The sequence below is a fragment of the Paenibacillus sp. JT22N15 genome, assembly GCF_059383755.1.
Map to the genome: position 1 here is coordinate 115,344 of NZ_JBXENV010000016.1, position 57,671 is coordinate 173,014.

The 57,671-nt window shown below is 49.3% G+C and carries 49 protein-coding genes and 1 pseudogene (1 of these 50 only partly in view); 31 read left to right on the top strand and 19 right to left on the bottom strand.

Going from position 1 to position 57,671, the window contains the following annotated elements:
* Positions 1–103: 103 nt before the first annotated feature.
* The 8 genes and pseudogenes from AC50X8_RS26745 to AC50X8_RS26780 all read right to left on the bottom strand — a co-directional run bounded on the left by AC50X8_RS26745 (position 104) and on the right by AC50X8_RS26780 (position 6,265).
* Complete coding sequence (locus tag AC50X8_RS26745) at positions 104–391, bottom strand: hypothetical protein (protein ID WP_494882616.1); 288 nt, start codon at positions 389–391, stop codon at positions 104–106.
* Between the two features lie 242 nt (positions 392–633).
* Entirely contained in the window at positions 634–1,023 is a 390-nt protein-coding gene (locus tag AC50X8_RS26750; RefSeq protein ID WP_494882618.1) for a type II toxin-antitoxin system RelE/ParE family toxin, read from the bottom strand.
* Positions 1,024–1,283: 260 nt separating this feature from the next.
* Complete coding sequence (locus tag AC50X8_RS26755) at positions 1,284–2,579, bottom strand: hypothetical protein (protein ID WP_494882620.1); 1,296 nt, start codon at positions 2,577–2,579, stop codon at positions 1,284–1,286.
* Positions 2,580–2,644: 65 nt separating this feature from the next.
* The gene (locus AC50X8_RS26760; protein WP_494882622.1) at positions 2,645–3,895 is read right to left on the bottom strand and encodes a Shedu anti-phage system protein SduA domain-containing protein; all 1,251 of its coding nucleotides are present in this window, start codon (positions 3,893–3,895) and stop codon (positions 2,645–2,647) included.
* Positions 3,896–4,666: 771 nt separating this feature from the next.
* Positions 4,667–4,858, bottom strand: a pseudogene (locus AC50X8_RS26765) (manganese catalase family protein); the annotation flags it as partial.
* A 108-nt stretch (positions 4,859–4,966) separates the two neighbouring features.
* Positions 4,967–5,239 (bottom strand): spore coat protein CotJB, encoded by a 273-nt coding sequence (locus tag AC50X8_RS26770; protein WP_056032158.1) that lies wholly within the window; start codon positions 5,237–5,239, stop codon positions 4,967–4,969.
* Positions 5,240–5,241: 2 nt separating this feature from the next.
* Positions 5,242–5,466, bottom strand: a complete 225-nt coding sequence (locus AC50X8_RS26775; RefSeq protein ID WP_056032155.1) for a spore coat associated protein CotJA — start codon at positions 5,464–5,466, stop codon at positions 5,242–5,244.
* A 229-nt stretch (positions 5,467–5,695) separates the two neighbouring features.
* Positions 5,696–6,265, bottom strand: coding sequence for a TetR/AcrR family transcriptional regulator (locus AC50X8_RS26780; RefSeq protein WP_056032152.1), 570 nt, complete (start codon positions 6,263–6,265; stop codon positions 5,696–5,698).
* 165 nt (positions 6,266–6,430) lie between these two features.
* On the opposite strand from AC50X8_RS26780, the gene AC50X8_RS26785 reads away from it, so the two are divergent.
* Complete coding sequence (locus AC50X8_RS26785) at positions 6,431–7,378, top strand: ketopantoate reductase family protein (protein WP_056032149.1); 948 nt, start codon at positions 6,431–6,433, stop codon at positions 7,376–7,378.
* Positions 7,379–7,410: 32 nt separating this feature from the next.
* Here the strand turns inward: AC50X8_RS26785 and AC50X8_RS26790 are convergent, their stop codons facing one another.
* Together AC50X8_RS26790 and AC50X8_RS26795 are read right to left on the bottom strand one after the other, a co-directional pair.
* Positions 7,411–8,547 carry an AbrB family transcriptional regulator gene (locus AC50X8_RS26790; RefSeq protein WP_494882624.1) on the bottom strand — a complete coding sequence of 379 codons (1,137 nt, stop codon included), beginning with the start codon at positions 8,545–8,547 and terminating at the stop codon, positions 7,411–7,413.
* The gene (locus AC50X8_RS26795; protein ID WP_494863691.1) at positions 8,544–9,260 is read right to left on the bottom strand and encodes an MBL fold metallo-hydrolase; all 717 of its coding nucleotides are present in this window, start codon (positions 9,258–9,260) and stop codon (positions 8,544–8,546) included. Before AC50X8_RS26795 ends, AC50X8_RS26790 begins: the two co-directional genes overlap by 4 nt.
* A 196-nt stretch (positions 9,261–9,456) precedes the next feature.
* On the opposite strand from AC50X8_RS26795, the gene AC50X8_RS26800 reads away from it, so the two are divergent.
* Both AC50X8_RS26800 and AC50X8_RS26805 read left to right on the top strand, forming a co-directional pair.
* Entirely contained in the window at positions 9,457–10,341 is an 885-nt protein-coding gene (locus AC50X8_RS26800; protein WP_494882626.1) for a TetR/AcrR family transcriptional regulator, read from the top strand.
* Positions 10,342–10,481: 140 nt separating this feature from the next.
* Complete coding sequence (locus tag AC50X8_RS26805; protein ID WP_056032141.1) at positions 10,482–12,182, top strand: methyl-accepting chemotaxis protein; 1,701 nt, start codon at positions 10,482–10,484, stop codon at positions 12,180–12,182.
* A 104-nt stretch (positions 12,183–12,286) separates the two neighbouring features.
* Here the strand turns inward: AC50X8_RS26805 and AC50X8_RS26810 are convergent, their stop codons facing one another.
* A complete protein-coding gene (locus AC50X8_RS26810) occupies positions 12,287–12,703 on the bottom strand; it encodes a nuclear transport factor 2 family protein (protein WP_494882628.1) in 417 nt (138 codons plus the stop codon).
* A complete protein-coding gene (locus AC50X8_RS26815) occupies positions 12,678–13,472 on the bottom strand; it encodes an SDR family oxidoreductase (protein WP_056032136.1) in 795 nt (264 codons plus the stop codon). Before AC50X8_RS26815 ends, AC50X8_RS26810 begins: the two co-directional genes overlap by 26 nt.
* Positions 13,473–13,580: 108 nt before the next feature.
* Here AC50X8_RS26815 and AC50X8_RS26820 point away from each other — a divergent pair, with 108 nt between their 5' ends.
* Positions 13,581–14,456 carry a LysR family transcriptional regulator gene (locus AC50X8_RS26820; RefSeq protein WP_056032133.1) on the top strand — a complete coding sequence of 292 codons (876 nt, stop codon included), beginning with the start codon at positions 13,581–13,583 and terminating at the stop codon, positions 14,454–14,456.
* A gap of 202 nt (positions 14,457–14,658) precedes the next feature.
* On the opposite strand, the gene AC50X8_RS26825 is transcribed toward AC50X8_RS26820, so the two are convergent.
* Positions 14,659–15,270, bottom strand: a complete 612-nt coding sequence (locus tag AC50X8_RS26825; protein WP_494882630.1) for a TetR/AcrR family transcriptional regulator — start codon at positions 15,268–15,270, stop codon at positions 14,659–14,661.
* 56 nt (positions 15,271–15,326) lie between these two features.
* On the opposite strand from AC50X8_RS26825, the gene AC50X8_RS26830 reads away from it, so the two are divergent.
* A complete protein-coding gene (locus tag AC50X8_RS26830) occupies positions 15,327–16,139 on the top strand; it encodes an NADPH-dependent F420 reductase (protein ID WP_494882668.1) in 813 nt (270 codons plus the stop codon).
* On the opposite strand, the gene AC50X8_RS26835 is transcribed toward AC50X8_RS26830, so the two are convergent.
* A complete protein-coding gene (locus AC50X8_RS26835) occupies positions 16,099–16,944 on the bottom strand; it encodes an AraC family transcriptional regulator (RefSeq protein ID WP_494882632.1) in 846 nt (281 codons plus the stop codon). The genes AC50X8_RS26830 and AC50X8_RS26835 overlap by 41 nt on opposite strands.
* A 250-nt stretch (positions 16,945–17,194) precedes the next feature.
* Between AC50X8_RS26835 and AC50X8_RS26840 the strand changes: the two genes are divergently transcribed.
* The 7 genes from AC50X8_RS26840 (at position 17,195) to AC50X8_RS26870 (ending at position 23,964) form a co-directional block, all read left to right on the top strand.
* A complete protein-coding gene (locus AC50X8_RS26840; protein ID WP_494863701.1) occupies positions 17,195–17,644 on the top strand; it encodes an SRPBCC domain-containing protein in 450 nt (149 codons plus the stop codon).
* A gap of 238 nt (positions 17,645–17,882) precedes the next feature.
* Positions 17,883–19,355: an amidase family protein gene (locus AC50X8_RS26845; protein WP_494882634.1), complete on the top strand. Its 1,473-nt coding sequence runs from the start codon at positions 17,883–17,885 to the stop codon at positions 19,353–19,355.
* Positions 19,356–19,433: 78 nt separating this feature from the next.
* Complete coding sequence (locus tag AC50X8_RS26850; protein WP_056033039.1) at positions 19,434–20,108, top strand: response regulator transcription factor; 675 nt, start codon at positions 19,434–19,436, stop codon at positions 20,106–20,108.
* Positions 20,105–21,532, top strand: coding sequence for a HAMP domain-containing sensor histidine kinase (locus AC50X8_RS26855; RefSeq protein ID WP_494882636.1), 1,428 nt, complete (start codon positions 20,105–20,107; stop codon positions 21,530–21,532). The genes AC50X8_RS26850 and AC50X8_RS26855 overlap by 4 nt, the downstream gene beginning before the upstream one ends.
* A 59-nt stretch (positions 21,533–21,591) precedes the next feature.
* Entirely contained in the window at positions 21,592–22,506 is a 915-nt protein-coding gene (locus AC50X8_RS26860; RefSeq protein ID WP_056032115.1) for an ABC transporter ATP-binding protein, read from the top strand.
* The gene (locus tag AC50X8_RS26865) at positions 22,506–23,225 is read left to right on the top strand and encodes an ABC transporter permease (RefSeq protein WP_327204910.1); all 720 of its coding nucleotides are present in this window, start codon (positions 22,506–22,508) and stop codon (positions 23,223–23,225) included. Before AC50X8_RS26860 ends, AC50X8_RS26865 begins: the two co-directional genes overlap by 1 nt.
* A 1-nt stretch (position 23,226) precedes the next feature.
* On the top strand, positions 23,227–23,964 hold the full coding sequence (locus AC50X8_RS26870) for an ABC transporter permease (protein ID WP_056032112.1): 738 nt from the start codon (positions 23,227–23,229) through the stop codon (positions 23,962–23,964).
* A 29-nt stretch (positions 23,965–23,993) separates the two neighbouring features.
* On the opposite strand, the gene AC50X8_RS26875 is transcribed toward AC50X8_RS26870, so the two are convergent.
* Entirely contained in the window at positions 23,994–25,364 is a 1,371-nt protein-coding gene (locus AC50X8_RS26875) for an MFS transporter (RefSeq protein WP_494882639.1), read from the bottom strand.
* A gap of 161 nt (positions 25,365–25,525) precedes the next feature.
* Here AC50X8_RS26875 and AC50X8_RS26880 point away from each other — a divergent pair, with 161 nt between their 5' ends.
* The 6 genes from AC50X8_RS26880 to nikE all read left to right on the top strand — a co-directional run bounded on the left by AC50X8_RS26880 (position 25,526) and on the right by nikE (position 31,307).
* The gene (locus AC50X8_RS26880) at positions 25,526–25,996 is read left to right on the top strand and encodes a CcdC family protein (RefSeq protein WP_056032105.1); all 471 of its coding nucleotides are present in this window, start codon (positions 25,526–25,528) and stop codon (positions 25,994–25,996) included.
* A gap of 179 nt (positions 25,997–26,175) precedes the next feature.
* Positions 26,176–27,816 (top strand): nickel ABC transporter substrate-binding protein, encoded by a 1,641-nt coding sequence (nikA, locus tag AC50X8_RS26885; RefSeq protein ID WP_056032097.1) that lies wholly within the window; start codon positions 26,176–26,178, stop codon positions 27,814–27,816.
* Between the two features lie 39 nt (positions 27,817–27,855).
* Positions 27,856–28,800: a nickel ABC transporter permease subunit NikB gene (gene nikB, locus AC50X8_RS26890; RefSeq protein ID WP_056032094.1), complete on the top strand. Its 945-nt coding sequence runs from the start codon at positions 27,856–27,858 to the stop codon at positions 28,798–28,800.
* Positions 28,800–29,630, top strand: coding sequence for a nickel ABC transporter permease subunit NikC (gene nikC / locus AC50X8_RS26895; RefSeq protein WP_494882670.1), 831 nt, complete (start codon positions 28,800–28,802; stop codon positions 29,628–29,630). The genes nikB and nikC overlap by 1 nt, the downstream gene beginning before the upstream one ends.
* A gap of 15 nt (positions 29,631–29,645) precedes the next feature.
* Positions 29,646–30,479 (top strand): nickel import ATP-binding protein NikD, encoded by an 834-nt coding sequence (gene nikD / locus AC50X8_RS26900; protein ID WP_056032089.1) that lies wholly within the window; start codon positions 29,646–29,648, stop codon positions 30,477–30,479.
* Positions 30,480–30,482: 3 nt separating this feature from the next.
* Positions 30,483–31,307, top strand: coding sequence for a nickel import ATP-binding protein NikE (gene nikE, locus AC50X8_RS26905; protein ID WP_494882642.1), 825 nt, complete (start codon positions 30,483–30,485; stop codon positions 31,305–31,307).
* A gap of 71 nt (positions 31,308–31,378) precedes the next feature.
* Here nikE and AC50X8_RS26910 read toward each other — a convergent pair whose 3' ends face one another.
* Entirely contained in the window at positions 31,379–32,035 is a 657-nt protein-coding gene (locus AC50X8_RS26910; protein WP_056032083.1) for a phosphatase PAP2 family protein, read from the bottom strand.
* Positions 32,036–32,922: 887 nt separating this feature from the next.
* Complete coding sequence (locus AC50X8_RS26915) at positions 32,923–33,600, bottom strand: cyclase family protein (protein WP_494882643.1); 678 nt, start codon at positions 33,598–33,600, stop codon at positions 32,923–32,925.
* A 336-nt stretch (positions 33,601–33,936) separates the two neighbouring features.
* Here AC50X8_RS26915 and AC50X8_RS26920 point away from each other — a divergent pair, with 336 nt between their 5' ends.
* The 4 genes from AC50X8_RS26920 to AC50X8_RS26935 all read left to right on the top strand — a co-directional run bounded on the left by AC50X8_RS26920 (position 33,937) and on the right by AC50X8_RS26935 (position 37,587).
* Positions 33,937–34,137 carry a cold-shock protein gene (locus AC50X8_RS26920; protein ID WP_046231731.1) on the top strand — a complete coding sequence of 67 codons (201 nt, stop codon included), beginning with the start codon at positions 33,937–33,939 and terminating at the stop codon, positions 34,135–34,137.
* A 229-nt stretch (positions 34,138–34,366) separates the two neighbouring features.
* The gene (locus AC50X8_RS26925; RefSeq protein WP_056032077.1) at positions 34,367–35,533 is read left to right on the top strand and encodes a Gfo/Idh/MocA family protein; all 1,167 of its coding nucleotides are present in this window, start codon (positions 34,367–34,369) and stop codon (positions 35,531–35,533) included.
* Between the two features lie 185 nt (positions 35,534–35,718).
* Positions 35,719–36,552 (top strand): methyl-accepting chemotaxis protein, encoded by an 834-nt coding sequence (locus AC50X8_RS26930; protein WP_056032074.1) that lies wholly within the window; start codon positions 35,719–35,721, stop codon positions 36,550–36,552.
* Positions 36,553–36,633: 81 nt separating this feature from the next.
* The gene (locus AC50X8_RS26935; RefSeq protein WP_081418676.1) at positions 36,634–37,587 is read left to right on the top strand and encodes an aromatic acid exporter family protein; all 954 of its coding nucleotides are present in this window, start codon (positions 36,634–36,636) and stop codon (positions 37,585–37,587) included.
* 128 nt (positions 37,588–37,715) lie between these two features.
* On the opposite strand, the gene AC50X8_RS26940 is transcribed toward AC50X8_RS26935, so the two are convergent.
* On the bottom strand, positions 37,716–38,327 hold the full coding sequence (locus AC50X8_RS26940; protein WP_494882645.1) for a hypothetical protein: 612 nt from the start codon (positions 38,325–38,327) through the stop codon (positions 37,716–37,718).
* 313 nt (positions 38,328–38,640) lie between these two features.
* Entirely contained in the window at positions 38,641–39,567 is a 927-nt protein-coding gene (locus tag AC50X8_RS26945) for a zinc ribbon domain-containing protein (protein WP_081418675.1), read from the bottom strand.
* A 273-nt stretch (positions 39,568–39,840) separates the two neighbouring features.
* Between AC50X8_RS26945 and AC50X8_RS26950 the strand changes: the two genes are divergently transcribed.
* From AC50X8_RS26950 to AC50X8_RS26990, 9 genes are all read left to right on the top strand, one after another.
* Positions 39,841–41,607 (top strand): vWA domain-containing protein, encoded by a 1,767-nt coding sequence (locus AC50X8_RS26950; RefSeq protein WP_494882647.1) that lies wholly within the window; start codon positions 39,841–39,843, stop codon positions 41,605–41,607.
* A 980-nt stretch (positions 41,608–42,587) separates the two neighbouring features.
* The gene (locus AC50X8_RS26955) at positions 42,588–45,977 is read left to right on the top strand and encodes a tubulin-like doman-containing protein (RefSeq protein WP_494882649.1); all 3,390 of its coding nucleotides are present in this window, start codon (positions 42,588–42,590) and stop codon (positions 45,975–45,977) included.
* Positions 45,978–45,981: 4 nt separating this feature from the next.
* Positions 45,982–48,474 carry a hypothetical protein gene (locus AC50X8_RS26960; RefSeq protein ID WP_056032065.1) on the top strand — a complete coding sequence of 831 codons (2,493 nt, stop codon included), beginning with the start codon at positions 45,982–45,984 and terminating at the stop codon, positions 48,472–48,474.
* A gap of 51 nt (positions 48,475–48,525) precedes the next feature.
* Entirely contained in the window at positions 48,526–49,812 is a 1,287-nt protein-coding gene (locus AC50X8_RS26965; protein ID WP_494863728.1) for a vWA domain-containing protein, read from the top strand.
* A 25-nt stretch (positions 49,813–49,837) separates the two neighbouring features.
* A complete protein-coding gene (locus AC50X8_RS26970; protein WP_494863730.1) occupies positions 49,838–50,479 on the top strand; it encodes a beta-mannanase in 642 nt (213 codons plus the stop codon).
* Positions 50,480–50,501: 22 nt separating this feature from the next.
* Complete coding sequence (locus tag AC50X8_RS26975; RefSeq protein WP_099517533.1) at positions 50,502–51,761, top strand: TRAFAC clade GTPase domain-containing protein; 1,260 nt, start codon at positions 50,502–50,504, stop codon at positions 51,759–51,761.
* On the top strand, positions 51,761–54,964 hold the full coding sequence (locus AC50X8_RS26980) for a GAP1-N2 domain-containing protein (RefSeq protein ID WP_494882652.1): 3,204 nt from the start codon (positions 51,761–51,763) through the stop codon (positions 54,962–54,964). Before AC50X8_RS26975 ends, AC50X8_RS26980 begins: the two co-directional genes overlap by 1 nt.
* 209 nt (positions 54,965–55,173) lie before the next feature.
* Positions 55,174–55,980: a hypothetical protein gene (locus tag AC50X8_RS26985; protein ID WP_494882654.1), complete on the top strand. Its 807-nt coding sequence runs from the start codon at positions 55,174–55,176 to the stop codon at positions 55,978–55,980.
* 388 nt (positions 55,981–56,368) lie between these two features.
* Positions 56,369–57,671, top strand: the 5' portion of a protein-coding gene (locus tag AC50X8_RS26990; RefSeq protein WP_494882656.1) for a CHASE2 domain-containing protein. Its footprint extends 455 nt past the window's final position; the window shows 1,303 of its 1,758 coding nt (coding positions 1–1,303); it begins with the start codon at positions 56,369–56,371; its stop codon lies beyond the right edge, outside the window.

The window sequence follows — 57,671 nt, forward strand, 5'->3', positions numbered from 1 at the left end:
TTCGGGTTTTTAAGGGATATCTTTAGTTATTTACTCCGCTAATCATACGAATGTTTTACGGATGCTTCATACTACTTGGTAAAATCACAATTTTTTAATTAAATTAAGGTGTTGGTGTTGTTTCACGTTTTTTAAGCACAATCTCCAGATCCAAACCATCCAAGATCCTCAGCAAGGTTTCAATGTTATAGTTCTCTCCGCTAGTCACTCGAATGATTTGAGGATGCTTCATTCCCACATCGTCTGCAAACTTTCTAACAGACTGATTTCGTTCTCCCAATGCCTCCTTGATGTAACGTGTGATCGCCATTTTGGGAATGGAGATCGAATAATATTCGTGGGGTACATTGATGAGATCTTGGAGATCGTTAACATTGTTGTCGGTAGTCATAGGTGTCGTCTCCTTTCGAACTAATGTCCCATTCATTCAAACAAAACTCTGAATCCAATAAAAACTCAATTTCTTTTTTTTAGTTTCTTTTTTTGATTTCATGAGTAGTCATACAATCCTCCTTTTTCCTTGAGATTCGTCAAAATAAATTATATAAAAAATTCTCTGTCTCTTACTTTCCCTTTATTTTCGATTTGGTTTGAAGGTTGATTCACATTTTGAAAGCGTGGAGAGAAAGGCTGTTACCAGCCCTCTCTCGTCGCGATTCGAGCCGCCGTCTGCATATCCTGTTTTCTGATGGTCTCGTCTTTCTTAAGGAAGAAATGTACGATTCCGTACTCCGAGCCAGAAATGTGCTTAAACAGAAAGCGCCATTCCCGCTTGGAGTCGCCCTTGATCTTCAGTTCCCAAATACCATCACGTTTGGTGTTTTCGATTTTCTTGCCAAGAAAATCACTGTTAGTGCCGTGCTCATTCAGGTAGCCGAAGGCTTCCAGAAATTTGCGCTGCGTAACAGGACCAATGTCTTTTTGGCTTTGAGCCCACTTCTCGAGGACATCATCAGCATAAAACAGGTTAGAAAACAGCGGTAGTTGACGGTGTGCCAACATCACCAACTCCTTCTTAACCAATATTCGAATTTATAAAGAGCAAAGTAAGCAGACTCAGCTACATACTATGAACATGGTAACATAAGTGTTACCATTTGTCAAACATAACCAGAGACATGATACAAAAAAGAAGTCATCAAGTTGATCCTGTTTCCGCGATGTTTTTAATCCGGAGGGATGCCTAAAATTGAAATTTTTTTCTAGTTCGACTTACTAATATAATGCCTAATATATCCCTACCGCGAGTATTTTTTGTGATGCTCGTTGTTCAAAAGGAGAATTTAAAACATTGAATTACTGCTGGATATTATCACCTGCTGGGCCACTACCTTAATTAATTTAATGTCGTGTTCCAAATAGTCTGCTTCTTTGGAAAATGGCAGTATTAACTCATTGGATTGATCGGTCTCATTTGTCTTAGTATGAACAATTTTACACCGGATATCATATATCCGGTCTTTTAAATTATTTATTAATTCATCATCATTTTGTTGTATAGTAAGTGGGATTGAAGAAAGCTTCTTCCCATAATTTCCTAATTCATTTTTGAAAGAGAAAAAATCTTTTTCTTCAGAACCCTTTAAAAATACCCTGATTTCATCAGGACTAACACATTCTCTGAGAGTAGATAATAACTGCGAACGCTCGCTAGCAAATCCCTTACCATTCAATCTTGGTCTAATCATTGTAATTAGTTTTGTTAAATCTTCATCATTATCTTCATCAAAAACGGGGTTTTTAAGTATTTTTTTTAACGTTTTCTTTGCCTCTATTTCTGTATAAATAGGAAAGTAAAATTCAATTGCTTGGTAGAAAGCAAGGTATTGCAGTAGCGGCATCCTTCTAGCACTACGTGCATACCAGTATAATGAAATTGCATCCTTACTATATTGCGTCTTAGGAAACTTTAATTCACTGATGTTAGCTTTGCGTGGTAACCCAAATGCTAAATCAAAAGGATTTTGTTTCGAAAGCATTAATGGTAAATTAAACCGTAAATCAATTTGAAAAAATAGTGAGTCACTAATTTTTCTTAATAATTCTACTGCCTTGTCATGTTGTACAATATTTACACCTTTTATCTTTATGGATATAGGAGAGTTTCTTTTTAGTTCTTTCTTCATTAATAGAGATAATTCTTTCGAAACACCACTAATCTCAATCATTACATCTCCAATTTCACTCTGCTGACATAGTACTATTGGCTCGCTAGAAACTGTAAATTGGAATTCTCCAAACAATTTTCTATTCATGATACCATTATGCGGCATGTAGACATGTTCAATAGAAGATTCGATGATTTTCTTTTCATAGGAACATATTCCAATCAAACCTTTTAGAATAGTGTAGTCTTCAAACTCAATATCTAGTAATGAAGAAGCTTCAGATTCATTTTCTAGCACAATCTCGTATTTATCTCTTGCTGAATCTAGTTTAATTATGAAGTCCGATCTAGTAGATACATATTCAATTTTAGATGCCGAGCAACGAGATATTAAAGAAGTAATAGTGTTTTTGTCGATAGATTTATTAATTCTCGGAGCGATTTTGATCTCCGCTTTATCATCGTTAGACATAGATATCTCCTTGAGATAGTGAATTTTTATGAAAATTTAAAATTAGAAGAATACCCCTCTTTAATTTAAGAATAGAGTTGACCTAGTACCCCATCAATAAGATCGTCATATGTGCGTATAGTTATATTCCTATAATCATGTTCAATTCGCTTCCAGGTTTCTGTATTTAACATCCATCTCCTTCCCATGACCAAGGTTCTCTTAGGGTATTTAACTGATATTCCATGGTGTGCCTTCACAAATGATCTGTTATTAGGATCTTCAAAGTATTCTTCATATACGCTAGTTTGAGAAACATAGGATTGTATCTCAGCACTAAATGTTTCACGGTTCGGCTTTCCAACCACTACGTTCCCTCTAAGCTTAGGTAGCTTAAACTCTACAATATCTGAATAACCGTTAGGTGCAGTTACAAAGAAATCCGGACGTATAGCAGGTCTAGATAAATCGCCTGATTGCCAACTACATTGTTTCTCGGAATAAATTTCTTTTCCGAAAAATGCCAACTTGAGAATAAATAGATTTTCAGACCTACTTAGAAATTCAGTTATTTCAATTTCGGTAGTTTTGCTCATATGTAACAATTCAACAAATCGATTCAGTTGCGTTAATTTTTCATATTTAAAATCATCTGGGGTAGGATAATTATATTTGGCGTCAAATAAATATTGATTGTAAATCTCATCTCCGAAATCTATATTGAACGTTTCGACCTCTTCACTTGAATCTATGATTTCCATTGGAAAAACATCTAACCATTTTATATTTCTAACTAACAGCCCTCCTTGTGAATCAGTACCATAAAAGAAACTATTCACAACCCTTGTCCGATTGCCTACAATGAGCTCGAGGGTTGGTGAATTCATACTTAGGAGCATTGACTGTGCTCCTATATTCCAACCATTATCAAACAAAATATCTAGTGCATCATTAGAAGGTGCAAACATATTTTCTGCGTACGGAGGGACGAAACTTTTAAATTCTAGATCCCCACCAAACTGAAAGCCAACAATATCTTCAAACAAATTCTCGGACATTGTGTAATCCATTACGGTAAATTCAACTTTGAATTCTAAAGAAGTACTAAGACTTGATCCTTCTGTAGGACCAAAATACTCTATAGCAAAATGATTCTTCCCAAAATAGAAAACTAACTTATCAGGGTTGATTAGAAATAATGGAAACCCATTCAAAAGTTCAGGCTGTTTTTTAAGGGTATAATATAATTTTGACCAATAATTTTCATTAAGAAAATGGCTGACTTTTAACACAAGCTCATTAAGATTATTGAATGGTTCCTCGTTGCTCAATTCCATAGTTATCCTCCAAAATTGTTTTTATCTTAAATATAATTAAAATACCACAACCACAGACATTCCTTTTCATAGTTACGTAACTCCAGCTCCATCATATATCCAACCTCACAAATATACAAATACTTCTAGATTTTCTTGTGTGAAGGGGAGGGGGAAGAGCTCAATTATATATTCAGGTTAGAATGTTAATTGTTAAATTAAAATATCTGGATGTTATCACAATTAGTGTCGAGATTATCTAGCTTAACTAGTCTGAGCATAATTCCCTTTAGTTGCTTAATTATGCTGTGCAATAGAGATTAAACCAGCTTATTTCCTTGCTTAGTGTATAGAAATAGTAAGAAATTGCGAACTAGTAATCTATAGTTTTCCCAATATACAATGCTTATTGGGCAGGAATGATCGTAATCTGGTCTTACGCAGGACTTAAATTCATAAGTATAGCCACGGTTCTCAGCATAATAGAATTTCTTTGGATTTCCAATATGTTGAGAACTATGGGTATGAATAAGCTCTTTATTTTGGACTACGGGAATAGAAAGAGATTTTTCTTCTGTTTTTAAAAAAAGTATGGCGTATCGTTATGCTAACGGAAAAATTGAGTTCAAAGTAGACATTACGGCAGTCGGCTGATTTGCTGCTCGTTGATGTAACGGAAGAATCATTTACAAAATTGACTTTGAAGAGGTATCAAAAAAAAGAGAAACCTTCAATTGCTAAAACCTAAGCAATTGAAGGTTGAAATAATCACTTCTATGGTTGATGTTCTTATTCCTCTGTGCCAATATCCGTTAGCAAGCCAATGACCTTGCTCGGAATCGTATAGCGTTGATTCAGATAACGAAGTGCCGCCGCCAGTTCTCCATCCGCGCCGCCGTATTGTTCGGCGAGATAACGCGCCATTCGAGGATCGCATTTGCTAACCCGAACGGGGTACTGGAGCTTTTTCTCATAAACCCACATGCCGTTGTCACCTCCAACATGCTAAGCTGCCGCTTTTTTAGACCGCTACCCAGATGTCATCAGCAGCGGCAGCCCGCTGTACTTCATGTTGACTGTCTGTCAGGCCTGCTACACCTGCCACGGCCAAGGCGTATTCGGCCATTGGAAAGGGTAACCCGAGAAGCTGTGTCCATAGTTCATCAGCGGACCATACTTCATTTCGAACTGCTGGGCGCATTGCATGCGTTGCTGGGCCAAATAATTGAATTGCTGCAGGGCATGATGGTCATGCGGATGGGTGTCGAGATAGAGGTTCAGCTCAAGCAGGCCAAAACCCAACTGCTGCAGCTCCAAAAGCTTGGCATAATAGGCTTCATCGCACACCATTGGCTGCTCACTCATGGCTAATAGCTCCCCCCTCCACATTTGGATGCGTACGGGCTGTATAAGGCAGGCCATAGCGTTCCAAGCCGCAGCGCCTCTTCTAGCGAAAATTGCGGAAGGTTCATCGGCTGAAAAGGAATGTACTGGTTCGGCGGAACGACATACGTCCGCACAATCATCGGCTCGCACGGATCATGCGGCCCGACAAAGGGGTACCATTTTCGAATTTGCGGATTGCTGTTCATGCACGGCCTCCTTCATCCAGCTAGCCTAACACTTCTCTTTGCTTTCAATTTTGTCCAACAAATGGTTCTCTTGGCTGGAGTATTAAAACATTTGTATGTTCAAATTTCAGCTAACTTGCTTGTCTGTTGAAAATTTAAGCAGCTATTCGTCGGTTTGCTCGTTAATAAATCCGTTGCAGATCAGCAACGAAAATAAGGCAGTACCTCTACAAGGAGGAACTGCCCTGGCTTATTTCGATTCCACATCCTGCGGCACCATCTGATTGCGCTCAAGCAGCGCCCATAACTCTTCGGCCATCTCTTTGGCTGGATAGGGCATGGAACGGGTAATCCACCACTCCAGAACACCGACCGCAGCGGATACTAAAAACTGCTTCAGTACTTCTTGGTTCCTGTCTTTGTTCATATCACTCTTATCGATGTTTTCACCTAGCTGCTGAAACATCAACTCCATCATGCGGCTTCGAAAAGCGGGGATGCTCTTGTTTGTCAGCAGAGTCGAATATAGGAAAGCATGCTCCTCTAAAAATACAAGCGTTCGAAGCAGCAGCTCTTTAGACGTAAAGGAGGTTGCCTCCTCGTTAGGCAAGCATTTTTGCTGCAATTGGACTAAATGGACCTCTATGCATTGATCGAGAAGATCGAATTTGTCTACATAATGCAAATATACGGTGCCCCGGTTTACATTAGCCCGGTCTGCAATTTCATTAATCGTAATTTGCTCGAAATTTTTCTCTGCCATAAGGGCAATAAAAGCTTTCATAATCGCATCCCGCGTTTTGAGCACCCGTCTGTCCATAGAATCCTCCTGAAAAGTGGATATAAACAACTTCACCAAATCTGTTGATTAATCAACGAATCGGACTTTTTTAACGATTGAAGCGATCCCAAGTCGTTGGTACTATCATTGTATTGAACGAATGTCGATAAATCAACAAATGTTCAAATCGATAAGGGGTGGAATATGAAAATATTAGTTTATGGCGCGGGCGTTTTAGGCAGCTATCTGGCCCATGTGTTAGTGCAGGGAGGCAATGACGTCACGGTGCTTGCAAGAGGAAGCAGAGCGGAGGAGCTGAGCGAGGATGGGCTCGTCATTCGCCATTATTTTCAGCGTAAAACGACCGTAGATAAAGTGAAGGTCATTCAAGCACTCCCGGCGGATGACAGCTATGACCTGATTTTTGTTGTGATGAAATATAATGATTTCCCAGCGGTGCTGCCGATTTTGGCGAAAAATAAAAGCAGCCATATCGTGCTTGTCGGCAATAATCCGACGGCCAGTACGACGGAGAAAGAGCTGTTGGAGAATAGCTTGCCTGACAAAAAGGTTGCCTTCGGCTTCCAGCTAAGCGGCGGCCGCAGAGAAAAGGGGCGCATGATCTCCGTGCGTGGAGGCGGTCAAATGGTGCTTGGCAGCTTGAACGGGCCTGTTCCCTTTAAAGATTTAATCGACAAAGCATTTGCTGATGTCAAATATAAAATCGATTATCATGAGGATATAGATGCATGGCTTAAAAGCCACATTGTCCCTATTCTGGTGTTGAGCTCCGTTAGTTATGTCCAAGACAATCAATTTAAACAGATAGCGAAGGACAAAAAACTGCTCCTGCAAATGATTGCAGCCGTTGATGAAGGCTTTAAAGTAATGGAGGCTATCGGCTATACGATTACACCTGCAAGCCAGGTTGATTATTTTCGCCGGAAAAGGCAGCTCGTCTACTTTTTTCTGAACATTTATCATCGTCTTCCCGTTGCGAAAATGATAGATGGCTCATTCGTGGAAATCGCCCATTTGCATAAAGCGTTCGACGTTTGGAAGCAGCAAGCCCGTATAGCGACGCCAAACTGGAATGAGCTTGAGGAGGCGTTCCTTGCAAAAATGGAGGGGAAAGCTAACGAAAGACGATAAGTGGTGGATAAAAAAGGACAGCGCGGCTTCGCTTAAGCCCGCTGTCCTTGCTTACTTTCCATCGGCTGCTGCCCATTTGAGCCGGCTGCCGATCCTATTCCGCTGCCACTGCCGCCGTTACGCTTGAAAAGAAGCCTCAGCAGGGGTGGGATGGCGAAGTAGATGAACCATGTTCGAAACAGCTGGTAGACGCTGACGATGGCAACATCCGCATGAATCTCCTTGGCGATAATGCCCATCTGGTCCATGCCGCCAGGGGACATGCTAAGAAAAGCAGTGGCAGGCGACAGATTATGCAGCTTGGCAAGCAGCAGGCTCATGCCGAATGCTCCGGCAATGAGGACGATTCCGCTTAGGATGGCGAGCAGGGTGATGCGTGTTTTATTTTTCAAATTTTCCGGCCGCAGCAGCAGTCCGACATAGGTGCCGATCATGAGCTGTGCTGCACTCAACAAGGTCGATGGCAGCAGAGGAGCGTCTAAGCCAAAGTTATGAAGCAGTGCGGTTGCGATCATCGGGCCGAGCAAATAGGACGAAGGCATCTTGATCTTTTTTGCCAGCAGCGCCGCCGCCACACAAGCGAGGGCAAACGGCACAATGCCCGGGAATAAGGCGCCCCACTGCGTCCACTCGGAGCCTGCTGCTGCAACGACGATTTCATCGTGAACGCCCCCGAACAATGGGCTGAATACGAGCAGCGGCACACAAAAAATAATCATCATCAGCCGCGATACCTGCAAAAAGGTGACGACCGTAATATCAATGCCCTTCGTATCCTCCGCTAAAATAACCATTTGCGACAAGCCGCCCGGAATGCAGCCCATTAGGACGGTCGGCAGCGGCAATCCAGACAGCTTGGCAATCGTGATGCCAATTAACCCGCTAAATAGCAGCAGCAGTACCGTCATAAGCACCATAGTCGGCAGCTGATGGCCCATTTCCTTCATCGTGTCGACTGTAAGGGACAGTCCGATTGAATAGCCAATAATAAGCAGTGCTATATTGCGCATGGAGCTGGGCCATTGCGGTTTGAATGTCTTTCTCAGCAATCGTGAACCGAGAAAGGCGAATACCATCGGACCGAGCAGCCAAGGCAGCGGCACATGAAGCGATGCGAACAGATAGCCCCCGGCTAAAGCGAGCACGAGTGCCGTTACAAAACGGATCACAGCTGGTCAGCCAGCTCAGCAATTCGTTTGTTTGCGTCTCCTTGGAACAGCCCGCCATGGTAGCAAATCACCTGCTCGATATCAAACGCTTTAAGCTTGCTGAGGGAACGGATAGCCTCCGCCATATTTGGGGTGGCAGCAGGCACTGGCCCGGATAGCTGGCCATCGATCACCACCATGGCATCCCCCGCGAGAAGCGTCTTGCTCGGCTGATGATACAGAGAGAGATGTCCCGGCGTATGGCCGGGTGTATGAATAACGGTAAGCCCGCCGCCGAAGTCGAGCGTATCGCCATCTGCAATCGTCAAATTAACGTTCGGACGGGTTGGATGGATAAAAGTGTGCTCAAACGCTGTCCGCTGCTGTTCAGGCATCGTCTCAAGCAGCTGCGCCAGCCTTTCAGGAGACGCTTTGAGCAGCGGCTCTTTCCCGTCAATCGCAGCCTGATCCCCAAGATGGGCGTAAACGACGGGCAGCTTGCGACTCGAGGACAGAAAACCTGGCAAGCCCCCGATATGATCCAGATCCTGATGAGTAAGAATAATAGCGCTTGGCGGTACATCGGGAAATCCTGCCTCTACGACCATTCGCTGAATCGCTTCGGCAGAGCCTGGCAGGCCCGTATCAACCAGCACCCAGAAGTCCGGCCCTAATATCGCTGTGGGATGAAATACTCTATGATTGTCTCCCAAGCTTAAAGTCAATTCCAGCATTTCAATTCCTTCGGCTATGCGCATGTGCAGGCCACAGCTTTATTCCTATTTAAATAGAAACAAGCGGCAGCGCACCTCCTTTACCAGTAAAGTAAAACTTATGAGTTCAATATAAAACTAAATAGTTTCGGTGTCAACTCCAGACGTTGACCTCGCCCTTTCCTCATGTCAAGATAGGGGGGAGGAGGGCATCTAAATGGAGGAATTACGAAAAGGAAAAATTTTAGACGCTGCTTTGGCGCTTTTTCGGGAGAAGGGCTACAGCGCTGCATCCATGCAGGATATTGCTGAAGCTTGCGGCATGGCGAAAGCGAGCATATATAAGTTTTTTGCTTCCAAGGAAGATTTATTCACCGAGGTGTTTACCGTTTGCTACCGTTCTTTGCTGGAGCAGGAAGCGGAGCTTGACCGTGTGCAGTCGCAGCAGGGGCTTGCGCCAAAGGAGAAGTTTCGCCGGAAAATTGAATTCCAGCTGTATTATACGATGGAGAACCATTTGTTCATGCTCGACTTTAAGGAGCTGCCGATTACGGCGAATGATAAATTTTTGACGGCATGGCAAAATAAAAAAGCGGCTATGCTATCGTGGCATCGGGAGCTGCTGACAGAAGCGTACGGCGAGCAAATCGACGCTATCATATGGGATGTCGTTACCATTTTTCGAGGCATGCTGCTGCAATATTTGTCCTATGCCATTCAGAAGGTCATAGCCGTGCCGATGGCAGAGCTGGCCGCTTTTCTGGTGGACCGGATGGACGCCGTCGTCCGCGATATGGCGGCCAAGCAGCCGAAGCCGATTATTGATGGCGCGAACGTCTATTTTAACCATTTGAACCCGAGCGATGAGCCGGTACGGCGGGAAACGGCTGTGCAGTTTCTTCAAGCACTGGCGGGGAAAATAGACGAGCTGCCTAAGCCAGAGGCTGTTCGCGCAGAACTGCGGGAAGTCGTTTCGCTCCTTGGGCAGGAGGCTCGGGCAGAGCAGCGAAATCCGACACTTGTACGCGTGCTTATCGCCTATTTGGACAACGTTTCCGAGCTGAGGGCTGATGTAAGACAGCTGAATCTTATGCTGTTCTAGCAGCTTGCCCTTGTGACTATTGGGCAATGGTATCTGACCTGTCTAAGAAAGGAATATTATCCCGAAAATTGTCGAACGCATATTCACTCCCATGATAAAAATGTCGATATATTTAAGACACACATCAGAGGAGTGAAGTTATGAGGTTCAGCATTCGCTTTAAATTGCTAACGGGTTTTATTTCGGTAGCGTTACTGCTTGTTGCAACAGGGTTAATCGCGATGTTTGCCATGAACGGAATGGGCGACAAAGCAAAGGAAATGAATGATAGGTGGATGCCAAGCGTATCCCTTCTTGGAATTATGAACGGGGAAGTGTCTGACATTGAGCGGCTTGCCCTGAACATCATTGTCGAGACGGATACAGATGAAGTCAACAAGTTGAACAGTGCTTTGAACGATCTTATCGACAAGATTAAAACCGAACGCGAGCAATATGCAACGATGGTTCAAACTGAAGAAGAGAAGGCGCTGTTCGATGAATTCGGCAAAAGCTTGGATCTTTATTTGACCAAAATGCCAGAGTTTATCGCATATGGCAAGGAAAATAACTTTGAAAGGGCGAGCGAGCTGCATACGACAGCTTACCCGCTCTGGTATACGGCTAATGACAATATTACCAAATTGATCAATCTGGGAATAGAAGGATCGAAAAACGCTGCAGACGAGTCAGTTGATCTGGCTGTGACTAGCACGAATACCATTATAGCCGTAGTCATCTTCGCTGTACTGCTAGCGATTGCTATTGCTATCTTGATTTCGCAGATGGTATCTAGGTCTGTACAGAAAGTAAGCAGAGCGGCGGAGCAAATTGCCCAAGGCGACCTGACCGGCGAGACGATCGTCATTAAAAACCGCGATGAAATCGGCGATTTGGCTAAATCCTTTAATGCAATGACCCACAGTTTGCGTGAGGTCATTAATTCGGTCTCCATGACCTCTTCGCTCGTTGCCGCTTCCTCCGAGGAGCTGATGGCAAGCGCTGAGCAGAACAGCAAGGCTTCGGAGCAAATTTCCGAGACGGTCGAGGAACTGGCTGTCGGAACAAGCGAGCAGGTTGATATGGTGAAGCGCTCCTCTCAAGCGATCGACGAAATGTCGATAGGTGTCGAGCAGATCGCGCTGCGTGCGCAAAGCGTATCTACATCGGCACTCGATGCGGCGGCTCAATCATCAGAAGGCAACCGGACGATTCAGCAGGCCGTCGTACAAATGGATTCCATTCAGCGTTCGATTTCTTCGCTTGCTGACTTGGTCACTGAACTTGGCGAGCGTTCGCATGAGATTGGCAAAATTACCGATGTGATTACCGCCATTGCAACGCAAACTAATCTGCTTGCTCTGAATGCGGCGATTGAAGCGGCAAGAGCAGGCGATCACGGTCGCGGTTTTGCGGTCGTAGCAGATGAGGTCCGCAAGCTGGCCGAGCAATCGTCCGCTTCGGCCATGCAAATTACCGGATTGGTCAGCGTTATTCAGAAGGACACGATTAATGCAGTCCAAGCTGTAACGATGAACAAACAAGAGGTATCGCAAGGTATCGCAGTTGTGACGAATGCTGGAGAAGCCTTCGAACAAATTTTGGATGCCGTTAACAAGGTAGCTGGCGAAATCCAAGAGGTTTCGGCTAGTGCCGAGCAAATGGCGGCAAGCACGGATGAGGTTGTCGGCTTCGTGAAGCAAATTTCGCATATTGCGGAGGAAGCTTCGGGCGGCGCGCATAATGTATCCGCAGCGACACAGGAGCAGCTTGCTTCGATGGAGGAAATTGCATCCTCGGCGGCATCATTGTCCAGCATGGCTGAGGAGCTTCAGGATAAAATCAGCAGATTCAAAGTATAAGCGAATGCCAGCTTTCAAGCTTCATTTGTAATAAAAGCAAAGAGACAGCTCCCGGTAGCACAGGGGCTGTCTCTTTGCTTTTAAACTTTGTGCGATTGATTTCTCTAATCTTTTTTGTGATCGTTTAGAAAAATGGATAAACTCGCAATTTTAACATCTGCAATACGGAAATGGTAATCGAGCAATAATGGGTCGGGTAACCCTGTTTTGTCGTAAGTTCCTTCCAACTTGCATGTTACAACAATCTCATCCTTATTCTCTTGTATTGATCTAGGCTCTAACGTTACATTTGCTCCAAAATGGTATTGATCGGCCCATTTTTTAATCTCCTTTTTGCCAATCCGCTTTTTTCCTTCATCCAAAACAACGGCATCTTCTGAAAAACAATTTATAAATGCTTCTGGATCGGGCTTATTCGATGCATCCATATATTCACGAATTACAGTTGGAATTTGAAGGATTTCCATAGTATCTCCCCTTAGTTTGTTTGAGTAATTAAATGGTAGGAATGGTTCCGCCATCAATGACATATTCGCTTCCTGTAATGGATGCTGCACGATCAGAAACCAAAAATGCAACCAGCTCAGCAACTTCTTCAGGAAACCCAGGGCGGCCAATTGGAATGCCTCCAAGCGAATCCATAAGCTGCTGGAGCGCACTTTCTCTGCTTCCTGTTGCAGTTGCCATCCTCTCAATTAACGCATCTGCTGCCTCAGTCTGAATAAAACCAGGAGACAATGAATTAATACGAATACCACGGGGAGAAAATTCATTAGACAGCCCCTTGCTGTAATTAGCGAGAGCAGCTTTAGCTGCTGCATAAGCTAATGTAGTCTCGTAAAGAGGCAATTTTCTTTGGATGGAGGTGAAATGCAGAATAACGCCTGATTTGTTTTCCAACATGAGTGGAATTAAACCGCGATCAAGCCTTACTGCGGCCAGAAGATTCCAATTTAATGCCTGCAGCCAATCGTCATCGCTAAGGACAAGTGCGCCTCCTGGTGGAGTAGAGGATCCGCCTACACAATGGACAATAATATCAATACTACCAAGCTGTTCTTTCACTGCTGCAATCACTTGCTCTACTCCTTCAGGCGAAGCAATATCGGCTTGAACAAATTTGACCGAAGCGGGCATGTCAGCAGATACGGAACGGGCTGTTGTCAAGACAGTGGCTCCACTGCTTGCTAGCCTCTTCACAACAGCTTGCCCCATTCCTTTTGTACCGCCAGTTACAAGCACCTTCTTGCCTTTAAATTCTGTTGCCGAGTACTCAAATGTGCTATCCATATCTATTCCTCCTTATAATGAATAATAGTACACTTGACTCTTCCATAACGTCCAATCTATTATAATAATGAAATTGATGAATAATATTAATATAAAGAAGGTCACATAATGGAGCTTACACAATTAGAGTACTTTATGACGGTAGCACGCTTAGAACACATGACGATGGCTTCAAAGACACTCGGTATTACCCAGCCAGCGCTAAGTCATGCGATTGCAAAGCTTGAGAACGAAATCGGGGCTCCCTTGTTTGAGCGTAATGGGCGAAACGTGAAGCTGAACCGCAATGGCGCCATGTTCTCCAAATGGATCGGCAAAGCCTTGCAGAACATTGAAAGCGGCGTAAAAGAAATCGAAGAATGGTCTAGCCCGGAGACGGGCGTTATTACTTTATCCTATCTCAATATCCTTGGTGTTGACTTAATCCCCCATTTAGTCCGAAGCTATCAATTAGACTATCCCAAGGTTCGATTTGAATTGACACAAGGGAATCTTGGAGATATAGATGAGCATTTGGAACAAGGACATTCGGATCTTATGATTACATCGAAGGAATCTACTTTAGACAATCATAAATGGATGATGATCCAGAAGGTCCCATTGTATATTGTTGTAGCCTCTCAGCATCATTTAGCGAATCGTTCAGCTTTGAGTTTGGCAGAGCTTTCGGGCGAGCCATTCATCGGTTTGAAAAACAATTGCGGCTTAAAAGCGACGATAATGTCGCGTTTCCAACATACTGGTTTTGTACTTGATTCGGCGTATGAAGCCGAGGACTTAATCACAGTAGCCGGCTTTGTTAAGTCAAATCTCGGTGTATCTGTCTTGCCTAAGACGATGGGATTAATGTTAAACGAACTTGTTTGGATTCCGATTACGGATGATGGCTGGTATTGGGAAATAGGCTTAAAGTGGAGGGAGGATCGTCATATTTCTCCGGCTGCCAAGCGGTTTATTGCATTTGTTGAAAATGAGCAGCGGTAGGCTGATTTACGCGCTTGTATGAAAAATTCACTCTAGGATAAAGCGCCTTTAAGTTGGAAATACGGCTATTGTAAAATAATCGTACAACTTGGAGGTGTTTTATCCTTGTTTCATGAACGGGGGCAATTTCAGATGATGCATCACTTTCGGGGTGTTTTTATGACATAGCCAGTTGGAGAGGGGATTCCCTGAAGCATATCGGTCATTGAAGGCCTTTTACAAGCACTTCCACCGATTTCTCTTCCGTTTTCACGATATCGTAGGCAGAGTCGGATTGGCACCAGGTGATCAAAGCTCCCGTGATATAGGTGTATAAATAATTTGCAATTTCTTCCCGGGACAATTCGCCAGTGAACAGCGATTGGGATAGCCCTTCATCCACAATTTCATACAGCAGCTCTGGCTTCAAACAGTCCGCCAAATAAGAGGAGCTGTCCGGCGATGTGGAGGACAAATTGACGATATGCGCCAGCTTTGTCAATTCTGCTCCTGCGACCGACGAAAAGCTTAATGCGATGACAACAAAAGCTTTAAGCTTGTCTATCGGGGCAGCTGCAGGATGCTCGTTCGCATACTGCTGGAATTGCTCATTTATATATTCGCTAATATCATCGCGGTATAATTGTTTGACGATAGCCTCTTTCGACTTGTAATGAATGTAAAAAGCACCTTTGGAAAGGCCGCATTTCGCGCAGATTTCGTCTACTGTAACCTGATTGTAGCCTTTGGCTAAAATGAGCTCTTTGGCAACAGAAAATATTTTCTTTTTTGTTTGTTTCCCCTTGAGGTACCGCTTCGTTTCCACCGTTTTCATGTCTTCCCTCCTCCGTAGGTTCAGTGGTCAACTTCTCTTTCTTCCAATGAACTTCTATAACGAAATGGGGGCATGAGGTTGCCATCGCCAACTCTGGCAATGCTCAAGCTCTGCAAAGTTTAGCGCAAGAGACAGGGGCGAAGCTGGCAACCATTCAGGACGTTGCCGAAGGTGCTGAGGTCGTGATTATCTCCATCCCGATAAAACGGATTTCGAGCCTGCCATCCGGATTTCTGGACAAGGCCACTCCAAACGTAGTCGTTATCGATACGAACAACTATTATCCATTTATGCATCACGATGGCGTAATTGATGAGATCGAAAAAGGCCTTCCCGAAAGCCGTTGGGTGGAGCAGCAAATTAAACGCCCGGTCATTAAGGCGTTTAATGCGACCCCATGGTATAACTTGACTTGGGGTGTGCCGGCGGGAACCCCGGGCCGTCTGGCCCTGCCTGTCGCCGGAGACGACTCCGCAGCCAAATCCATTGTTTTCCAACTGGTTGATCAGGTAGGGTTCGACCCTGTCGATGCCGGCAGTTTGGATGAGTCTTGGCGTCTGCAGCCGGGCAAGCCGGCCTATTGCGTCGACCTTGGTGCGACTGGGATGCAACAGGCGCTCGCTGCAGCGAGCCCGGAACGCAGTCCGGAATTAACAGGGTCCCACCTTAGCAAGGATGTGATTCAAGCAGCACACGAGCAGCAAAGCGCGTTTTACGAGAAATATTTTAAAGCCTGCTTACTGCTCGCGGAAGCGAACGATTGGACGGAAGCAAAAGCGACCAAGGCGCTGCATGTGCGATTTGAGAAAGGCGATAAGTCTCCAGATGTTATTTTAAACCTCGTGCTGAAACAGCAACGACTTGATTGATGCCATGGTCGACACTGGCGTATTGTTCTGGAGTGACGCCGACAACAGCTTTAAAATCTTTAATAAAATGTGATTGATCGTGGTAACCAAGCTCTAGCGATAGCTGCGTCCAGTCATGGCTTGGGCTGCGTTCCAGCGTTTCAGCGGCATTTTGCAGCCGGTACAGCTGAATAACCCATTTTGGCGTAACGCCAACATATTGATCGAATAGACGCTGCAGCGTTCTTTTGTTAATATGAAAAGCCTCGCATAGCTGGTCGACCTTCGTAACGTCTCGCTGAGCTATAATCCAATCGACCATTTGATTAATGAGCGTGACCGATTCATCCTGGGCAGGCAGCTTCGGTTTAATGAAGCGCTCGGCGAGCTCGACCATAGCGGCTTCTTCTTCCTGTGCCAGCAGCAGCTTCTCGGCGGATGGCCCATCCATATCGAAAATATCATGGATGCCCAGCGGATGGTCAGCAAGAGAGGACACCGGCTGCTTCATAAACGGATAAAAGCCGCCAGGACGGAATTTTGCGCCGAAGACGCAGCCTTTGCCTTCTACAAGATAACTATACTTCTGCTTGGCCGCACCGAAAATGCCGCTTCTTCCATGCTGAACGATAAGGTTCACGCATGGATTGGGCACAACCTCCTGCAAATACTGCTTCTGCTCGGACAAGTCCCAGCTGACGATCCAGAAATGCTTGATGAAAAAAGCAATATCCTCGGAAGGCGCATAACGCGTAAGCTGAAAATTTTTCTCCCCCTCCTGCAAATGGAGAAGGCCCATGCTCGGTCGTTGCATGCTTGCGCTCATCTTAAATTCCTCCGCCGTTTATTGTCATAGTCGTTGTCGCGTTTTTACAATACCTGTTGTTATTTGCACGTTATAATAATTTTATCACAGCCAAGCATACTAGCAAGAAAAGGTGAAACGGCTTTCGCCGTCATCTGGCGGCGCGGCGCGTTTCATTCCGAGAAATATAGAGAGAGGATGGAAAAGTCATATCCTTTCCTATATTTTAAGTATAAGGTCAGCCCATTCACGATTGCGGAGGAGTGTAGGTATGGATTTGAGATATGATTTTTATGTAAATGCCGAGCCGGAGGAGGTCTGGAATGCGTTCATGAAGCCGGAAAACACGCGCAAAATCTTTTTTGGCAGCACGCTGCATTCGACGTTTGAGCCAGGTGCCCATTATGAATACATTGGGCCAAATGAGAAGGGCGAAGAGGTTGTGCATGTTTACGGAACGGTACTGGAATATAAGCCAAATGAGCTATTCAGCTGTACGGAGCACCCGGGGCCCTCATATCGTGAAAATCATGCGGAGCTGGAAACACGGCTTACGCTGTCGCTTGAGAAGGTCGGCGGCTGCACGAAGCTGACGCTGGTGAACGATAAGTGGCCAGCTGACCACCCGTCATATGAAAATACGAAGACGAGCTGGTGGATGATTCTCAGCAATATTAAGACGTTGGCGGAGACGGGCAAGACGCTTGATTTCGGCTGGTAAGCGCACATATATAATGGGATAAAGAGTTAGAGCAATAGAGGCGTTTTTTGCAAAAAGCAAGGATGTATCCGCATTCAGCGGAAAAATAAAGAACCAGAGCCATAGGCGGCTTTGGTTCTTTGTTGCGATTTAAAGTAAGAATAACGAATCAGTTTAGTTTGGCTAAACTTCTTTACAATCCCTAAGAACAAGGTAATATGGAAGCCATATACATACAAACGATCAAGGGGTTGGATTTATGCGGATTAAGTTTGAGGAATGGGTTGTGGAAGCTGATATAGCCTCTATGCACAAAGCGATGGAGGAGGGCGTACTTAGCTCTGAAAAACTGACGCTAATATATTTAGAAAGAATCGAACGTTATAACCCGATCATCAATGCGGTACTTGAACTAAATCCAGAGGCCATAGCCATCGCGAAGCAGTTGGATAAGGAACGCGAGGAGCGTGGGAGCAGGGGACTGCTGCATGGAATCCCTATTTTGTTAAAGGATAATATAGATACGCATGACGCCATGCATACAAGCGCAGGCTCCATAGCATTAGCGGATTCCATTGCCGAAGCGGATTCGTTCGTAGCTGCCCGCTTGCGTGAAGCGGGTGCGGTACTGCTTGGTAAAACAAATATGACCGAATGGGCAGGGTGCATGTCGGGTCAAATATGGGCGGGATACAGCTCTAGAGGCGGTCTCACGCTCAACCCATATGGCCCAGGGGAATTGTTCATTGGTGGCTCCAGTTCTGGTTCAGCGGCAGCTACCGCAATTAATTTAGCAGCGGCAGCTATTGGAACGGAGACGACAGGCTCGATCATTAGCCCTGCCAGCCAAAATGGCCTTGTCGGACTGAAGCCAACTATTGGTCTCGTTAGCCGCGCTGGCATTATCCCCATCTCTCATTCACAAGATACAGCGGGTCCTTTGACGAGAACCGTTGCTGATGCAGCACTGCTGTTGGGGGCAATGACGGGTGCGGACGGACAGCAAGAGACGAGCTTTATAAATGACTATCTCCCTTTTCTGGACGCTTCCTATTTAAAAAAAGCGAGAATCGGCATTCCCAGATTTTATTACCAGGGCTTAGATACTGATCGGCTTGAGATAGTAGAGGCTGCAATTGTCATTCTAAGAGAGGCGGGAGTAACGATTGTTGATCCTGTAGAGCTGCCATGTGAACAGGAACAGTGGGATGGCAATGTCATCCGCTACGAATTGAAGCAGGGCTTGAATGATTATTTGGGCAAGCTTGCTGCGCATGTCCCTGTTCATTCCTTGCAGGAGGTCATTGCTTTTAATGCGGCAAACGCTGAGCAAGCGTTAAAATATGGCCAAGATACTCTCATTTCTTCGGAAGAGACGAGCGGGACCTTAACGGAGCCGGCTTATTTGGAAAGCCTAGCGAGGAATAAAGAAATGGCGGGTAAGCTAGGAATCGACCATGCACTTGCAGAGCATCAACTGGACGCGCTGCTGTTCCTTGGCAACGAGGGGGGTGACGATCTCGCTGCAAGAGCGGGTTATCCGGTTATTACCGTACCTGGCGGATACGCGGAGAAGGGGGTTGTCGCAAGCGGCGGATATGTAACCAATGGACCGCAAGGCATCACTTTTGTGGGGGCCGCCTTCAGCGAGTCAACCCTAATAAAGCTGGCTTATGGCTTTGAACAATTAACGAAGCATCGCTTTGCTCCTGTATTGAAGGAAGAAAAATAGAGTTTGAGGCTGCTGCGTATTATTTTCAAAGTATTGCAGCTTGATAACCTTTGCTGTAGCTGGGGAGGGGAAAGCGCGTTGAGTGTAAAGCTTTTATATATTGAGGATGACAAGGAAATTGGACAGTTCGTTTATGCGCATTTGCAGGAGCGGGGCTACGAGGTGCAGTGGCTGCTGAGCGGCGAACGGGCGCTGGAGGAGGCGGCGGGCTGCTCACTGGCGATTTTGGATGTGATGCTGCCGGGACTAGATGGTTTTACGATTGGGCAGCGGTTGAAAAAGGCAGAGCCGAGCATGCCGATTCTAATGCTATCGGCGCGGACGGCAATTGATGATAAGCTGCAAGGCCTGCAGTTTGCTGATGATTATTTGACGAAGCCGTTTCATCCTGATGAGCTGACGGCAAGGGTCGAGGTGCTGCTGCGCCGCTTTGCAAGCGTTGCGGCTGAGCCGCTGGCGGTTAAGCATTGGCTTGTTTTTGAACAGGAGAACCGCATTGAAAATCGGGAAACGGGCGAGGAAATTCTTTTGACAGGCAAGCAGTTTCAAATCTTCTCCTACCTGCTGCGCCATTTGGGGCAGATTATGACGAAGGAGCAAATTTATGAGGGTGTATGGGGCGAGGCTTATCTGGAAGGGGACAAGACGCTGATGGTACATATTCGCTATTTGCGCGAGAAGCTGGAGAAGGACCCGGCTCATCCCGAAATTATTGAGACGGTGCGGGGTATCGGCTACCGGGTGAAGCCGTGAAGCGGAATAAGAAGGAGCGGCGGACACTCATAGGCGGCCGTTTGTTTCAATCGCTGCAATCCAGATATCTGCTCATTATTCTATCAGCGTTTCTGTTCGTGCCGATCGTGTTTCCAGTGGCGACGGTTTTCTATTATTATCTGGGAGTTGCGGTTCAGCAACAGGACATGCAGGAGCTTAAATACGGCAAGAGCAGCGAGATTGAGCTAATGTTCCATCAGCAGGCGGCCGTGCTGTCCGGCGCATCCAGCCAGCATATCAATGAAACGCTGCGAAAGCTGCGGGAGAGCTATCCCGATGCTTCCTTCTTTTGGGTCGATGGAGAGGGGAAGACGAAGCTGGAGCTTGGCGGGCAGGACAGATTGCCGGTGACGTGGTCGAATGAAGATGCCATCCAGTTTATGAAAGAAAATACCGGATCAGACACGTTTACGGTTGTTGCCTTTATTGGCGATAAGCCGCTTGGCCAAGGCTTTATGGCGATGCAATTGCCGCGTTCGCTTGTGCAAAGCAATACGCCGCTCATATCTGGAGCCCCGTTTTATATTCTTTTTCTCATCCTGGTGTTCCTGTTCTTCGTGGCTTTATCGCTGTTGTTCTTCCGCCATATTCGTAGGCGTCTGCTGCGCTTGCAGGCGGCTATGACGAGGCGGGGAGCAGAGGGTCTTCCGCTGCCGGTGGAGGTGAATAAGCAGGATGAGATTGGACAGCTCGAAATCGCTTTTAACGAAATGATTTTGCAGCTTAGAGCGGGCAGGCAGAGGGAACGCGAAGAGGAGGAGCTGCGCAAGGAGCTGATTGCGAATTTATCGCATGATCTGCGTACGCCGATGACGGTGATGGGCGGTCAGCTGTATACGCTGCATAAGGAGCCGCTTAGTCAGGCGGGACGCGAAACCGTAAAGCAGTTGGAGAATAAAATCGATACGGTCAGCAGCCTGATCGAAAATCTGCTTTCGTATACGCTGATGACCAGCGGACGGTATCCGCTTGAGCTGGCACCGCAGGATGTGCTGCGGCTTGTCAGGGAAAGCGCAGCCTCTTGGTATCCGCTTTGGGAGCGCGAAGGGCTGGCGGCGGATATTGAACTGCCCGAGCAGGCGCTTGTCTGGCGTGTGGACAAGGACGGCTTCCGTCGCATTTTGGACAATCTGTTCCAAAATGTTATGCGTCATGCCGCTGACGGCGGCTACATTGGCGCTGCCATCGTGCAGCATAGCGAGCATTCGGCTCTCGTCATTTCGGATCGGGGACCCGGCACCCAGTCGGCCTCGAAGGAGAAAGGGGCAGGCATCGGCCTTGCGATCGTTCATTATTTGGTCCGCGAGATGGGGCTGGCCTGGCATATTGACAGCACAGCTAAAGGCACACGCATTCTAATCTATCCGGAAGCGGCGGCGGGTTATTTTTTAAACAAAATTTAAACAAAGAGGCTCCTTGGTTTTAACCTTGATGCGTTATTCTAGCTTTCGAGGTGATAGACATGAACGAATGGGTCATAGAAACGAAAGGGCTCAGCAAAAAATATAAAGGGCGTTATGCTGTAGCCGGACTGAATTTGCGCATTGAAAAAGGGGATATTTACGGCTTTCTTGGGCCGAATGGGGCAGGGAAAACGACGACCATCCGCATGCTGCTCGGGCTGATTAAGCCATCGGGCGGCAGTGTGCATATTTTCGGCAAGGAGCTGCAAAAGGAACGGCTGAACATCCTTCGCAAAGTCGGCTCGCTGGTGGAATACCCGTCCTATTACGGACATCTTACCGCAGTCGACAATTTGGAGGCCATTCGCCGAATTATCGACGTCCCACGGGCGAGAATTGCCGAGGTGCTGGACATCGTTGGCCTTGCGAAGGAGGCACGGCGGTCCGTAAAGGGGTATTCGCTGGGCATGAAGCAGCGGCTTGGCATCGCCAGCGCATTGCTGGGCAATCCAGAGCTGCTGATTTTGGATGAGCCCACGAATGGCCTCGATCCTTCCGGCATTTTGGAAATTCGCGAGCTGATTAAGCGCATGCCGCGGCAGCATGGCATTACGGTGCTCATCTCCAGCCATTTGCTGAGCGAGGTCGAACAGATGGCGGGAACGGTAGGCATCGTTAGGCAAGGGGAGCTTGTTTTTCAAGATACGATTCAAAATTTGCAGCAGAAGGCGCAGAGCACAATCGAGCTGCGGGTATCCGATCCGCAAGCGGCGCTGCTCACCTTGTATGAGCAGGGTTTGGACGCTGTCAGAGAAGGCTCGCTTATTAGACTGGAAGGAATAAGCGATGCCGCTGCGGCACAGATGGTGAACCAATTAGTAGCGCGCAAGCATGACGTATATCGTATCGAAGAAAAAAGAAAATCGCTAGAGGATCTTTTCCTGCAAATTGTTGGGGAAGGGGGACAGAAGTGATGGGCATGCTTTTCAAGGCACTATCTGCCGATTTTTTGAAAATACGCCGCAAAGGGCTGTGGGCGCTCGTTATATTTGCTCCTTTTGGCGTTGTATTGCTGCAAGCCGTCAATTTTGGGCTCCGTTATGACTATTTAGTGAAGCAGTATGCCGAAGATTTATGGGGCGGGCTGCTGCATAACATCTTCATGTTTGTGCCGATCTCGCTGTTTCTCGGCTGCGTGCTTGTCAGCTCGCTGCTGGCAAATGTGGAGCATGGCACAGGCTCATGGAAGCAGCTGCTGGCGCTGCCTATATCAAGGCTGACGGTGTTTTCTGCAAAATTTGCGCTGAGCGCGATTTTGCTGGCCTGCTCCTGCCTGCTGCTTGCCGTATTCTCTGTCGCTTTAGGTGTGCTGCTTGGCTTTGGCTGGCACTTTCCGCTGACGGAGGTGCTGCGGCTAAGCTTCTATCCTTATGCAGGTGCGCTGCCCATGCTTGCCTGCATGCTATGGCTCTGCATGACCTTTCGCAATCAGGGCTTCTCCATTAGCGCCGGGATCGTTACCGCGATGGCTTCCATGTATCTTCCGGCTAAATATACGTGGCTGCCGCTGAATTGGCCGCTGCTTGCCTTCAGAGGCGAACAGGGAGAGCTTTATATCGGCGCGGGAATATTGACCGGGCTAGTTATTTTTTTGCTGGGTTCTGTGCATTTTGGCCGAAGGGATGTGGTCTAGAATGGCTGCATTCATGAGGCTGCTGGCATCCGAGCGGCTTAAGCTGTCCCGCTCCTTCATTTGGCTGCTAGTCCCTATTAGTCCGCTGCTCTCGTTTTTATTAGGCATTGTCTCTAATCCAATAGAAGGCACGCCTGCCGAGCAATATGAAGGCTTGTATTCATCCATGGCGTTGTTTCATGCGGTGCTGCTTTTGCCGATTTTGACTGGCGTCTTTGCGGCTTTCGTTTGCCGCTATGAGCATGCTGGGGGAGGCTGGAAGCAGCTGCTGGCGATGCCAATATCGCGTAAATCGCTTTATTTCGCCAAATTCTGGCTCGTTTCCGAGCTGCTCATCGGTGTGCAGCTGCTTTTCTTGGCAGCGGTGCTCATTACAGGTGCTGCCCGCGGACTCCATGAAATTCCTTGGAATTTTATGCTGCTGGGCTTGCTGGGAGGCTGGCTCGCTTGCTTGCCTTTAGCAGCGCTTCAGCTCTGGGCATCCACCAGCTGGAGCAGCTTTGCAGCGCCGCTGACGATTAACGTCATGCTGACGCTGCCGAATATATTAGTCATCAACTCAGCAGAATATGGCCCCTTTTATCCTTGGGCGCAGCCGACGATTGCGATGCTGGCGCTGGGCTCCGAAAATTACGGTGCCTTCACTATGCCTGTGATGAACTTGTTTATGACGATTATAGGCAGCTTGCTTCTATTTATTATCGGCGGCCTAGTCTATTTCCGAGCTAAAGAAATATAATAACAGGAAACAGCCCATGCAGCTCAGCCTTACGGTTCGAGCTGCTGCTGCGTTTTCTGCTTGTTCTGTATGTTCTGCTTGTTCAACAGTGGCCTGACTACATACCAGAAATAAATGGCGCTGATGAGCATAACGATGGCCGTGATGAGAAAAGGGAGCTGGACATTTTTCTGCTCCAGCATCAGCCCTGCAGCATAGGCTGCCGCCGCGCCGCCTATGCTGCGAAACAGAGAGCGCAGCCCCGCAAAGCTGTTGCGGTCCTCGTCCGGCAGCGACGACATCGTGTTGCTGTCGATGAGCGTATTGAGGAAGGCGAACAGCCCGCCCCGCAGCAGCAGTGCGCTAGCGAATAAGCCTACCGAGCTGGTGACAGACAGTACGGCTGCGCATACAATCGTCAGTGCGAACAACAGCATATACGTTTTGACCTCGCCGAGCCGGGATAACACGGAAGGCACCAGCAAAGTGCCGATGAACAAGACGAAATAATTAGCTGCGAGCAGTGATGATACGGCTTCATTTTCCCAATTGAGCTGGTACTTAACGATGACGTTCAGGAAGGGCATGGTCAAAGCGCCAGCAATGCCGGATATGAAAATAAATCCTGCTAGCAGCCAGACCTGCTTCGTTGGCAGTAGACGAGTAAGCGAATGGGCAAATTTGCGCGAAGCGGATGCTTTCCCAACTGCTGCCCGATGCTCGCTGCCAGCTCCAGCTTTCCGATCCTTCGCTGTATCCTGTGGCCCAATCCCCCGCTGCTGTGCTTCCTGCGTTGTCTTCTTCACAGCAGCTTGGCGATCAGAAGGCAGCTTCCATCCGCGAATGATCGCGAGCAGCAGCATGAACATAGACGCCAGCCACAGCTGCGGCTCATAATGGTCTGCTGGCGTGCCGAGCCAGCGGGGCAAATACCCGCCAAGCAGCGTGCCTCCGATGTTGAAAAACATAAACACAGCGAGAAACAGGCTGTAAGCCTGCGTCTCGGCTTCCCGGGAACGATTATATTGAAACAACAGCTGGGTTTCCGTCGCAACAATAAATACGATGCCGCAGGACAGCATGGCCTGAGCGCCATAATATAGAAGCAAGTGGTCGCTCACTGCAAACAGCGCAAAGCTGCCGGACATCATGCAGATGCCGCTCACCATAATTCGCTTTCGTCCCAGACGTCCTGCCAGCATGCTGGCGGGAATGCCGACGGCTCCTCCAATTAAGGTGCTGACCGATGTCAGGTGGCCAATCGCCTCTTCATTCACACCTTTTGATAGAAAATATAAATTAAGCACAAGGCTCGACAGCCCCATGGTCATTCCGAAGCATATTTCGCTAAAAATCAGCCATTTTGCAGCGGGCGCAAGCTGCTTGATGGCCTTGCCGTATCCAAACATGACAATCTCCAATCTGATGTTGAACAGTGCTTTCGTTAACCGACTCTACTGCTTCCCATGTGAAATTTTAATATTCATGAAGTATAACATGAGCGTTTAGGAGCGTATAGAAGTCCAACTGATGAACGATTATAATTAAAACTATCTATTCCTTCAAAGAAAGCGGTGTGAGCATGAACGGCTCTGTGTACGTATTCATTATTTTAATCGCGGGATTGATTTTATGGAGGAGGACGCGCAGCTTTTATCGTCCGATTCGCGGCAGCGGCATACGTTTGCTGCTTCCCCTTCTTTTCATGCTGCCGGGCTTCATGATTTTCCTCAATCCTCACATCCATGCGCCGCTGCTTGAATGGCTCCTCGCTATTGTGATCGGCTTAGCGCTGTCGATACCGCTCATCTGGACGACTAATTATGAGGTGCGCGAGGATCAGCAAATTTATGCGAAAAAGAATCGAGGCTTCATCGTCGCTTTTCTAGCGATTTTGGGCATTCGCCTGCTGCTGCGAAATTATGTGTCGATGCTCGATCCGGAAACGTTCGCCGCCTTGTTCATGGTGATCGCCTTTTCCTATATCATTCCTTGGCGCGTCATGTCTTATCTGAAGTTCAGAAAGCTTGCTAGAGAACGGCTCGCGGCGTAGCTTTTCCATGCACGCACAAAAACAAGCAGTAAATAACAAGTCAGGCAATTGGACCTTGTATGAGGCCCGATTGCCTTTTTTCACATGATTTAAGGACGAAGCTCATTGACAGCCTATAAGCTTTTCACTATTATTAATGAGAATCATTATTACTGAACCGAAACGGAGACAACGACAACATGATTAGAACGACCAAGAAAACGCTCCTATCTATCGCAGCTACGATTTTCCTCGTATCAACCGTGCTTATGGCATGTACGAAGCAGGAAGCGGCGCCAAGCGCTAGCAGTGGAACTACTGAAAACGCAGCAGTCGTATCGGAAAAGGCCATTACGTTATCTTGGCCGCGTGATATTGGAACGATGAACCCACACACATATAATCCTTCGCAGCTATTTGCCCAATCGATGATTTATGAGCCGTTGGTCAGCTATAAAGCAGGGGGCAAGCTTGAGCCGATGCTGGCTGAATCATGGACGATTTCGGAGGATGGCAAGGAATATACCTTCAAGCTTCGTCAAAATGTGAAGTTTTCCGACGGAACGGCTTTTAATGCCGCGATCGTGAAGAAAAATTTTGATGCGGTTATGAAAAACCCGAGCTTGCACAGCTGGCTTGGCGTTATCAACGTTCTCGACAAGACGGAGGTCGTTGACGAATACACCTTTAAAATGACGCTGAAGCAGGCCTATTATCCGGCTATTCAGGATCTTTCGCTCGTTCGCCCGGTTCGTTTCTTGGGTGAAGCCGGTTTCCCGGATGATGGAGACACTTCTAAAGGAATTAAAGAGCCGGTTGGAACAGGCCCGTGGATGCTGGCTGAATACAAGAAGGACGAATATGCCGTATTTACGCGCAATCCGAATTATTGGGGCGAAAGTCCAAAAATCGATAAAATCACCGTCAAAATCATTCCTGACGCGGAAACCCGCGTATTGGCTTTTGAAAAAGGCGAGCTCGATTTGATTTATGGAGAAGGTGTCATCAGCATGGATGCCTTTAATAATTTGAAAGAATCCGGCAAGTATGCAACCCAATTGTCCGAGCCGGTCGGAACAAGAAGTCTTCTGCTGAATACAACGAATGACAAGCTTTCCGATTTGCGGGTGCGTCTGGCTCTTCAGGCTGGCTTTAACAAGCAGGCGATGGTTGAAGGCATTACGCTCGGCCTTGAGGAAAAGGCGGATACGATTTTGTCTAAAAACTTCCCTTATACGAATATCGACGTACAACCTGTCGAATACAATACGGATAAAGCGGCTGCTTACTTGGATGAAGCAGGCTGGAAGCTGCCTTCCGGCAAAGCCGTTCGCGAGAAGGATGGACAGGCATTAGAGCTGGAATTGATTTTCGATAAGACAGATCCGATTCAAAAAGCGATGGCTGAAACGATGCAAGCCGAATGGAGTGCGATCGGCGTGAAGCTGAACATAACGGGGCTTGAGCTCACGACGCAAATTCAGCGCCGGAAAGCGGGCGAATTTGACCTTGATTTCTGGTACAACTATGGCGCACCGTATGATCCGCATTCCTTCATTAACGTTGTAGCTGAGAAAGGCTGGGGCGTAGCCGAGGCCAACTCCGGCTTGCCAATGAAGCAGGAGCTGGATCAGCAAATCCATGAAGCGCTTGCCTCGACGGATGAGACGAAGCGCCAGCAGCTGTACAGCTCCATCTTGCTGACGCTGCAGGAGCAATCGGCGATTGTGCCAATCTCCTATATTAAGAAAACGGTAGTGCTTCAAAACAAGGTGACGGACTTTGCGTTCCCTGCGAATCGGGACGAAAATCCATTTGAAGGAATAAACATTAGCCAGTAATAAGCAGCCAGTAGCAAGCAGCCAGCAGGGAGGCAATCCATGATTAGCTATATCGGGAGGCGATTGCTCGCAATCGTCCCTATCATTCTTTTTGCCATTCTTATTACGTTCGTACTCATTCAGGTATCGCCTGTCGACCCGGCAGAAGCTTATTTAACGGCTGCCCACATTCATCCGACGGAGGAGCTGCTCGCTGAGAAGAGACATGAATTTGGCTTGGATCAGCCGCTGCTCGTCCAATATGGGCGCACGGTCGTCAAGATGGCGCAGCTTGATTTTGGAAAATCGTATATGACGAATGAACCGGTATGGGAGGACGTCGTATCGAAAATGCCCGCGACGGTGCAGCTCGCCGTCAGCAGCATATTGTTTGCGATGCTCGTCAGCATCCCGCTCGGCTTTTTGTCGGCCATTTATAAGAACAGCCCGATTGATCATTTCAGCAGAGGGCTCTCGTATTTCGGGGCGTCCATTCCGCAGTTTTGGCTCGGTTATTTATTGATGTTCTTTTTCGCCGTCAAGCTGGATTTGCTTCCTGTAGAAGGCAAGGGCTCGTGGGAAAATCTCGTGCTTCCGACGCTGACCCTGTCACTCGCTCTTATCGCTATCTATACCCGGCTGCTGCGTGCGAGTGTGCTGGAGCAGCTGCAGGAGTCGTATGTGCTGTATGCGAAGACGCGAGGAATTAAGCAGCGGATTATTATGGTCAAGCATGTGCTGAAAATCGCGATTTCACCCGTCATTACAGGCCTGGGCATGAACTTTGGCAAATTGCTGACCGGGACGATTATCGTGGAGCAGGTATTTTCGTGGCCGGGGTTCGGCCGATATTTTGTCGATGCGATATTCAATCGGGATATTCCGGTCATTCAGTGTTATGTGTTCCTCGCGGCTTGCTTGTTCATTATCTGCAACTTAATCGTTGATTTGGTACAGCTTTATATGGATCCCCGAATTTCCCTGAAAGGAAGAACCGACCAGTGATTGCGAGACTACGCACCGTCCTGAGGGGCCAGAAAGCGATTGCCATATGCACGGCCATTTTACTCGTTTTTGCTATTGTGACCCTTTTAGCTCCATGGATTTCGCCACATGACCCTATCAAAGTCAATTTGGCGCTTAAGCTGCAGACGCCTTCGGCGGAGCATTGGCTCGGTACCGACCATTTAGGGCGCGACACTTTATCGCGCTTGCTCTATGGCGCCCGTATTTCACTTGGTCTGGCTTTCTTGATTTTTATTGCCTCTCTGGGGATCGGCTTAGTTATTGGAACCATTGCAGGGTATAGAGGGGGCTGGCTGGATGGCTGCCTGATGCGTTTTTGCGAAGCGGTCATGACGATTCCGAATCTCGTGCTCGTTTTGGGCATGGTCGGCATTTTTGGACCGGGGCTGATGCAGGTTGTGCTCGCGTTGATGCTGGTACAATGGGTGTATTACGCCCGCATGTTCCGCGGCATGGTTATCAGCCTGAAAGAACGCCAGTTTATTACCGCCGCTCGAATCAGCGGCTCCTCCGAGTGGAAAATTATTAGACGGCATATTATTCCGAATGTGCTGCCGCCTATTTTGGTCATGGGAACGCTTGAAATGGGCTGGGCGATTATGGATATTTCGGCGCTATCGTTTCTAGGCCTCGGTATTCAGCCGCCGACTCCGGAGTGGGGGGCGATGATTCATGAAGGCAAAGCCTTTATTCGCAGCCATCCGGAATTGATGTTATATCCGGGCTTGATGATTTTGTTCGTGGTCATTACGTTCAACATATTAGGTGAAGCGTTGTCGGAGCGATTTGGGGTAAAACGACGGATGTGAATAGGAATGAGGCCCATGTTGGAAAAATCTCGCAAGGTGCTGCAAGTAAGCGGCCTGCATGTGAAAGTAAAGTCGGAGCAAGGGATGCTTTCCCTGATCGAGGATATTCATTTTGATATTGAGCACGGCCGTGTGCTTGGCCTTGTGGGCGAGAGCGGCAGCGGCAAGTCGGTTACCTGCAATTCCCTGCTGCAGCTTCTGGACCCGAAGCATACGACTGTCGAAGGCAGCATTCAATTGAATGGCCGCGAGCTGAATGGTCTGAAGGCGGAGGACATGCGGCAAATACGGGGCAAAGAAATTTCTTTCATTATGCAAAATCCAATGAATGCTTTTACGCCGGTATATTCGATTGGCGTTCCTTTCATTGAAACGATTCGTACACATACCGCCCTTACGAAAAAACAAGCTGTCGAGTTGGCCGTCACCGCGATGGAGGCGATGAACTTGCCCGATCCCGCCAAGCTGTTGAAATTGTATCCTTTCCAGCTCAGCGGCGGCATGCTGCAAAGGGTCATGATTGCGATATGCATGTGTCTGCGTCCCGCGGTCGTCATTGCCGATGAACCGACAACGGCGCTGGATGTCGTGAACCAATTGCAAGTGCTGAGAGAGCTGGATCGCCTTCGAGTGGAGCATGGCACGTCAATTTTGCTCATTTCCCATGACTTAGGGGTCATCTCTGAATTGGCCGATGAGGTTGCTGTGATGCAGCAGGGACGAATCGTAGAAAAGGCAGATGTGTTTCAATTGTTTGATCATCCGCAGCATCCGTATACGAAAAAGCTGCTGAATGCCAGACCGAAGCTGCCTGACCATCTGAGCGGATATTTTGAAAACAGGGGGTAGCGTATGCTGCTGCAGGTAAAGGAAGTCACCCACACCTATGGTGAGACGAGGCTGCTATGGCGTTCTGCTAAGCGTGCCCCCGTGCTCTCAGGCGTCTCTCTTGCTCTGGAGGAAGGCGAATGCCTCGGTCTGCTTGGGACGAGCGGTGCGGGAAAAAGCACATTAGGCAAAGTGATTCTCGGATTGGAAAAGCCGCAAGCCGGTCAGATTCTTTTTCAAGGGCATGATCTTTACCGGTCGGATGCAGCTACCCGCAGATCATTGCGTCGGGATTTGCAAGTGGTGTTTCAGGACTGTTATTCATCGGTCAACCCGCGTGCGACAGCGCAGCAGATCATTGGCGAGCCATTGGAGAACTATGAGCGGCTGTCCGTACAGGAGCAAAAACGAATGATTGGCGGGCTGCTCGAACGGGTCGGCCTGAAGCCAGGTGATATGCAGAAATACCCGAATCAATTTAGCGGAGGACAGCTGCAGCGCATTAATATCGCGAGAGCGATTGCCTTGAAGCCAAAGCTGATTGTACTAGATGAATCGGTCAGCAGCCTCGATATGGTGAATCAAACGCATATTTTGAGTTTGCTAAGCGAGCTGAGGGCGGATTTTGGGCTTTCGTACGTGTTTATTACGCATGATATTAAAGCGGCCTATTCGATATCGGATAAGCTGGCGGTGATGGAGCATGGGCGGGTGATCGAGATGTGCGATGATAAGGATCAAGTTTTCGCATCCACTCACAGGGCCGTGAAACAACTGCTTGCTGCCATGCTCCCCGAGCATCCCCGATATCGCTTCCGATCGTCATTGGATAGCCGTGCAGAGGCTTAATCGTAAGAAAAGAAGACTCCAGCTCCACTTATACAGTGGTTTTGGAGTCTTCTTTGTTTACTTCTGCCCTATCACATCGCCTTGCTGCTGACATATTGCTTCTTGCGCACGTAGAAGCGGTTAACTGCCAGGCGAACGAGCTGATACGTAACCTCGGCGACGAGAATGCCGCCAACGACATCGAGCAGGGAATGCTGCTTAATGAATACGGTAGAGGCTATAATCAGCCACATGAGCACGCTCCAAGAGATCCGGGAAACGTTGCTTAGCTTAAGATCGCGGTTGATCGTAATGAACAGCAAATAACTGGTGAGGCAATGCACGCTTGGGAAGCAATTCAGCGGAGCATCATTGTTATATATAAATTGAACCAGCGTCAACGCCAAATTGCTTGGTTCAATGTCGGGACGCGGCACATACGTAGCGAACATGAGAAAAATCACATTGCAGCCCATAACGGCAATATTGTAGGCAGCTAGAACACGCCAATAGATTTTGCGGTCAACAATTGCAAAGTAGATAAACGCCAAATACATGACAGGCATCCAGCTCATATAAGGAAAGACAAACCAGGAGAGGAAAGGGATTTTCACGTCAATCCAATAATAATTGTAATGGACGGTTTCAATGGCACCTGCATTTCTCCCAATCCATAAGTAAATCAATCCTTGTATATAAATGGTTGAAACGCCCAATACATGCCACCATCGTAACAAAAACGACTTCATCACGGCCTCCTTAAGCAACGTACTTACAATTTTTAAAAATATAAGCTTTTATAAGAGTCACACTTATAATGGGCTCATATTTCACCGCGAAACGTTAGCTTTGCCGCCAGAGGACGGCGAAAGTCGTTCACGCTAATTTCTCTGCCTTAACTATAGACAATCCAGCGTCTTATTTCAAATTGTATGCGATTTCCCTGATTTCTCCTGAAACTCAATCGAGCTTTAGTAGGCAGGCCATTTAGGCCGCTTGAGCTGGGTTGGTACGTTATCGGGAGAATATGGCAGGATGTTTCTGGATGCCTTCCATGAGCCTATGAGAGAGTGGCTGAGCTCCAATTATCCGGACTGAGGCGGTCTGACCGGATTTTATACAGGGGGAAAAGTCCGCTATACTTAAAGAAACCCAATCGCCTGGGAGAACAAAATGGAGGTTACTCACTTGACTTACAAGAAGATGTTGGGACGCCGAAACGAAATTCTGAAACGACACCTGAACTCATTTATCCTTAAAAATAACCGGGAAGGCTTGAGCGGCCAAGAGCACAACTTTTATCAAAGCATGCTCAAGGAGCTGTATCAAGGCGAATCGCAGCTCAATTCGATGAAAAGCTAAGCTTAGTGAAAACAAACGTGTATGCATCAAAAGATATGCAGGCAAGTGGAATATGGTTCCTGAAGACTGCTGGGCAATGCCCAGCGGTCTTTTTTTGTCGTATTTTTAGACATGCCAAGAGCGAGTCTGCATATATAAACACGGCCTGGTCATTAAAGCCCAAGCCGTATATGATCGTTAAATGTATTTGTAAAATTAGAGAAAACGAACCATTTGCCCATAAGGGGCCAATAGGTGCTCGGCTATGGTTTTCTTTTTATGAGTTAAACTACGTTTAATAGCGTTTCTCTGCGAAAACCGTAGCAAGGCTGCTGTCGACTCCTTCAATAAACAAAGGCACCGCGTAAACGACGCCCACATTGGACAAATTATGATTTAAGTTCATATCCTCGATCAGCAGGATGAATCGTCCATCCACCCGGTCTTTTCCAAGCATGGTTTGGTGGAAAGCGATGCCTTCATCCATATGCAGCGGTGAGGCAGAAGAAATGAAATCCATGCCTACGGCTCGCAAGGAATCAAATACCATTAAGTAATTAGCAGCAGAAGCTGAAAAACCCGGATTATGATTGCCGTAGCGAACAGGGTCGGAAGTGCGGATTTTCCCGAACCCTGTACGTATGAGCAGCAAATCTGTGCCAGCGATCTGATGGGCAAAGGGCTCAAGATCTGCTTTAGTAATCAGCTCGTCATCGGTTTTTGGAATATCGAGGACAGTCACATGATGAAACACAAAATTGTCTATAGGAAGCTCGCTCAGCTTTTTGCCTTGTGGATTGAAGTGCCAGGGGCCGTCGATGTGGGTGCCGCTATGATTAATCGTTTTTATCATAAATTGATTAAACAGATCGCCTTTTTGGATGCTGAACTGCTGAACGATATCAACAGGGGGATTATCCTTATACACAGGAGTATGCACACTTAGCGGGTAGGATAAGAGCAGTCGCTTCATTTTTACTAATCTCCTTTATTTTTATTATGGAAGCAATCAGTCCTCGTTTGACTGGTACAGCATGGAACTATCTTATTGATGAAGCGGCATATTCATGACCGGGAGAGCCGGGAAAAAGCCGAATAAAGCGGCGGTTTCCGCGCTTTATTTTAATCGCTTACATTTGCGCTGGTGTTTTCCAAACAGTTGTGGTATGATAAGGGTAATAAAAATTAGACCTGAATTCACATATGATAGAAGGTTATGGTTTTTGAGGTTATAGCCTGCTACCATATGTGATTTTTTTATTTTTAACGAAATAAAGGGGTCATGTTTTATAAAGAAGGAGGTGCTCTTATGCAAACAGGAACAGTTAAATGGTTTAACGCTGAAAAAGGCTTTGGTTTCATCGAAGTTGAAGGCGGAAACGATGTATTCGTACATTTCAGTGCAATCACTGGCGACGGATTCAAAACTTTGGACGAAGGTCAACAAGTTGAATTCAACGTGGTTCAAGGTAACCGTGGACCGCAAGCCGAGAACGTTGTAAAGCTGTAGGCTTTAAAACGGACTAAATGCCCGCAAGGGATTAAAGACAGCTGTTCGGGATTTTTCCCGGCAGCTGTTTTTTTATGTTGTTGGAATGAATCGGTACAGTTGCCCTGCTGGGTGCACGTTGACGAAAGGCGAGGCGAGCGCTACACTGAAAGGGAATCAGGATTAGGATAGCGAAAGCGCTTACCAGAAATTAAGCTTCTTCCATTAGACTAACGGGTTGGTGAAGAAAGTGGAAAAAATAAAAGTAGGCGTAATTGGAGCCGGTTTTATTGGCCCCGCGCATATTGAGGCCTGCCGAAGGCTTGGCTTTGTAGAGGTAGTAGCGGTTTCCGGCTCGGACCAGAGCTCATCAGAGAAAAAGGCACGGGAGCTGGGTGTGCCGCTCGCTTATGGCGATTACCGGGACATGCTGAGAAATCCCGATATTCAGGCGATTCATAACTGTACGCCGAACCATTTGCATTATCAGATTACGAAGGAAGCGATTGAAGCGGGCAAGCATGTGCTGTCGGAAAAACCGCTGGCCATTTCAAGCGAGGAATCGGTAGAGCTGCTGCGGCTCGCGAAGGAAAAAGGCATCGTCCACGGCATTAATTTCAATTATCGCCAGTTTCCAATCATTCAACAGCTTGCATCGATGGTAAGGGACGGCGATTTAGGCAAAGTCAATTTGGTTCACGGCAGCTACTTGCAGGACTGGCTGCTGTACGAAACGGATTATAACTGGCGGATGTCCTCGGAGATCGGCGGCAGATCCAGAGCGATAGCGGATATAGGCTCGCATTGGTGCGATTTAATTAAATATGTCACAGGGAAAAAGATAGACGCGGTATTCGCCGATTTCTCGACCGTGCATCCGGTACGGAAGAAGGCGAAGCAAGCCTCCGAAACGTACCAGAAGCAGGGAGATAACGCGGAATATGAAGATGTAGCGATTGATACGGAAGACTATGCGACCGTGCTGCTCCGTTTTACCGACGGCACGAAGGGGGCCTTCTCGGTTTCGCAAGTGAGCGCGGGACGCAAAAACCGCCTCAGCTTTGAGCTGAATGGCACGGAGAAATCGACCTTCTGGAATCAGGAGGAGGCAGAAAAGCTGTGGATTGGCTACCGGGACAAGGCGAATGAGGTACTGATGGCTGATCCGGCGCTTTTTGCGGCAGACGCCCGTTCCTCGATTCATCATCCGGGGGGCCATAATGAAGGCTGGCCGGATGCCATCAAGAACATGATGCAGCATTTCTATGCGTATATTCGCGACGGCAAGCATCTAAGCGGCGAAGAGCCGCCTTTCGCAACGTTTTTGGATGGGCATATTTCGATGAGCACGACGGATGCTATTTTGAAAAGCCATGCGACAGAGAAGTGGGTTAAGGTTGAGGTTTTGGAAGTGTAATGAATATAGAGACATAGGCTTCTTCAGTGAACTATGTCTTTTTTTTATTCGACCTTCCCTTATATCAAATCAGAAGTCCTTCATAAAATAGTACGCTAGAATTATTGTGAATTAACACTCCATAAAATTAACCTTGCTGTCGATATTATAGTATAACGTTTTTAATAAAGGGGAAATGGGAAACTATGACTACCGTTCAAGCTCTGATTGAAGCCATGCCTTACATTCGACAAATGATTCGTGAAAATGTTTCATTATCCATCATTGATGAGAAAACCTTTGTTTATTTTGATTCAGAGGACCCATTCAAGCTTGGATATAAATCCGGTGACCCTTTGCTGGAGATTAATCAGAACTATAAGGATTTGAACAATGGCAACGAGAAGACGGTAGCCCATATTCCGAAGGAAATAACGGGTGTACCGCTGGATTGCTTATTTTTGCCCATAAAAAATGAACAGGGCGAAATGCAGGCTTGCCTGTGCGTCACCTACAAAATGGATAATCAAGAGCTGCTTGCACAGCTCATGGATAAGACGGAGCATTTTAATGGCAAATTGCTCGATGGTGTTCAGCATCTGGCTGCCCATTCGGAGCAGTTGAACTCGACATCCGAGGAAATTTTAATTAATACGAAGGAAGCGGTCGAAAAGTCACGCGATGTCAATAAAGTCGCAGGCTTTATCCGCGAAATCTCAGAGCAAACCAACTTGCTTGGGCTCAATGCGGCGATTGAAGCAGCGCGTGTAGGCGAAGCGGGAGCAGGCTTTGGCGTGGTAGCGTCGGAAATTCGCAAGCTGTCCGTGGATACGAAAGGGGCGACTACGCAAATTGAGCAGTCGCTCAAGCTGGTGCAGGAGTCAATCAAGCTGATGGAGACGGAAATTGCCGAAATCACATCATCTTCCCAAGAGCAAGCGAAGCTGGTCAGCAATCTCATGGAGATTATTGAGCAGATGAACGCAACGGGTTTGGAAATGCATGGATTTATTAAAAAAGTCATCTCGTATCAGCAATAAACCGATAGCAAAGGGCGATTTTACTACATTTGCGGATGTATGCTATGATTCGAGCATACACTACAACTGGAATGAAATCAGGTGAAAGTCATTAAAATCGGTTTTCGGACGATTAAGACGGCAGTTGGCGTCAGCCTGTCAATCTTAATCGCCCATTATTTGCAGCTGGAAAACTTTACGGCAGCGGGTATTTTGACGCTGCTGTGCATTCAGCGGTCCCGCCGCCAGTCGAATCAGGCGGCCATCAGCCGCTTTCTTGCCTGCATGACGGGCATGCTTTTCTCCATGCTCATGTTTCAATTGCTCGGCTACCATGCGTATGCTTTCTTGGTCGTTCTGCTGCTGTTTATTCCGTTTTGCGTGAAGCTGCGCATTCATGAAGGCATAGCCAGCAGTGCGGTTATTATGATGCATGTATTTGTCCATGGCAAGGTCGAGGTTTCTTTTTTGCTCAATGAGCTGTTCGTTGTCGTGATCGGCCTTGGCGTTGCGCTGCTGGTAAACAGCTACATGCCGAGTATTGATAAGGAAATGACCCGCTACAAGCAGGAGACAGAGCGTTATATTGCCGTTATTCTCAAGGAATATGCCTTGTATTTGAAGAAGGGGTATACGCTGTGGGACGGCAATGAGCTGCTTCAGCTGGAAACGGTGCTGCGGAAGGCCAGCCAGATTGCCCAGCTCGATGCGGAAAATTACAGGCCGCTCAAGAAGGGGCCGAGCTATCGTCAATATTTTGAGCAGAAGCGCAAGCAATATGATTTGCTCGAGCGTCTGCTGCCGCTTGTTTCGCAAATTACGTCGCAGCTGGAGCAAGGCGAACGGATTGGCGAATGTATGGAGCTGCTCAGCGCCTACGTTGGCGAGGCTGAGTCTTCGAGAGAAGACCGTTACGATTACTTTTATGAAATGCTGCGCGGTGTTCGCGAATATCATAAGCTGCTGCCTTTGCCGCAGACGAGGGATGAATTTGAAAATCGGGCCAGCCTGTTTGCGGTAGCCAATGAGCTGGAGCGATTCGTCAATACGCTGTAGTCCCTGAGCCAGACCACGCACAAAGCTGGACTATACAAAAATGAAAGCCAAGCTATTCTCTTCCTGCACAATGGGAGAGGGTGGCTTGGCTTTTTTGAAATTTAGGAGTTGGCGGACGGGCGCCGCTTTCAGAAGAAGGAGAAGGGCAGGCGGAAGAGTGCTCTTTTTTTATGCGGCTTGCGCTCCATGCCTCCTGCGGCAGGCTGCACGGATACGAGCGACGATAGCTGCTTATTACGCTCCTGCATGCTCGACAGGGAAGCCGCCAATTGATTGAGCGTCTGGCGGATTTCCTCCAGCTCCTCGCGGTGATGAAGCAGCTGCACGCCAATGACCTCGTCCGCTTTGCGCGCCAGCGTTCCTTCTATGCGCTCCAGGCGCTCTGCCAGCTCTTCCTGCGGATTTTTGAAATCCCAAGCGGATTCGATTTTGATCTTCGTCTCTTCCGGGCTGAAAGCGGGGAAGGGAATGGCGGCACCAGCAGCCCCGGCAGCCTTTTGCTGCAGCCCCGTGACACCAACCGTTTGAGCTAGCTCAGGCAAGGTCATCTCATGAAGCAGCTCGCCCGCCTCCAGCTTCGTCTTTACGCTTTGCAGCTTCTCTAAAGCGGGTTCATCGAAAATATAGTGACCGAACATATCCTTGCTAAAGGAGGCAGGGAAAAGGGCAACCCAGCGTCTGATCGTCGTTTCGCTCACAGCTAGCTGTCTGGCAGCATCTTTCGTTTTTAACAGATTCATTAGCGAGCACCTCGTTTCATTCGTCTTTGATGTAAAGTATTCGTGGTGGACAAGGTACTCCCTGCTAGGGTGACAAAGGTAGTGTCGAATCGCTAAAACTAGTGTGAAACTGCCGAAAAATGCCCCTCTCGCGCGAGCCAGCGCGCTTTCTCCCGTAATTGGGCAAGTCCTATGCCATTAGGGCGTCCAAACGTACGAGGAGAGCTGTTTTTCGACAGCAAAAGCTGGGTTTGCGCTATTCTTTTCACCTAAAAATAGGTAGTATAGAGAAAAGGAAGTTTTTCCAGCTTCAGTCCAGCTGCAACGAGCCGTTCTATTGAAACTGAGTGTCCCATTTGTACTTTTCATTATAAATTTCGAAAACTTCTGTGCCAAGCGCTCCCCAGTTATGCTGCGGGTTATTGCGAATGACATTGTAGAGCCGCAGAAAGCGGTCCTTCGGCAGCTTGCGCGCATAGCGCATAACCAGATGCGGGTATAAAATGACGTAGCGCTTCAAGCGCACGGCTGCTCCGGCAATGCCGACGAGAATTTGCTCGCCGTCCTTCATGCGCAAAATTTGCGCTTCATGAATAAGGGCGTAGCGGAACGCCTTCTCCTTCAGCAAATCCCGTTTCAGCTTGGTTAGCTCGCCCATATACAAGACAAGGTCCGGATTGAAATGGTCGAGCAGCAGCGGCTCCAACATCAGATCCATATCTTTGCGCAGTACGAACGATTGCAGCAGTAAAATTTGCTCTACCTTAATTTGGTCCGTACGGACGAGCGTGCCGATCTCGCGCAGCATTTCATACGCTTGCTGCTTCTCGTCGTTATGGAACACCTCGATCGCCGCTTCGCGGTCGAGCCGCAGCCCATCTACAAGCTTAAACGATTCGCGCTGCAGCAGCTTGCCTAGCTGGTAGCTGCGCCGTTCCGCGCTGGTGTTGCGGCGAAGCATCCATAGAAGGATGAGTGCCGTTACGCCGCCAGCGGCGCAAAGACTCGTCTGCAAAGTCGACTCTGAAAAGAATATTCCAGCGGCAACAAGGGCAAGGATGAGAATAGTTTCCTTTACGAAACCTCTTCGTTGCAGCGACGACGCCTTTTTCTCCAGTTTAATGAGGGAAGATTTTCCGCAGGAGGGGCATATTTTATCGCCGAGTATGGTGAAGCGGCCGCAGCTGCGGCAAATTTTAAGCTTTTCATAAGCTTGTCGTGTTTTAATGTAGGGATTCAGCTGCACGGGTATCTTTTTCATCAAGAGTTCCCCCGATCGCTGTTCTTAAAGATAGCTAAGGCAAGCTGATCAAGCTGCTCTGGCGTAGGTGCTTTTTTACGCTGGTTGTAGTAGTGGATACCCCGGAGCAAGACGAAAAGAAACAATATTCCTAGACATACGTATGTAACCATAAGCGCGAGTCCTCTCTTATGCTTGAAGTGATTTAAGCGATTCTATCAGGTATACTGACAGTATATCATTATTAAGACAACAAGGACCAATATGCTTAATTTGTGGAGAAGGAGCCAAAAGATGATTCAAATATATCGTTACCTCACCATGTTATTTCTTATAACGCTGCTTCCATTAGCCGGGTTTGCTCCCGCTCCTGCACATGCAGCCGCGCAGAGCTCGCAAATCGACGCCGTTCTAGTACTGGATGTCAGCCAGTCGATGAGCACGAGCGATCCGGGCGGCATCGGCAACGAGGCGATGAAGATGTTCATCGACATGCTGTCCGAGAAGGGCGATCAGGTGGGCATCGTATCTTATACCGATCAAATTCAGCGGGAGAAGGCGCTGCTTGAAATTAGCTCGGATGCCGATAAAACGAACCTCAAGCAATTCATTGACCAGCTCAAAAGAGGGGCCTATACCGACATCGCTGTCGGCGTGAAAGAGGCGGTGCAAATTTTGAATGACGGGGCCGACCCCGATCATGAGCCGCTGATCATCGTGCTGGCGGACGGAAACAATGATTTTAATTCGAAGTCGGGCCGTACGCAGGCCGATTCGGATGCAGATATGGATGCTGCGCTCAAGGAAGCGACCAGCAAAGGTTATCCGGTCTATACGATTGGGCTGAATGCCGATGGCAAGCTGAATAAAGCGGCGCTTGAGAGCGTGTCGCAGCAAACAGGCGGCAAGTCGTTTTCAACGAATACGGCGGCTGATTTGCCGCAAATTCTGAGTGAAATTTTCGCCAGCCATTTGCAGCTGAATGTTGTGCCTGTCGATTCTTTTACAGCTGACGGCAACTATCAGGATGTCAAAATCACAGTGCCGAACAGCAACGTGCTCGAAGCGAATATCTCCATTATGTCCTCCAAGCAGGTAGAGGCGAGGCTGATTGATCCGTCAGGCAACAAAATAGATATTCCGAGCGATCAGGTGCTGCTCTCGACGTCCAAAACCTACTCTCTAATGAAGCTGCTGAAGCCGGAGGAGGGCGATTGGACGCTTCAAGTGAAGGGCGCGGATCGCGACAAAATTGATATCAATCTTATTTTCAACTATGATCTGGCGCTGGAGATGGATAAGCTCCCGAGCTCGTCATACAGCAAAGGGGACAGCATCCCGATTAACGCTTATCTGGTAAGCGGCGGGAATAAGCTGAGCGATCAGGAGCAATACCGCAACATGAAGGCGGTTCTGTACGTCAATGATTTGGATACGGGTACTACAGAGGAAGTTCAGCTGAACAATGCGGGCGATCATTTTGAAGGCACTTATAAGGTGGCAGACAAACATGATTATGAGCTCAAGGTTCGCGCGGAGGAGGCAAGCTTCTATCGTGAAACGGCTGCTGTAAAAATTAGTGCTAAAGGCGGCGCGTCGGCGGGCACTGGGACTGGGGCAGAAAGCGATAAGCCATTCCCGCTCATTCCCGTCATTATTGGAGCGCTTGTGCTGATTGCGCTGCTGGCCGCTGCCTTTTTCATCATGCGTTACCTGAAGCAGGCGCGGCGCGGCTTTGTCGGCCAGATGGTCATCGAGATTCGCGATGAAAATACGGGCGACAAAACGTTCCCGCAGTATAAGAAGCTGAATGCCTTCCGGGGCAAATTCTCGCTGCATCAGCTGCTGCAGCTGGCACCGGAGCTGAAGGAGACGGAGAAGCTCATATTCGTGCCGGGCAACAGCGACCGCCTAGTCCTTCGCAACGGCTCGCCGTGTACGGTGGAGAAATCCGGACGTGCGGTTGATGCCAGCGGCGGTCTGGAGGTCAAGAGCGGGGAGCGGTTGACGATTCCTTTGCAGCAGATCGATAAGACGATTTTTATCGAATATATTGTTTAGATGGTTTTAGGGTTACGTAAAACAGATGGGTGAAGAGTGGAGCTGCGCGGCGTGAAAGGTTTGGCTTACGATCGCCATTGCCCTTGGAATTGTTCAATTAACCGCTCAGCGGTACAATTCCAAGGGCAGGGGATTATGCTTCCGAAGCTGCTTTCCTACGGAAAGCTTTAAGCGAACGCTCCGCTTCTCCAGCTCAAACCTTTCACTTCACTCCGCTCCCCTTTCACCGCAAGGGTTTTAAAGAACATTAAAACCATGGGGGTTCTAGCGGGGAAGAACACCCCGTGAACCTAAAGATAAAAGATGAAAGATGAAAGATGAGGTGCAAGAACTAGGGAGTATAAGCAATCTGGAGTCGGCCTGCTGAGATTATGGCCGAGATCGAGTCGCTCAGGATGCGTACTCCTTTTTTGAAGGACTGAGATTCCGCTATTTTGGTTTTTAATGCGATTTCAGGGGGCAAGCGGACTGGAAAGCCGTTATCCTACCCATTATTCCGTCAAAACAGCCATTTGCAGCGCATTAGCGGCTCCTGAGTCCGCTGCTTATGGCAAAACCATAATTCAGTTGAAATAGCGTCTGCTGTGTCCGCCAAGTCTTTCTTTGTGCAAGGAGCAGGCCTCTGTCATAAGGAGCATGGAGCAAAAATATTAGGGGATTTGCGAGGGGGAAAGGGCCTTGCGGTCGTCTATTGTAGATAGACTTTTGTGGGAATATAGGGTTAGAGGTATGGTGAGAAAAGCGGAATGGAATGAAAAGATTGGACTGTAGAAGCGTAGCGTTCGTTTAAAGCTTTCCGTAGGAAAGCAGCTTCGTAAGCATATGCTTTTACCCTTGAAATTCCCCGTATACGGGATTATTAATAGAATTTCAAGGGTAATGGCGATCAGTTGCCAATCTTTTCATGCAATGCAGCTTCTTTCTCGCCTTCCTTCTAACAAGTATAGAGCAATGATTCATACCATTTGGAGGTAGAACGAATGAAGCCGATTGTTAGAGAACATATCCAGCAGCTAGACGTTTCATTAGGCGGAGGTATCGTCAGTGAGAAAATTCGCGTCGATACAATCGATAATCCTATTCTCATTATTGGACTCGGCGGCACCGGCATCGATGCGCTGCTGCGCCTGAAATATCAAATTAACCGACGCTTTAAGCTGCCGGAAGATCCCTTGTCCAAACGCAAGCTGGAAAAGCCTAATAACGTCGAATTTCTAGCTTTTGAGACCAATGAACAGGACCGCAACAAAAAATATAAAGGCATCGGCCTCGACCCAATCAATGAGTTTGTGCTGCTTTCCAATGCCGAAGTCGGCGGGCTGCTGCAAAACCGCAGCATTTTGGAGCCGTACATCACCGATTGGCTGTCGCCAGAGCTGAGCATTACCGATGGCATGAACGGCGCGGCAGGCGTACGCCAAGCTGGGCGTCTACTGCTTTTTACGAAAATCAATCAGGTTGTGCAAAGCATCGATAAAAAAATTAAGACGCTTTCCGTCGGCACAAGCAAAAAGCTGATGGTATTCCTGCTTACCGGTCTATCCGGCGGTACGGGCAGCGGCTGCTTCCTTGATATTTCGTATATCGTGCGCGGTATTATTGAGCGCGATCATGGCTCGGCGGGCGTTGACCGCGTCAACACGCTGGGGTACCTTTTTACGCCGGATATTAATCTCGCAAACAAAAGCTTAAGCGAGCATACTAGAGAATATATTAAGAAAAATGGCTACGCCGCGCTCAAAGAGCTCGACTACTGGATGAATGTTGATGCCCGCGGCGAGCGCTTCAAGCAGCAGTACGGCAGCATTCTCAGCGTCAATTCGCCGCTTCCACCGTTTAACCTTTGCCATCTGATTTCGGCGACGAACACGGAGGGCAAGCTGCTGGAGAACGCTTATGACTACTGCATGAACGTTACAGCGGAAAATATTACGAACTTTATGGCGAGCGAGGATAAGCAATCCGGCGAAGAGTTTGCTATTCACGACTATATCAGCAACATCCGCACGAATATTGCGCAAATGAACAAGCAGTATCCGGCGAACTATGATTACAACATTATTGGCGCTTCGTCGGCGGTACTGCCGATTGAGGAAATGACGACCTTTTTGGCGTATCGCCTGTTTAGCAAAATGGATAAAATGTTCCACAAAGCGCCGACTCAGGACGATGTGGAGAAATTCGCCCGCAAGCTCGGCATTGATCTCGATACGATGATCAAGACGTTCGAGTCGCGCGTGCCTGAGCCGCTTCCGGGCTTTGAGAACAGTGAGCGCCTGAACTACAGCAATGTGGTGAAAATGCAGGTGGTCAACATGGATACCGAGCTGGAGCAGACGTTCCTGACGCGTGCCCGCGAGGAATATGTGAAAGCGAAGAAGCAGCTGCCAGGGGAAATCGTCGGCCAGTTCACCGACCAAATCCGCCGTACCTTCCTGCATCCAGAGCAGGGACCGTTTTACGTATCCCGCCTGCTGCACACCGAGAAGGGCTTCTGCCTGCTGAAAATGCTGCTTTCCTACATTGAAGTGCTGCGCGAAACGCTGCTGCGCCTGCCGCGCGACATTGAGTCGGCAAGCATTCAAGCGGAAGAGCGGATGGGCGATGCGAAGAGCGCCTTCGTGTCCAAGGACAAGAAGAAAAACAGCTACATTGAAGCTAAAATCAATGAATATTGGCTGCGCGCCGATGTAGAGCGTACCGAGCAAATGATCGAGTTCTACGAGGATCTGTATCAGCTGCTGAACAACGAGAACAATCGCTTCTACAGTGTATTTACTGAAGTGCTGAACGTGCTGAATGGCATTTTTGCGAAAAATGGCGATATTCTGATCAATGGCGACGAGCAAGCCGATCACAAGGGCAACAAAACCTACTATTGGAATTTAGTAGGCGTGCCGGACATTTCCGATGTGATCGCCCGCATTATGGAGAAGAAGGATGTCGATGATCTCATTCGCGACTTCTCGCAGGGGCTGCTTGACCATTCCGACCAGTGGGTGAAGGAGAAGGACATTGACATCGTCAATTCCATTTCCGACTTCCTGACCGATAAATTCGGCGATTTGATTACGAGATCGATGGAAGATTTCCTCGTGATGAAATATGGCAATGACGAATCGATTGAGAAGTTCGTCGAGCGCTTTATTGCGACGAAGCTGGATGAAGAGGCAGTTGCCGTGTTCAATCTGAGCAATAGCTCAGGCAATTTGCATTTCCCTTCATGGGGCTTCGTATCGGTGCCGCAGCATGCGCCGAGCATACTCAAGGGCATTCGCAATTACCAGAGCAATGCGGTAGGAAAATCGCATTTCACCATTAAAGAGAGTGAAGTGAAAAACCGGATTTTCTGGCTGAATACGAAAAATGGCGTGCCGCTGTTCGTCTATACGCCGCTCAAGGTGTATGAGGAAAGCTATGAACGGACGATTCTCGATAAAGAAGGCGTCGGCCGCCATCTCGTCATGACGGAGAAGGTCAACTGGACGAATCTGCCTTCGCCAATTCCAGAGAAATCATGGGGCGATACGTACAGCAATGCGAGGGTGAAAGGCTATAATGCCCGCGTGCGTGCCGAATTCCAGCGTGCGCTTGGCTACCGGATTATTAGCGAGAAGGGTGTCGACAACAGCATGAGCAGCCGTTATGCGGTGCAGTTCACCCAGCCATTCCAGCTGCAAGCGCTGCTCAGCTCGTACAATATGGAGGCTAGCGCTGCGAAGCCGAATCTTGGCGAAGTGAAGCGCGCGGTCATTGAGCTTCGCCGCCTGCTGGCTGAAGGCTTGGCACCGGATGGAGTGAAGGATATTTTCGGCAGCCTGAATGAAGATTTGGCGCAGGAAAATCTCATCCGTTCCCCGGAGCTGCTGGCGCGTGTGCGCGAGGAGCTGGCGAAATACGATGCGATTAGCGACAAGGTTGCTGAGCTTGAGAAGCTGCTGAGCCTGCATCAGGATGAGGAGAAGTGGCTGGATCAGTTTATTGAGGCGCTTTATACGGAAACGATTGTGAAGAAAGGCGCGCTTTATGTCTATGACCGCGACCTAGAAGAAGAGGCGTGGGCGCCATTCGCCAATCTGATGAAGAGCAGCAGCTTTGTGGAGCATGAAGTGTTCGAGAGCTTCCGGGGGCTGGATGAGAAAAACCGTGCCGCCCTGCTGCGCAAAGCATCGCGCCGGGTGACGGATTTAACGGCAACGGAGGATACGAAGCTGCTCGTTCATAAGCTGGATGAGCTGTTCAGCGCATTCCTCGACGCCCGTGACCGCCTGGAGTACGAGCGGATTGAGCTGGCGAACGGAGAAGATTTGTACCAGTTCTACAAGCAAATGACGAGCAAACTAAACGACATACGCAGAAAGTTGAAGTAGGCCTATGAGAGAGCTTCTGGAGCGGTATGCAGCTGATTATGCGGCTGCCGAGCAAATGCTCAGCGGTCATGGAGACGACCAGAGCATCATTCATTATCCGACCGTATTTTTGTATATTGGCGACGAGGCGGGGCAAGCCATTGAGCCGATGATTCAGATGAATGCGGCGAAATGGGAAAATAGCGCTGGCGTGATTTATTTTCACGCCGCGTCCACTTCAAGGAGCGGCGGCTCAGCCAGCGGAAGTGGCGGGCAGGCGCCAGCCGCCGGAGCAGCAGGCGCTTCTGCTGGAAGCTACGCAGGCGGCAAAGCAGCATATGCCGGCGGAAACGGACGGCAGGCGGCGAGCGCCGCCAATGCCGCCAAGGTGACTGAGGTCGTGCTGGACGGCTTGTCGTCGTTTGGCAGCGACCATAAGGCGGGGCGCAAGGAGCTATGGGAAGCCTTCCGCGGCAATGCCGGCTATTTGGCTGACCTGAACCGCGCGCTTCGCGGCGTCAGCGATACAATTGCCGATTATGGCAGGCTGTATGCTTCCTTCGATCGGCTGCATTTGGCGGTTATCACGCGTGCCGATGACCCGATGAATGCGCTGGTGCCGGATATTTCCCTGCTGGCACAGGCGATTTTTCAGCAATCGTTCAAATCCGTGCAGATGGATCTTTATACGCTAATCAGCGAGCGTGAGCAAATGGATACCTTCGCTCACGCCAGCGCTATTGGCGTGAGCTTTCTGCGCGAGCTGGAAGGGATGCAGCGGCCGGACTATACGTTCTCGGCGCTGCTTGAGGTGACGGGCGACGGGCTGGCGATTCCGGTCGTTCACCCGCCGTCGCCGCTGTTCGATCTCGTCTACGTGCTGTCGGATCGCAATGAGAAGGGCATGACCGCCGTTAACGGCATTCGTGACAACTATGATATCATTTGCCACATTCAGCTGCTCAAAAACCGCAAGCGCAAGGATGCGCAGGCAGATGAAGCCTACGGCGGCTACAATAACTCGACGTTTAAGAACAGCCTGCGTACGGAGTCAGGCAGGCAGGGCTTCGTCTCAGCGGGGCTATCCAAGGTGAAGCGCCCGAATTATTCGATTGCGCTGACGGTGCTGTATCATCTGCACATGCAGCTATCCGAGCTGCTGGCGAAGGAGCCTGAGCTCAGCATGCGGGAGAAGCTTGCCTGCTTTGGCCTCGATCCGGCCTCGGTCGATGCGATGCTGACGCAGCTGCTGCCAAGCGAGGAGCAGCTTGCCGACATGACGGGACTGCTAACCTCTGGCGTCCGATATGAGCAGTTGAAGCCATTATCGCTGAGAGACGCTGAGGAGGCGCTGTTCGGGGATGGGGCAGCTGTCTTTTTCCATAATCATTTTGCCCGCACGGCGCAGCAGCGGCTGTCCGAATTTGGAGCGGCGCCGGAAATGCGGCGTGCGGTTGCCAAGTTCGAGCGGGAGCGTGCGGACATTAGCTTCTACCAGCTATGTGCTTGGACGGAGCCAAGCGGCGACGATGGCAGTGTGCTCGCAGGCGTCCGCAGCCGCATTAAAGAGCTGGCGATTGCGGTGGAGCAGGCGCGCGAGGAGTTGGAGCGCACGCAGTCGGGACGCGCGGAAGATGTCCGCATTCAGCGGCTGCCTTTTATGGATAAGCAAAATTTGCGTTCGTTTATCCGTGCTTTTTTTGGGCTGGTGTATGGCCAGAAATGGGAGCTGCTCCGGCTGGAGCTGGAGCTTTCCCTGTATCGCCGCTTGGCGGATGAGCTGGAGCAGCTTCATGAACTGTATCGCCTGCGCGTCAAGCAAATGGCGGATATGGCGGATGTCATGAAGCTGACGGCGCTGCAAAGCATCAAGACCGCTGACGATTACATCGGGCAAAATATTTTTGAATATTACGCTCGGGTAACGGCAGATATTGTGCTGGATGTGCAGGATAAGCGGGGAGCGGGCATCTGGTTTGATGAGCGTTATCTCGGTTCGGCGGCGGAGCTGCTGGAGCAGGGCAATGAGGCCTACGTAAATAAGCTGGCCCAGTTATGCTTGAAGCATGTGCTGACGGCGGAGCCATTCGCCCAGACGTTCGAGGAGGAGCTGCTTCGCAGGGCGAATGTGACGATCGACTACACGAACCGCCAGGCGCTGGCGAAAGAGGATTTGTTCAAGCGCCTCTACCGGACGCTGGAGGAGAACGCGTCGATCAACGTTCGGCTGCTGGACTACACGCATGAGCATCGCTACGAGGAAAAATATATGTTCGGCGACGCGGACAGCGAGTTTGTGCAGTATGCGCTTGGCGTCGACGAAACGTCGCGGATCTACAAGCTTGGCTGCATTCACGAGAAGCGCAGCAGCGGTGTGGAGAAGCTGAACCTGATGGGCGGCTTCCATCTTGAAGACCTGCTGTATTATCGCAACGGCAAGGTGTATTACGAGACATATAGAGAGAACGGCTATGCGTTCCACGGCGTGGACCCGGCGGGCTTGCCGGAGCTGCGTTAGACCGGGGCGCAGGGAATAAGCCGAATGAATGTAAGAGAGGATGCTATACACATGCAGCGAAAAATAAACCTGCTACTATTGTTGTTTAGCTTAATAGGGGGATTCATCGGCTACGCCATCGGAGAACTGATGCTGGCGCAGTGGACGGGCGATATGCCGCGTTCGGTTCTCATGGGCTTGTATTTCGGCGTACTCGCATTATTTATCGGGCTCGGCTGCTTTGTTGCAGAGCTCGTCAATCCACATTTGAACGGCTCATCCTGGCGCCAGCGCTACACAGGGCTTTCGTGGAAGCTGTTCGTGCCAGCGACGCTTGTGCTGCTTTTTGCAGCGGGCTGGGGACTGCAGTTTTTTTACGGACTCAATATTGGTGGCTTAAAGCAGGTGAAGGATATTGTCCTTGTCATCGACAACTCCGGCAGCATGGCGGAGACGGACCCGGACAATCAGCGTTATGTGGCGGCGAAGCAGCTTATTGACCAGATGGACAATGACAAACGCGTCGCGATTGTGGGCTTCAGCGATTTGGCGGAGCAGGTGCTGCCGTTTACGAGCGTAGACTCGGCTGCCAATAAGGCAGCAATCAACGCGGCGATTGACTCGTTTGTGCCGACGGATGGCGGAACGAATTTCAGCGTCGCGCTGGAGGAATCGTTGAAGACGATTGAGGCGAAGGCGGACAGCAAGCGCGGAACGATGGTGATTTTGCTGTCGGATGGCTTCAGTGAATCCGATGTGGCTCCGCAGCTGGCGCTCTACAAGGAGCAGCAGATTGCGATTAATTCCGTCGGCCTCAGCCTCGTGGATTCGAGAGGGGCGGACCTGCTGCGCAACATTGCCGAGTCGACAGGCGGCGCTTATTACGATGTGCAGAAGGCGACAGAGGTATCTACAGCGTTCCAGACGATCTACGATACGATCGATGATCGCACGCTCGTCACCGAGCGCACGGGACCGATGGCCGATGCAACGTTTTACAAAATCGTTCGCGTCATCTCGATGCTGCTGATCGGCGGTGTGCTGGGCGTAGCGATCGGGCTGTTCTTCGACAATCGCTATTTGGCGCGCAGCTTCGGCATTGGCGGTGCAGTTGGCGGCTTGCTGGCGGGCCTCGTGCTGGAAGCGTGGCTGTCTGGCCATTTACTCAGTGATTCGTTCACCCGCTTCATGGCGATTGCGCTGCTTGCAATTATGATCTCCTTATTCACCTTGATCGTGCCGATTAGAGAAAACAGCCGGCCGGTGAACGACAGGCGCCGCGGGGCTCCAGTCCCGAGAGAGCGCGGAGCATCGAGCGGCGACGGAACCTCGAAGGATAGCCGGAATCATGGATTTTAGAAGTCAGCTAGGGGGCGATTGACAGATGCGATTTGTGGAGGCAGAGGGCGATTCGCCGCGCATCAACGGCTTATCCCATACGCTGAATGGCGACCGCTGCACGCTGCAATGGCTGTGGCCGAGCGGCGTCGAGGCGGTTTATATCGGCAAGGCGGAGGCCGAGCAGGCGGCATTCAGAGGAACGCCGGAGCTTGCATCATTAAAGCTATATACTAGGGCCGAATACAAGGCGAACAACGGCTATCATATGAGGCTGGAAGGCATCGGGCGCTACCGCTTCACCGTCTACATTTATGAAGAGGGAGCGGAGGATGGCAAAGTCATCTGGCTGCAAAGCGATGGCCGCAACGAGCTGGATGTGAGCGCCGGCAGAGCGAAAATCCGCTATTCCGTCAAGCAGAAGACCGGCTTTCTTCAGCGCTATAAGACGGTTTCCATTCAGGTGACGGCGGAGGTGCCGATTGCCAAGGATGTATTGTGTTATGTGAAAAAGGCGGGGGGCTATCCAGCGAGCAAGGACGATGGCATGATGTATCCATTTGCCGCCGCTTTCGCCTCCGGGCGGAATGTGCTTCCGCCAATCGAGGTCGGCAAGCAGGACTTCGTCCGTGTATTTTTCACCGATGGCCCGCGTTTCGCACAGCTGTACGAACTGGTGCCGGAATGACAGCAGGAAGGGGAGATAAGGCATGGGCTTTTTTGACTTTTTAAAAAGAAAACCGCAAGCAGAGCTGCTTCAAGGCTCTTATGATATTGTATGCCCATTTTGCTTCAGCAAGTTTGCACCGGAAGATGTCGTATTTCGTGCCACGCACAGCCGCGAGGACGATGAGGATTATGCGCTGGGCGAGGACGAGCAGCTGAACCGTTATAGAGAGCGCTTCGGGCTCGATTCTGTCCACGATATTGAGGCTGTTATTCATCCCGAGGATGTGCCGGAGGAGAAGCATCTCTATGCAGGCGAAGTGCTGATCGGCTTGAACGACCGCTACGGCGAGCTGACGCGCAGAAGGCTGTGTCCGAAATGCCATAATGAGCTGCCGGTGACGTCGGGCAAGGTGCCGAGCAATATTATTTCGATTATTGGCGCTTCACAGGTCGGCAAATCGGTGTATATGACAGCGCTCATACATACGCTGCAAAATACGACCGCCGATCATTTTAACGCGGCGTGCATGCCGCTTACGGCGGAGATCAGCCGCAAGTTCCGCACGAACTATGAGGAACCGCTATTTGGTCGCGGCGATCTGCTGGCTTCTACGCAGAAGGAAAAAATGCAGGAGCCGTTTATTTTTCAATTCGTCTTCCGTGACGAGTCCAAGCCGCCGCTGACGCTGGTGTTTTTCGATGTGGCGGGCGAGGGCATGGTCGAGGAGGATTATTTGGGGCTGCATGGGCAGCACATTAAAAACTCCTCCGGCATTTTGTTCATGGTCGATCCGCTGCAAATCCGCTCTATCCGCGAGAAGCTGCGCATTAACCACGGCGACAAGCCGGGCGAGTGGGCTCCGCAATATGATGAGCCAAGGGACGTCGTGCTGACGATGTTCAAGGATTTTATCGCGTATCAGGACAACAGCAAGACGGATATTCCAACCGCCGTCGTCTTGACGAAGAGCGACATGCTGCACGCGCTCAAGGATGAGGAAGGCGAATATATTAAGTCGAACAGCAACATTTTTCACAATATGGTGCATCGCAATTATTTCAACTTAACCGAGTTTGAGAACATTGATGGCGAAATGCGGCGCTTTATCGAGAAGGTTGACCGCCCGTTTAAAGGGACGATGGACGTTTACTTTAAGGATACAGCCTATTATGCGGTATCGGCGCTCGGCAGCAATCCGGTCAATCAGAAGATGGAGACGGTTGTCAGCCCGATCCGCGTTGATGAGCCATTTATATGGCTGCTGTATAAGCTGGGTTATATAGAGGGGAGAAGAGAATAGTGAAGCATTCTACCTCTACTATTGGCCAGCAGTTGTATACGCGGGAACGCCGCGGCATTTTTCGGGCGACGGAAGGTTATGACACGGTAGCCAAGTCCGAAGGGCTGGATCAGCAGTTTGTGAAAAAGCAGCTGCATCCGCTTTGCGTCTATGACGCTCCAGCTGAGCTGGCCGCAAGCGGCGAGAAGGATGGCGCCGCTTATCCAGAAACAGCGTATGTGCTGCGGCTGGAGAGCGGCGAGGCGGTTGTCGGCCGCAGCATCTATCAAGCCGTTGACTTTACGGGGCTGCGCAGCGCCTTCTTCACGCACAACTACGTCATTCCTGCCGCGATTGCGGATGCTGATCCAGATAGCTATAAAGCTTTCCTCGGCGCTGCCTTCGTGGACAGCTACGATATTGAGCAGGGCATGGAGCTGCCCGATTTGGCGGCACTGCCGCTAGCGGCGGGCGGCGCTTGGGCGCCTCGCGAGGCTGGAGCCGCTAGCTCTGCTGCCGGCGGTGCTGGACTTGCGGGCGTTGCCAATCAGCGGGCGGCGCTCGCTGCGCTGAACATTAGCGAGCAGCGCTTCAAGCAGCTGCTGTTTGCCGTTATGGCAGCCGTTGGCGGACGCAAGAAGGTATATGTGGCGCTGAATGTGCCTGTCCAGCAGCTGTCGGAGCAAGCGAAGACGCTGCTGGCGGTGCTGTATGCGAGCTTGCCTTATGCATTCCGCAAGCAGTTGGGCTTCATGACGTTTTCCAAAGAACCGCAAAGCCGCAAAGGGATTCAGCTCACCTTCGTTGAGAAGGGGAGCCTGCGGGCGGGCGACCGCAATACGGATAAGGACTACACCTTTGATTTTGTTAATGATCGTTTCCTAAATGTCGATTTGGATAAGGGAGAGCACCCTTATTTGGATTTTGCTTGGAGCGTTATGGACGAGCCGGACCGTGCCGAGCGTTTCTATCAGTTCGCTGAGGAGATGCTTAGCGGCATGGGGCAGGAGCGGCTAATGGCACTCGGTTCTTACCATGAGCTAAGCGTTATGTTCCAAGTTGAGGAAGGCAGCGACGAGCTGTATGAAATGCACAAAAGCGCCGTGCTGCGCGGGATGCTGGAGTATTTACAGCCGACAGGAGCGCTTACGCAGCGCATGCGGATGAATGATTTATTTTTGTCCCGCTTCGATTATGAGTTTGATGCGGTGCGTGACGGCCGTGTGCCTGAGCCGTTCATTGCGGAGAGCTTTAAGGATTATTACCACATCGACAGCAAATATAATGGAGGCAAAATCGTCGATTTCTTCATCCGCTCCTTGCTCGCTGCACAGCAGCAGGGCCAAGCGGAAGCGATGGCTGCCTACTATGGAGCCTTGGAGGCCGAGCCGCTGCTGCTGAAGGACTTTGTCAGCAAAATGCTGGCGAACGGAGCACTGCTCGAACGGCTGCTGCTCCCGTTTCTGGACGGCAAGCTGCGGGATACAAGATCGGCGAAGGATATTATTATTTTCATGGGCAAATGGGGCAAAGAATTCCCAGCCATTCTCGATAATGATGTCGTTCACAAGCTCTTCAGGCAGCAGCTTAAGGATAAGCTGATAGATGAGGCGCAGCCTGTGCAGGTGTTCCAGCAAGTGCATGAGCAGCTCGACAAGCTGAGCTCTTCCGCTTTCGACAGCGACGAGGGCCGTGTGAAGACGAACCATTTGACAGCGGGAATCGGCGTCCGGCTGTTTGAGCTGGAGCTTGTCGCATACCGGACGCTGCTGACGGAGCTTGATTTGGACCGGCTGTCGCAGCGTGAGCTGCTCAAAGGCAGCTTTTTGGAGAAGGCGGATCGGCTAGAGCAGTGGAACGCTCAATTGACTGATCCTAGGCAGAAGTCGACGGCGCTTATTATTAAAGCGGCTTACGATTGGTTCTTCAAACCGCTGCCGAAGGCAAGCCTGTTCGCAAAGCTGTCCCCGGTCGAAATCGACCGCGTTCAGCAGCTTGGACGGCGCTGGATGCTGACGGTCGATTCGGAAATGAAAGCCGAGCGGTTTGAGCAGCTCGTGCTGGCCTTCTATCGCAGCTCGGACATGGAGACGATTGATTATGCAGGGCTGCTGGATACGCTTCGCAAGAGCGCGGGGGAAAAAGAGCTCGTTTATCAATTTTTCGCATGGTCGGAGCGCCATGAGGATTTTATGCGGCCGCGAGGCTTCGTGCCTGCGTATGCAACCGCCATTACGAATTATTTCAGGCAGCATGATCGCGATGCTTTCAAGAGCCGGGCGAATCGGAATCAGTATTTTTCCAAGGCGGGCCCAAGGCTGCAAGCTGTCTACAAGCAGGTGAGAGGGGATCTGTCTTCGCCTCTGGCGAAGCTGTTTCGGCAAAATCGCAAACCGTTCCTCTTCTCCATAATTATTGCCTTCGCCATTCTAATGGTAGGCATTGGCGGCTTGCTTGCGCTTGGTGGCGGGGATAAGCCTGAGGAAGGGGCCAATCTTCCAGGTGCGACGGATGGGCCAGGCTTGACCACTCCAGGAGTGGCGATTCCGGATACACTCGTGTATGCGGCAAAGCAGGAAGGTGTTGACGGCAAGCAAACGACGACACTCGTATTCCGCTTCACGGTTGCTGCGATATGCAGCGCTTTTTCACCAGAGACGGTGGCTGTTGTGGCAGCAGATAGAGAAACCAAGGAATACAGCGGCCTCACGTTCATTCCTAGCTGCACGACGGCTCCTGTGGCAACTCCGGGAGCAGGTACGGATGAAAGCGATGCTTCCGCGAGCCCAGGCGATAGCCCATCGCCCACTCCTACAGCAACCAGCGATGCAGCGTCAGGCAATACGGGCAATGTAGAAAATGCAGCCGCTGGGACGGTGGATGCGGATGCGGCATCTGCAAGTCCTGGCGACGCATCGCCATCGCCGGATGCAAGTGCTGGCGCCAGCGACAATGCAGCCGCCAGCGGCGGAAGCAGTGCAAGCCCCGATGGAGCAGCAACTAGCGAGCCAGGATCTGCTGGCAGCGTAGCGCAGCCCAACCCGAGCGATTATCCGAACCGCGTCGTTATTGATTTAGGCGAGGATGTGGAGCTGCTTGCAGCGAGCAAGGTAAAGGTTGGTGCTGCTGAATATACGCTGACTGAGCCTTTAGCGGATGAAGCTGCGGACACAGGCGCTAATGGCAGTCCTAGCTCTAGCGCTGTCCCAAGCCCGACCAACTAGCCTTCATAAGCAGCATCGTCAAGTCGTTGGCCTATTTGTAATAGGCGGTTAACCTAGGCGAAGCTTGCTAGAACACAAACAGGTATCTTTCCTGCCATAGCGATGGCGAAAGATGCCTGTTTGCGTTACAGCAGTACAACGCTTGATTCAAGATTTTCGAGCTTCATCCGATATACTTCATAGGAATATGGAGAAAGGATGAAAAGATAGTGGGGAATTGGAAAAGAGACCGTATGATGGCTGTGCTCGTTGCCGTCCTATGCGTGTTGATGCTGACAGCTTGTGAGGACAGGTTTAAACAGCAGCAAATTGGAGAGTTTATGCTAACGGCCGATGCGGCGTATGAGCGAAAGGATTTTGAATCTGCTGAATTGGTCTATGGGAGAATTCTGAAGCTTGACCCGGAGCATGAGGAGACCAAGCGAAAAGTAAAAGAGATTGCAAGCATTATAGACCAGGCTAATGATTTGATCAGGCAGGGGGACAAGGTGCTTAAGGAGGGCGACCTTTCCGAGGCGCAGCGGCTTTTTTCGGAGGCAGAAGACATGCATCCTTATAATGAGGACGACGCGATGGAAAGAAACAAGGCCCAGTTTGAGATTGCAGCCATTCGTGCTCACATAGAGCGGCTTGCCGCATTGCGGGTCCAATTTCGGCAAATAGCCGCGGAGGTTAAGCGTAAGGACGACTTGTCCTCCAAAAAGCTGTCTGACGAGCTGCTTGCTTTGCTGCCGGAAGCGCAATTGCTATTAGCAACAGGCAGCGCGCCGAAAACCACAGAGGCACGCCAATATGTTGAGCCGCTGGCAGAGGAGAGAGATGCGATCATTGCCGAGCTGTCATTTTATGGCGTGCTGCCAGTTCTTGCAACGAATGAGGAAGAGTACGTGGAGAATATAAAGGAAATGCTGGCTTATTCGATCAAGAATGGAGTGTACTTAAAGGGAGAGGATCTTCCTCTTAGCGTCGATGCTATTTTGGATGGGATATTTCCCGAGCGCGCGAAAGAGAAATAGAAGCAGGCTTTTTATGAAAAAAACAGCCTGAATGAGCGACTTATCGGAAGCTTTGCAGGGCCCCTGTGTAGACAGGGGTCTTTTTTGATATATAAGAATTTATAAGTTTGAGCTTATAAATTGATTTATATTTCACCGCGAAACGAGCTTTTTCCGCCAGAGGACGGCGTCAGCCGTTTATTCTTGTGTTTTGAGTGGGAAATGCTAATATTTTTTCCTAAAGTTTGCGCCAGATCATGCCCAAGCGGCGAATTCTGAATTATAATGAAAGACAGGATAATTTTACATAAAAGCAAGAGATTTAAAACGATAAATGAGACAGAGATAGAAGCGGCTGCCCTTGCTCGCATAGTCAGTCATCCGGCCAGCTTTGAGAGGGGAAACACAATTGAAAATCAAGCTTAAGCATGTTATGGCTGTCCTGACGGCGCTAGCTTTGCTGTGTCTATATCGGGGGACGTTTTCACAGGCGGAATTTTATTTCCAGGACCATGTGATGCAGCGGGAAAGCCCGATTGATACACAAATCGTCATCGTAGCTGTCGACGATCAAAGCTTGGAGGATTTGGGCACCTGGCCGTGGAGCCGCAGTGCGCATGCGCAGCTGGTGGATACGCTAAGCGAGGGCAAGCCGGCAGTCATTGCATTTGATGTAACCTTTGCGACGAGCTCGGATGAGGAGTCGGACAGCGAGTTTGTCGATGCGGTTGCGAGAGCAGGCAATGTCGTTCTGCCTGTCTACGGTACCTTCTCCGACTCTGCGCGCTTAGGCGCGATTGAAGCGGAGGCGCTTTCCGAGCCGTTCGAAGGCTTGAAGGAGGCTGCCGCAGCGACTGGTCATATTAACACGATTACCGATTCTGATCGGGTCGTTCGCAAGGCGCTGTATTCTTTTAATAAAGACGGCCAGCAAATAGACAGTTTTTCATGGGAAATTTACAAGCTGTACATGCAGCGTTTAGGCAAGGAGGCAGATGCGTCCAAGCTGCCGCTCGACGGCTTTCAGCGTTTCCCTATCGCCTATACGGGCGGTCCCGATCAGTATGAGACGATTTCTTATTCGGCCGTGCTGAGCGGCGACGTTCCGGCGGACTATTTTACGGATAAAATCGTCTTAATCGGCCCATACGCTGTAGGGTTTAACGATGATTATTTGACGCCAATGAACGATAAGCAGGCGATGAACGGCGTTGAAATTCATGCCAATATCCTCGAGCAGCTCATGGAGCAGAATTTTAAGCGGGAGCTGGATTGGAAATGGAATGCGCTCGTGCTGCTCGCTGCCGTAGTGCTGGCCTATTATTTGTTCCGGAAGCTCAATATGCTGCTGTCTTTCCTGTCGGTTGCGGTGCTTATCGCCGTATTTATCGCAGGCGGACGTTATTTATATGGGCAAGGCATTTTGCTGTCGCTTGGTTATGTGGTGCCGCTGCTGGCAGCCAGCTGTCTAGCGGTCGTTATTTTCAACTATGTAAGCGAGCTGGTGGAGCGGCGGCGGGTGACGGATATTTTTGGCCGGTATGTGGCGCCGCAGGTCGTCAGCCAGATTTTGAAAAATGGCGAAGACGGCTTGAAGCTCGGCGGAAGCAGGCGCGTCCTGACGGTGCTGTTCGTCGATATTCGCGGCTTTACGCCGCTGTCGGAGAAGGCGGAGCCGGAGGAGATCGTCGAAATTTTGAATGAGTATTTGG

What these genes read in the sequence shown, in the direction of transcription:
- nikE (WP_494882642.1), top strand. Translation starts at nt 30,483, where the DNA reads ATGCTGCTGCAGGTAAAGGAAGTCACCCACACCTATGGTGAGACGAGG.
- AC50X8_RS26945 (WP_081418675.1), bottom strand. Translation starts at nt 39,567, where the DNA reads ATGAAAAAGATACCCGTGCAGCTGAATCCCTACATTAAAACACGACAA.
- AC50X8_RS26755 (WP_494882620.1), bottom strand. Translation starts at nt 2,579, where the DNA reads ATGTCTAACGATGATAAAGCGGAGATCAAAATCGCTCCGAGAATTAAT.
- AC50X8_RS26920 (WP_046231731.1), top strand. Translation starts at nt 33,937, where the DNA reads ATGCAAACAGGAACAGTTAAATGGTTTAACGCTGAAAAAGGCTTTGGT.
- AC50X8_RS26965 (WP_494863728.1), top strand. Translation starts at nt 48,526, where the DNA reads ATGCAGCGAAAAATAAACCTGCTACTATTGTTGTTTAGCTTAATAGGG.
- nikB (WP_056032094.1), top strand. Translation starts at nt 27,856, where the DNA reads ATGATTAGCTATATCGGGAGGCGATTGCTCGCAATCGTCCCTATCATT.
- AC50X8_RS26975 (WP_099517533.1), top strand. Translation starts at nt 50,502, where the DNA reads ATGGGCTTTTTTGACTTTTTAAAAAGAAAACCGCAAGCAGAGCTGCTT.
- AC50X8_RS26780 (WP_056032152.1), bottom strand. Translation starts at nt 6,265, where the DNA reads ATGGACAGACGGGTGCTCAAAACGCGGGATGCGATTATGAAAGCTTTT.
- AC50X8_RS26955 (WP_494882649.1), top strand. Translation starts at nt 42,588, where the DNA reads ATGAAGCCGATTGTTAGAGAACATATCCAGCAGCTAGACGTTTCATTA.
- AC50X8_RS26950 (WP_494882647.1), top strand. Translation starts at nt 39,841, where the DNA reads ATGATTCAAATATATCGTTACCTCACCATGTTATTTCTTATAACGCTG.
- AC50X8_RS26865 (WP_327204910.1), top strand. Translation starts at nt 22,506, where the DNA reads ATGGGCATGCTTTTCAAGGCACTATCTGCCGATTTTTTGAAAATACGC.
- nikD (WP_056032089.1), top strand. Translation starts at nt 29,646, where the DNA reads ATGTTGGAAAAATCTCGCAAGGTGCTGCAAGTAAGCGGCCTGCATGTG.
- AC50X8_RS26960 (WP_056032065.1), top strand. Translation starts at nt 45,982, where the DNA reads ATGAGAGAGCTTCTGGAGCGGTATGCAGCTGATTATGCGGCTGCCGAG.
- AC50X8_RS26820 (WP_056032133.1), top strand. Translation starts at nt 13,581, where the DNA reads ATGGAGCTTACACAATTAGAGTACTTTATGACGGTAGCACGCTTAGAA.
- AC50X8_RS26860 (WP_056032115.1), top strand. Translation starts at nt 21,592, where the DNA reads ATGAACGAATGGGTCATAGAAACGAAAGGGCTCAGCAAAAAATATAAA.
- AC50X8_RS26745 (WP_494882616.1), bottom strand. Translation starts at nt 391, where the DNA reads ATGACTACCGACAACAATGTTAACGATCTCCAAGATCTCATCAATGTA.
- AC50X8_RS26800 (WP_494882626.1), top strand. Translation starts at nt 9,457, where the DNA reads ATGGAGGAATTACGAAAAGGAAAAATTTTAGACGCTGCTTTGGCGCTT.
- AC50X8_RS26930 (WP_056032074.1), top strand. Translation starts at nt 35,719, where the DNA reads ATGACTACCGTTCAAGCTCTGATTGAAGCCATGCCTTACATTCGACAA.
- AC50X8_RS26835 (WP_494882632.1), bottom strand. Translation starts at nt 16,944, where the DNA reads ATGAGCGCAAGCATGCAACGACCGAGCATGGGCCTTCTCCATTTGCAG.
- AC50X8_RS26785 (WP_056032149.1), top strand. Translation starts at nt 6,431, where the DNA reads ATGAAAATATTAGTTTATGGCGCGGGCGTTTTAGGCAGCTATCTGGCC.
- AC50X8_RS26845 (WP_494882634.1), top strand. Translation starts at nt 17,883, where the DNA reads ATGCGGATTAAGTTTGAGGAATGGGTTGTGGAAGCTGATATAGCCTCT.
- AC50X8_RS26795 (WP_494863691.1), bottom strand. Translation starts at nt 9,260, where the DNA reads ATGCTGGAATTGACTTTAAGCTTGGGAGACAATCATAGAGTATTTCAT.
- AC50X8_RS26775 (WP_056032155.1), bottom strand. Translation starts at nt 5,466, where the DNA reads ATGAACAGCAATCCGCAAATTCGAAAATGGTACCCCTTTGTCGGGCCG.
- AC50X8_RS26940 (WP_494882645.1), bottom strand. Translation starts at nt 38,327, where the DNA reads ATGAATCTGTTAAAAACGAAAGATGCTGCCAGACAGCTAGCTGTGAGC.
- nikA (WP_056032097.1), top strand. Translation starts at nt 26,176, where the DNA reads ATGATTAGAACGACCAAGAAAACGCTCCTATCTATCGCAGCTACGATT.
- AC50X8_RS26870 (WP_056032112.1), top strand. Translation starts at nt 23,227, where the DNA reads ATGGCTGCATTCATGAGGCTGCTGGCATCCGAGCGGCTTAAGCTGTCC.
- AC50X8_RS26915 (WP_494882643.1), bottom strand. Translation starts at nt 33,600, where the DNA reads ATGAAGCGACTGCTCTTATCCTACCCGCTAAGTGTGCATACTCCTGTG.
- AC50X8_RS26770 (WP_056032158.1), bottom strand. Translation starts at nt 5,239, where the DNA reads ATGAGTGAGCAGCCAATGGTGTGCGATGAAGCCTATTATGCCAAGCTT.
- AC50X8_RS26760 (WP_494882622.1), bottom strand. Translation starts at nt 3,895, where the DNA reads ATGGAATTGAGCAACGAGGAACCATTCAATAATCTTAATGAGCTTGTG.
- AC50X8_RS26840 (WP_494863701.1), top strand. Translation starts at nt 17,195, where the DNA reads ATGGATTTGAGATATGATTTTTATGTAAATGCCGAGCCGGAGGAGGTC.
- AC50X8_RS26825 (WP_494882630.1), bottom strand. Translation starts at nt 15,270, where the DNA reads ATGAAAACGGTGGAAACGAAGCGGTACCTCAAGGGGAAACAAACAAAA.
- AC50X8_RS26810 (WP_494882628.1), bottom strand. Translation starts at nt 12,703, where the DNA reads ATGGCGGAACCATTCCTACCATTTAATTACTCAAACAAACTAAGGGGA.
- AC50X8_RS26910 (WP_056032083.1), bottom strand. Translation starts at nt 32,035, where the DNA reads ATGAAGTCGTTTTTGTTACGATGGTGGCATGTATTGGGCGTTTCAACC.
- AC50X8_RS26970 (WP_494863730.1), top strand. Translation starts at nt 49,838, where the DNA reads ATGCGATTTGTGGAGGCAGAGGGCGATTCGCCGCGCATCAACGGCTTA.
- AC50X8_RS26815 (WP_056032136.1), bottom strand. Translation starts at nt 13,472, where the DNA reads ATGGATAGCACATTTGAGTACTCGGCAACAGAATTTAAAGGCAAGAAG.
- AC50X8_RS26805 (WP_056032141.1), top strand. Translation starts at nt 10,482, where the DNA reads ATGAGGTTCAGCATTCGCTTTAAATTGCTAACGGGTTTTATTTCGGTA.
- AC50X8_RS26880 (WP_056032105.1), top strand. Translation starts at nt 25,526, where the DNA reads ATGAACGGCTCTGTGTACGTATTCATTATTTTAATCGCGGGATTGATT.